Source organism: Methylobacterium sp. Leaf108, assembly GCF_001423265.1.
In the GTDB taxonomy this organism is placed as follows: Bacteria; Pseudomonadota; Alphaproteobacteria; order Rhizobiales; family Beijerinckiaceae; genus Methylobacterium.
In genome coordinates this window covers 110,836-158,118 of the sequence record NZ_LMND01000005.1, presented here as the reverse complement: position 1 = coordinate 158,118, position 47,283 = coordinate 110,836, and the positions used below count along the sequence as shown (strand labels likewise).

The following is a 47,283-nucleotide window of genomic DNA, read 5'->3' as shown; positions in this document are numbered from 1 at the left end:
CCTCGTGCCCGTCGTCTACCGCATCAACATGCGCGACCCCAACAGCCTGTTCCTCACCCAGGCCTTCCGCATGAGAAACCGCGACCTCATCTACGTCTCAAACGCACCCTTCTCCGAGGTCCAGAAGGTCCTCTCCGTGTTCTCCACCGTCGCGAGCCCCGTGGCGTCTGCCGCGTCGGTCTACTCCGTCTCGCGCTGATCTCGCCTCTTGCGTTCGGGCGTGCGATCCCGCAGGGGTCGCACGGTCCATCGGCAAGCGGCGCGGCCGGCCCGTTTGCCTTGCGTTCTTCGAGAGGTCGGGAGAGGCGGTGAGACGGGGCGTCGTGCTCGGACTGGTGGGACCGCTGCTGGCACTGGCAGGCGTGTCCGTCGCCTCCATCGCCGTCTGCGCGGCCCCGACGACCGACGTCGTGATCGGCGTCGCGGTGCCGCGCTCGGGCGCCTACGTGGCGGTGGGCGAGCAGGTCCTGCGCGGGGTCGAGGCGGCGGCCCGGGATCTCAACGCCAAGGGCGGCCTCGACGGCCGCACCATCCGCCTCGACGTCCAGGACGACGCCTGCGATTCCAACAAGGCCGTGGCGGTGGCCAACCACTACGCCACCAGCGACGTGCGCCTCGTGGTCGGCCACGTCTGCTCCAACGCCTCGATCGCCGCCTCCGACGTCTATGCCGGCAACGGCACCGTGATGATCACGGCGGCCTCCGTGGCCGCCAAGCTCACCGACCGCGGCCTTCCCAATGTGTTCCGGGTCTGCGGGCGGGACGACGATCAGGCCAAGCTCTCGGCCACCGTGCTCGCCGAGCGGTTCCGCGACCGCAAGATCGCAATCCTCAGCGACCAGACGCCCGCGTCCCGCAACCTCGCCGCGGCGACCAAGGAGAACCTCAACCGGATCGGCATCAACGAGGCGGTGAGTACCCAGTTCACCCCCAGCGACGCCGACGCCATGGCACTGGCCGACCGCCTCCGGGAGGCGGGGATCGCCGTGGTCTACTACGGCGGCGACGCCCGCGAGATGGGCCGCCTCGTGCGGATCTCGGCCGAGCGCGGGTTCAAGCCGCAATGGTTCGGCACCTCCGCCATCGCCACCCAGGAATTCGCCGCCATCGCCGGCCCCGCCAGCAACGGGGTCCTGATGACGTTCTATCTCGACCCCCGCCGCAAGCCCGAGGCGGCCCAGGCGGTGCAGGCCTTCAAGGCCGAGGGCACGGAACCGGAGGGGTCGACCCTCTACGGCTACGCCGCCCTCCAGGCGCTCGCCGCGGCCGGCAACTTCGCCCGGTCGACCGATCCCCGCCGCATCGCCGCGACCCTGCACGCGGAACGCTTCGACCTCGTGCTCGGCGCGGTGGGCTTCGACGCCAAGGGTGACGTCACCGCCCAGGGCTACGTCCTCTACGTCTGGAAGGACGGGGCCTTCACCTACGCCAACGCCAACTGATCCTCGGGCGCGCCCGGATCCCTGCACCATCCGATGGCCGCCGGATGCCCGTCCGGGTTCGGAACCCTGCCGCCGGGATCGTTTCCGGTCCTGTCCCGTTCGTACCGGGCGGCCCGCCCGTGCCCCCGGTCATCTGAGGAAGCGACGAAACCCATGGCCCCCTCCGTTCCGCGCCGTACCGTGATCGGCTTTGCCGGTGCCGGCCTGACCGCCGCCGGTCTCGCCGGCGGTCTGGCCGCGCCCGCTCTCGCCCAGACCGCGCCGGACGTGCGCTGGCGCCTGGCCTGCACCTATCCCAAGGGGCTCGACATCCTGTTCGGTGCGGCCGAGGCCCTGTCCCGCCGTGTCGCGGAGGCCACCGACGGGCATTTCCAGATCCAGGTCCAGGCCCCGGGCGAGCCGGTGGCCGCGGACGGGATGATCGAGGCGGTCTCGGCGGGCACCGTGGAGATGGGCTACGGCCCGGCCACCCTCGCCAAGGACCCGGTCTTCGCCCTGGCCACCGCTTTGCCGTTCGGCCTCAACGCCCGCGGCCAGAGCGCCTGGTGGCTCCAGGGCGGAGCGGCCGACCTGTTCGGCGAGGTGTTCGGCAAGCAGGGGCTCGTCGCCCTGCCGGCGGGTAACACCGGCGCGCAGATGGGCGGCTGGTTCCGGCGCGAGATCAAGGCCGTCTCCGACCTGCAGGGCCTCAAGCTGAGGGTCGGCGGCCTCGGGGCGCAGGTGCTGTCGCGGCTGGGCGTGGTGGCGCAGACCACCCCCGGACCGGAGATCTACGGGGCGCTCGAGGCCAAGACCATCGATGCCGCCGAGTGGATCGGCCCTTACGACGACGAGAAGCTCGGTCTCCAGAAGGTCGCACCGATCTATCACTATCCCGGCTTCTGGGAGGGCGGTTCGCTGCTGTTCGCCTGGATCAACGCCGAGCAGTGGAAGGCCCTGTCGAAGCCCTACAAGGCGGTGCTCCAGGCCGCTGCCGCCCAGGTCCATGCCGAGGTCCAGGCCAAGTACGATGCGCGCAATCCCGGCGCCCTGCGTCGCCTCGTGGCCGGCGGCGCGCAGCTGCGTCCGTTTCCGCAAGAGGTGATGGAAGCCGCGTTGAAGAACGCTAACGAGGTCTACGCCGATCTCTCCGCCAAGAACCCGGACTTCAAGCGGCTCCACGATGCACTCAAGACGTTCCGCAACGAAGAGTATCTCTGGTTCCAGGTGGCGGAATACACCTTCGACAACTTCATGATCCGCGCCCGCGCCCGAGGATGATCGGCGCGCGATTGCGGACAGAAAAAAGGCCGCCCCGAAAGGCGGCCCGAAGTCTAGGGAGGAAACGCCCAAGGAGGGCAGCAGGACCGCGACGCCATCGCAGTCCCGCAATGCACAATCTGATGCAGCCGTAAAAAATTGCAAGGGAGTTGGGGCAGCACGACTGACGCTTTTCCCGCAGGTCTGCCCGTTGCCGTCGGCATGTCTCCAAAATGTCGCAGCCGAAAATCCGCGACGGTTCCAGTGCCGGTCGCCGGTTCGATTGGGCGCGAACGAGATAAACATCTGATCGGACGCGGGTTTCGACGACGCGCCGGGGCGCGCCTCTCGATCTGCGCTCGTGCGTCGCAGCGGGTGTCCGACCGCTTGCACTCTGGGGCGCTTCGAGACCTGAGATGCGCGGCGCCTGGGACGTGACGGCGAATCACCCCGCGCTTCGGCCGCCCGCCACGGGTGCCGAACGATGAAAGACGCCGGGCCTGAACGATCCCGTCCGGCGGCAGGCAATGGAAGGCAGCACGACCCGATGACGATTCCGGCCGCCCGCCTGCGGGTCCTCAACGACGTCCCTCCCCGCGAGACGGGGCGCTACGTCCTCTATCTCATGCAGCAATCGCAGCGGGTGGCCTTCAATCCGGCCCTCGAATTCGCGGTGGAGGAAGCCAACCGCATCGGCTGCCCCGTGGTGGTCTGCTTCGGGCTGCTCGACGGCGCCAACGGCTTTCCCGAGGCCAATGCGCGCCATTACGCCTTCATGCTGCAGGGGCTGGCCGACGTGAAGGCGGGGCTCGAGGCGCGCGGGATCGCCTTCGTGATGCGCAAGGCCTCGCCGGCCGTCCTCGCGAGCGACCTGGCGGGCAAGGCCGCGCTCCTCGTCCTCGACCGCGGCTACCTGTCGATCCAGAAGCACTGGTACGCCGAGATCGGGGAGGCCGGCGGCACCCGGGTGATCCAGGTGGAGGGCGACGTGGTGGTGCCGGTGGAGACCGCCTCGACCAAGCACGAATTCGCCGCCCGCACCCTGCGCCCGAAGGTCCAGCGCCTGATGGACGATTTCATCGCTCCCCTCGCCGAGCGCGAGGTCGCGCACCGGGCCGAGGGCTTGCGGCTGAAGGGGGAGGTCGATCCGGCCGACCCGGACGGCGTGCTCGCCGGGCTCACCCTCGACCGGTCGGTGGCCCCGGTGAAGCGGTTCAAGGGCGGGCACACGGAAGCCCGGCGCCGGCTCAAGGCCTATCTCGCCGGGCCGTTCGCCCGCTACGGCGCCGAGCGTGGCCGGCCCGAGGCGGGGGCCGCCTCCCACATGAGCCCCTACCTGCACTTCGGACAGATCTCGCCGGTGGAGATCGCCGTGGCGGTCAGGGCCGCCAAGACCGGCGCCCCCGACGACAAGTCCTCGTACCTCGAGGAGCTGATCGTGCGCCGCGAACTCGCGATGAACCACGTTCACTTCACGAAGGACTACGACACCTACGACGGCGCCCTGCCCGACTGGGCGCGCAAGACCCTGGCCGAGCATGCCGACGACCCGCGCCCCTACGCCTATTCGGACGAGGACCTCGCCGAGGGCCGGACGCACGACGTCCACTGGAACGCGGCGCAGGCCGAGATGCGGGTGACGGGCTACATGCACAACCACCTGCGCATGTACTGGGGCAAGAAGATCCTCGAATGGTCGCCCACGCCCCAGGAGGGCTTCGCCCGCACCCTGCGGCTCAACAACCGCTACTTCCTCGACGGGCGCGACGCGAATTCCTTCACCAACGTCGCCTGGGTCTACGGCCTGCACGATCGCCCCTGGGCCCGTCGCAAGGTGTTCGGTACCATCCGCTACCAGAGCGAGAATTCGCTCAGGAAGATCGACGCCAAGGCCTATCTCGCCGACGTGGCGCGGCTGTGCCGCGCGGAAGCATGACGTTCGGGCCGCCACCACGATCAAGCTTGGCGGAACGCTTTCCCGGCCGGGTTGTTGTCGCTCGATCGTCGTACCGGGACCGCAACCATGACCTTGCTGAAATGGGCTCTCATCTGCTTCGTGGTGTCGCTGATCGCCGGCGGCCTCGGGTTCACCGGAATCGCCTCGGGGGCCGGCTCGCTCGCCCGCATCCTGTTCGGGCTGTTCCTGCTGCTGGCCCTCGTGATCGTGGTCGTCGCTTTCGCCATCGGCCAGGCGGTGTTCTAGGCCGATGACGGCGGACATGACCGGCACGGTCTGTCTCGTCACCGGTGCCACGTCCGGCATCGGTCACGAGACGGCGCTGGGGCTCGCCCGAGCCGGAGCCAGGGTCGGCATCGTCGGGCGCGACCGCGCCCGCACCGATCGCTCGGCGCAGGCCATCCGCGCAGACGTGCCGGGGGCGGTGGTGGACGCGTTCGTCGCCGACCTGTCCTCGCAGGCGCAGGTAAGGCATCTCGCGGCGGAGGTCCGCTCCGCCTACGACCGCCTCGACGTGCTCGTGAACAACGCCGGTGCGATCTTCGACAGCCATGCCGTCACCGAGGACGGGATCGAGCGGACCTGGGCCCTCGATCACCTCGCCTATATGCTCCTGACCCTCGAACTGCTCGATCTCCTGAAAGCCAGTGCCCCGGCCCGGATCGTCAGCGTCGCCTCCATGGCGCACAAGCGCGGCCGGATCGGCACCGATTCGGCCACGGGCTACTCGGCGATCAAGGCCTACAGCCAGGCCAAGCTCGGCAACGTGCTGTTCACCGCCGCCCTCGCCCGACGGCTGGCCGGCAGCGGCGTCACCGCCAACAGTTTGCATCCCGGAGTGGTCGCCACCGGCTTTGCCGGCGGCACGGGTGGCTGGTTCGGTCTCGCCTGGAAAGTGATCCGCCCGTTTCTCATCGCCCCGTCCGACGGGGCGGCGACCTCGCTCCATCTGGCGACCTCGCCCGACGTCGAGGGCGTCAGCGGGTTGTATTTCGCGCGCTGCCGGCCGGTGCCGGTTTCGGCCGCGGCCCGCGACGAGGCGCTGCAGGAGCGGGTCTGGGCGTCGAGCCTGCGCCAGATCGGCGAGCCCGGGTCGCTGCCATAGCCCCGGGTCGATCTGCTTTCGGGCATGAAAGACCCGGCCGGGTTACGACTACGACGCGGTCGCAGAGATCGTGCCGATATCCTATCAAACGTCGGTGTTGGCGATCGATGCCTTAACCGACACCATGCCATCGTCGCCCTCGTTGTTTGAGGATCGTCACGGTGTCGGAGCGGGCAGCTCTCCTTCTCGATGAGTCGAGGGGTCACGAAGGTCTCGATCGGTGGCTCCGCTTCGAACCGAAGCTGGAGGAGCGATACGAGGCCGAGCATGGGGCGGAGCGCGTGGCGAGCCTGCGCCACGCCATCTACGTCGGCCTCATCCTCTACAACGCCTACAACCTGACCAGCATCGTCCTCCTGCCCGACATCCTGTGGCTCTCCGTGACCGCGCGGGTGTTCCTCGTGACGCCGGTCTCCCTCGGACTCGCCTGGCTCATCGGCCGCGTGTCCCCGGCGCAGCGCGAATGGCTGGTGCTTAACGGCATCGTCAACGCCTTCGTGCTCCCGGTCTTCCTGTTCTGGCTCACCGCCGCGCCGCTGGGGAACTATACCTTCGGGGAGTTCTCCCTCACCCTGGTCTTCGGGAACATGCTCCTGGCCCTGCGGTTTCGGCATGCGGCGATGTTCACCGTCGCGGCCTTCGCCGTCGTCGTGGTCGCCCTCGCGGCGAAGGCCGATCTCGATCCGGCCCTGCGGGCGGCCTTCGTCGTCCAGATCGCCACGGCGTGCATCTTCAGCCTCTACGCCAATTACCGGATCGAGCGCCGTCGATGCCTGGACTACCTCAGGACCGTGCGTGCCGTCCTCAAGGCGGAACAGGCGGACGCCAACCGGCAGAAATTCCAGGACCTGTCGCGCACCGATGCCCTCACCGGGCTCCCCAACCGTCGTTTCCTGGACGAGCGGCTGGGCGAATGGTTCGCCGACCATCGCCCCGCCGCCCTGATGATGATCGACATCGACCACTTCAAGCTCTTCAACGACGCCCTCGGCCATCCGCGGGGCGACGAGTGCCTGTTGAGCGTCGGCACGGTCATTGCCTCGGCGGCGGACGGCCCGGACCGGGTGTGCGCGCGCTACGGCGGGGAGGAGTTCACCCTGGTGGTGCGGGACGTGACGGAGATCGAGGCGCTTCGGATCGCCGACGGCCTCGTGCAGGCGATCGCCGCCCTCGGCATCGCCCATCCCGGCCGTCGCGACGGCGCGAGGTTCGTCACCGCCAGCATCGGGGTCGCGGTCAAGGCGGCCGGCGGGAGCGCCTCGCAGGGCGATGTCATCGCCCAGGCCGACCGGGCGCTCTACGACGCCAAGCGCCAGGGCCGGAACCGCTGCACCCTCGGCGGACGCCGCGGCGACGCGATGCTGCAATCGGCGTGACGCGAGCGCCTCAGGCCGCCGCCGGCTTCGGCAGGAAGTCGCCCGCCAGCGCCGCGGCGATGAGGGCGCGGGTCTCGGCGACGCCGTAGAGGGCGACGAACGACCCGAAGCGCGGCCCCCGCGCCTCCCCGAACAGCACGTTGTAGATGGTGGTGAACCAGGCCTGCGACACGCCCGGCCGTCCGTCCGGGCTCTTGGCCTTGCCCGACAGGTCGGGGAAATGCCGCCGCCCGACCTCGTAGACGATGGCCTGCAGCCCCTCCGGATCCGTGGAGCCTTCGTGGGTGGCCAGCGTCTGCGACAGGTCCTCCAACGCCGCCCGTTCCTCCTGGGTGGCCGCCCGGTAGGTCTTGGCCGGCCGCACCAGGTCGCGGAAATAGGCGAGCGCATGGCCGACCAGCCGGTCGAGGACCGGATGGGTCTGCGGCCCGATCTCCGGATCGTAGCGGCGGATGAAGCCCCACAGCACCGCCGGGTCCTCGGTGTTGGCGACGGTGGCGAGGTTGAGGAGCATGGCGAAGGTGAGCGCGCCGCCCTTGCCCACGGCTTCCGCCGCCGGCGGATGGCCCGCGTGCAGGTGCCAGACCGGGTTGCCGAGACGCTGGGCCGGCTCCTGGCCGGGGAACTTCTCCAGGAAGGTCAGGTAGTCGTCGACCTGCCGTGGGATCATCTCCACGAACAGGCGCTTGGCCTCGCGTGGCTTGTTGTACATGAACAGCGCGAGGCTGTCGGCGGTGCCGTAGACCAGCCAGTCGTCGATCGAGAGGCCGTTGCCCTTCGACTTCGAGATCTTCTTGCCGTCCTTGTCGAGGAAAAGCTCGTAGTTGAACCCCTCCGGCGGATCGCCGCCGAGCGCCCGGGCGATCTCGCCCGACAGCTTCACGGAATCGATCAGGTCCTTGCCGGCCATCTCGTAGTCGATGCCGAGCGCCACCCAGCGCATCGCCCAGTCGGGCTTCCACTGCAGCTTGGCGTGCCCGCCCGTCACCGGGGTCTCGTAGGCCTCGTTCGTCTTGGGGTCGCGCCAGACCAGGGTGCCGGCGCCGACCCGGACCTCGTCGATGGCCACCTGCATCACCTCTCCCGTCACCGGGTGGATCGGCAGGAACGGCGAATAGCTCGCCGACCGCTCCGCCCTGAGCGAGGGCAGCATGATCGCCATCACCGCCTCGTAGCGGTCGAGCACGGTGAGCAGGGCCTCGTCGAACAGCCCGGCCTGGTAGCAGGCGGTGGCCGAGCGGAACTCGTAGTCGAAGCCGAAGGCGTCGAGGAAACGGCGCAGTTCGGCGTTGTTGTGCGCCCCGAAGCTGTCGTGGGTGCCGAACGGGTCGGGCACGCGGGTCAGCGGCTGGTTGAGGGCGCCGATCAGCATGTCCTTGTTGGGCACGTTGTCGGGCACCTTGCGCAGGCCGTCCATGTCGTCCGAGAAGGCGATCAGCCGGGTCGGCACGCTGTCGTTGGTCAGCACCCGGAAGGCGTGGCGCACCATCGAGGTCCGCGCCACCTCGCCGAAGGTGCCGATGTGCGGCAGCCCCGAGGGGCCGTAGCCGGTCTCGAACAGGACCTCGGCCTTCGGCTTGCGCTCGATCCGCGCCACCAGCTTCCTCGCCTCCTCGAAGGGCCAGGCGGTCGCCGTGGCGGCGGCCTCGATGAGGGCGGGGTCGAGGGAAAGCGGCGACGGCATGATGGGAAACGCGCGGTTCGACGGGGGCTGGGGAAGCGCGGCACCCTAGGGAGGGGCCAGGCATGGGTCAACGCGTCGCGACGCACGGGCAGGACAATCGGGTGGAACCCGATTGTCGATCGTTCGGGCGCGAAGAGCGCCCGGCGGAGCGGGCGTTGTAGGACATCCGTCCTACAACGCGTCGAGCGCAGTGATAGCCGAGGTCGCGGAGGCGGCCGCCGGCGCTTGAGGCCAGTCGGAAACCGAGGGTGATCGGGGCCACCCGATTGCCCTACGGGTGGAGGCCCACGGCCTTGACCGCACCGACGGGACGGTGATTGGTCGGGGAATGTCGACCGGTCGCGCCACGTCACTCCCCCTCCGGAACCGCCGCATCCTCCTCGTCGTCGGGGGCGGCATCGCGGCCTACAAGGCCCTCGACCTGATCCGGCGGCTGCGCGAGCGCGGCGCGATGGTGCGCCCGCTGCTCACCGCCGGGGCCCAGGAGTTCGTGACGCCGCTCGCCGCCGCGGCGCTGGCGGGGGAGCGCGCCCATACCGACCTGTTCGACCGGGCCGACGAGGCCGAGATCGGCCACATCCGACTCGCCCGCGACGCCGACGCCGTCGTCGTGGCCCCGGCCACCGCCAACCTGATGGCGCGCATGGCGAACGGCCACGCCTCGGACCTCGCCACCACGGTCCTGCTCGCCACCACCCTGCCGATCCTGATCGCGCCGGCCATGAACGTGCGGATGTGGCAGCACCCGGCGACCCGGCGCAACCTCGCCACCCTGATCGCCGACGGCGTCCATGTGGTCGGGCCCAACGACGGCGCCATGGCCGAGGCCGAGTTCGGCCCGGGCCGGCTGGCGGAGCCGCACGAGATCGCCGACGCGGTGGAAGCCCTGCTGGCGCCGGCCCGGCCCGAGGGCGGGTTCGGCTTCCTCGCCGGCAGGAACACCGACCGGAACACGGACGAGAACGCCGGCATGACCGGCGGCGGGCCGCTCGCCGGCAGGCATGTCCTCGTCACCTCCGGCCCCACCCACGAGCCGATCGATCCGGTCCGCTATCTCGCCAACCGCTCCTCGGGCCGGCAGGGCCACGCCATCGCCGCCGCCGCCGCCGCCGCCGGTGCCCGGGTCACCCTGGTGTCCGGACCGGTGGGTATCCCCGATCCCGCCGGGGTCGCGGTGGTGCGTGTCGAGACCGCCCGGCAGATGCTGGCGGCCGTCGAGGCGGCCCTGCCCGCCGACGTGGCGGTCTTCGCCGCCGCCGTCGGCGACTGGCGTCCGGCCGAATGGCGTCCGGGCAAGATCAAGAAGGACGGCGGCACGGTCGCTCCCCTCGGCCTCGTCGAGAACCCCGACATCCTCGCCACCATCGCGCGGCGCACCGAGGGGCGCCCGGCCCTCGTGGTCGGCTTCGCCGCCGAGACCGACACGGTCCTCGACCACGCCCGGGCCAAGCTCAACCGCAAGGGCTGCGACCTCCTCGTGGCCAACGACGTCTCGGCCGAAGGCGGCGTGATGGGCGGCTCGCACAACACCGTCCACCTCCTCTCGCCCGACGGCGCGCTGGAGACCTGGCCCACCCTCGACAAGGACGAGGTCGCGCGGCGCCTGGTGGCGCGCTTCCCCGCCCGCCTCGAAGGGCCGACGACGCCGGAAACGAACTCGGCGAGACCCGGCGCGTTAAGCCTTGACTAACCCCTCGCACCGCATCATTCGAGGGCCGCCGTCGGCCTCGATACGATCCGGTCCGGTGGCCCCATAGGAACGACTGAACCCAATGCCCAGCGACAGTAGTCGATGGACCGCGCCGCCTTCGGCCGACCGCGTGCTGCCCGCCTGATCGCTTGATCGGGCTCGCCCGCGACCGGCCCCCGGCGGCCGGTCGAACGAGGTGAGCCCATGACCCTGTTCCCTGCATTCTCCCGCGCCTCGCGTGCGGGTTCTTCCGCCAAGTCGCGCACCAAGCCGCGCGACGCCAACGTGGCGGTCATCATGCTCGTGATGATGTCGCTGGTGTTCGCACCCATCATCGCGATCCATCTCGTGGCGACCTTCGCGCCGGCGAGCCTCGCCTCGACGTTGCTGTCGCGCTCGGCCGATACCACCGTGCCGCCGGGCTGAGGGCCGTCAGGCGTCGGGGACGGCGTCGTCGTTCGGCCGAGCCATGTGCATCAGCTCCCAGACATGGCCGTCGAGGTCCTGGAAGCTGCAGCCGTACATGAAGCCGTAGTCCATGTTGGGCTTCCACGGCTTCGCGCCGGCCGCGAGCGCCTTGGCCAGCATGTCGTCCACCGCCTCGCGCGAGTCCGCCGAGAGGCAGGTGAGCACCTCGTTGGCCTTCGTGGCGTCGCAGATCTCGCCGGTGATGAAGTCCCGGAAGCGGGCTTCGGTGAGCAGCATCACGAATATGGTGTCGGACACCACCATGCAGGCGGCGGTCTCGTGGGTGAAGTCGGGGTTGAAGGCGAAGCCGAGGGCCGAGAAGAAGGTCTTGGAGGCCGGAAGGTCCTTCACCGGCAGGTTCACGAAGATCATCCGCATGCGCTGGTCTCCTGTCTCGCACTTCGAGACTCTGTCGAAGGTCGCACGTGCGTCAAGGTAGCGGTCTGATCGATCGCGCCGGAGCGATCTGGTCGGGACCATCGTCGCGTGCCAGACCATTTCTGGCGCGACGGGCCCGATGCCGGGCCGGCCGATGGCTTTCGCGGCGCCGTTTCGTTCTGAAGGGGGACGTGATGTCGGATCGGACAGGCACGGGCTGGGATCCCTCGGACGTGGATCTCTGGATCCGCATCGCGGCGCACGACTTCGAGCGGCCCGAGCACCGCCTGACCTTCACCGGGCGCCTCGCCCGGGACCGGGGCTGGCCCCTCGATGTCGCGCACGCCGCCATCGGCGAATACCGGCGCTTCTGCTTTCTGGCCGTCACCGGCGCCCTGCCCGTCACCCCGAGCGAGGAGGTGGACGAGGTTTGGCACCTGCACCTGACCTATTCGCGGGACTATTGGGACGCCTGGTGCGGCGAGGTCCTGCGACGCCCGCTCCACCACGATCCCACCGAGGGCGGCCCGGCCGAACAGGCCCGCTACCGCGAGCAATACGCCCAGACCCTCGTGCGCTACGAGGTGCGCTTCGGCCCACCCGACCCGCTGTTCTGGCCCGGCACGGCCCAACGGTTCGGGCCCGCCCCGCGCTACCGCTGCGTCGACATGCGCCGGCACCTCGTCCTGCCGCGCCCGCGCCTGCCGCTTTGGGGCCGGCCGTCGGTCCTGCGCCCGGGCGGAGAGCCGGTGGGCGAAGGGCTGCCCCTATGAACGTGGCCGGGCTCGGCTCCTTCGACCCGACCGGCGGACCGTTCCTCGTTCTCTACCTCGGCGCCACCCTGTGCGTGGTCGCAGCCCACCGGGTACTGCATGTGGTCCTGAAGGGTGCGGGCGTCCCCGGCCCCGTCCGCGACCTCGACGCGATGGCGATCGCCTATCTCGCCGGCGGCGCCCCCCGCGTCGCCGATGCCTTCGCCGTGGCGATCCTCGCGGCGGGCGGCGTCCTCACCGAGACCCGGCCCAAGCGGATCGCGACGGCGGGCGTAGCCCACGCCCTTCCCGCTGCCTTCGCGCCCTTGGCCGCGATCGCGTCCGCCGGCGGGGGGCGGCAGGCCTACACGCGACAGGAGTTGATCGCCGCGGTGAAGGAGCGCCTGGGTCCGCTCCGGTTCCGGCTCGCCGGGCGCGGCTTCGTGGTCGACGATGCCGCTGCGGGGCGCCTGCGCTGGGCGACCCTCGTCCTGTTCGGCGGGCTCCTCGCCTTCGGCCTCACCACGGTCGCCATCGGCCTGTCGCGTGGCAAGCCGGTGGCGTTCCTCGTCGTCCTGGTCGTGGCCACGGCCGCGCTCGGCGTATTTCACTTCCTGCGTCCGCCCCGGCGAACGCGGGCAGGCGACGCGGCCTTGGCGGACCTCGGCCGGTGCCATGCCCGCGCGGCCCGGGCGCCGATCGCCGCCGAACTGAGCCTCGCCGTCGCCCTGGCCGGCACTGCGGTCCTCGCCGGCACCGCCCACGCCGGTTACCGCGACCTCGTCCGGACCACGTCCGCCGGGAACGGCACCGGCGGCGGATGCGGCAGCGGTGGCAACGGCGGCGGTGGTTGCGGAGGCTGCGGCGGGGGCGACTGACACGGCCGGCGGTGCGACGTGGCCGATCCTCGCGTTGACGGCGCGCCGGCTCCTGTCTATAGAGCGCGCTTCGCCGACATGCCGCGCAACGCGTAGCCCGTCGGCTTCGCCATTGCCCGAACAACCTTCGCGACGACCGACACTTCAGGCCCACGGGCTCGTCGGCATCGCCTCATTCTGAACGAGGATGCCACCATGGCCAACACCGTGTCGGCCAAGAAGATGACCCGCAAGATCGCGAAGCGGACCGCCGTGAACCGCTCGCGCCGCAGCCGCATGCGCACCTTCGTCCGCAAGGTCGAGGAAGCCATTGCCGCTGGCGACCCGTCCATCGCCCTCACCGCCCTGCGCGAGGCCGAGCCCGAGATCATGCGCGCTGCCCAGCACGGCATCGTTCACAAGAACAACGCCTCCCGGAAGGTGTCGCGGCTCGCCGCGCGGGTCAAGGCGCTCGCCGCCTGACACCACCCTCCTCGGAGCGGTCCTGAAAGAAGCCCGGCCATCTGGCCGGGCTTCTTTCGTTTCGGCACCCCCGACCGGCGGCGAGGGACATGCGAACGGACCGGCGGGCGTTAACCCTGGAGTCGAATCCTTGGCGTTGCGGAGTCTTGGGGGGCTGTGTAGATTAATGATCTCTCGCCTGGAGCGATAAAATTTACGCTTTGTTGAGACCTCGTCGAATCGACCGCAAGATCTTCTCTTCCGCTCGACTCCGGCGAGCCGCGCAACTCCCCTTCGATGACTCGCGATGCGGTGCGGCCGGCTCGGTTTGTTAGGAGAACCGTAGCTAATTGTTGATAGCCATCTCATATCGACAAAAGCTCGCGATCCGGGGTTGACTCGCGGGCGACGATCTGAGTTCCGCGAATTGCTGCGGGACCGGTGTGACGGTCTAGTGTGCGTACGCGTCGGCGGCGGTCCTCCGTCCCCTGCGCGAGGAGAGCGATGATGCAGGTCGAGGGCAGCGCGGCGGATGACGGCGAGATCGGCAGGAACGCGACCAGTGCCGCCGATGCCACGGCCGCCTGGGCGCGCGTCAAGCGCCGCCTGAGGGCGGAACTCGGCGAGGACGTGTTCGCGAGCTGGTTCGCCCGCCTCGAACTCGATGCGGTGGTCGCCGGCACGGCCCGTCTCACCGTCCCGACCCGCTTCCTCAAGAGCTGGATCGAATCGCATTACCTCGACCGCGTGCTCAACACCTTCCGCAGCGAAGTCGAGGCGGTCACCCGCATCGAGGTCGGGGTGCGCGGCGCCGCCGCCCCCGTCCGCGTCGCGCCCGCCGCCCAGAAGGTGAACGCCCCGGCGAGCCCGCTGGCCCGGCTCCAGGCCTCACCGGCGTCCGTGGCCTTCCTCCACCAGGGCGAGGCCGCCTCGCCGGTGCCCGAGACCGAGGCGCCCGCCTCCGCCCGGCCCGAGGCCGGCGACCTCAGCGGTGCCCCGCTCGACAACCGCCTCACCTTCACGAGCTTCGTCGTCGGCCGCTCCAACGCCCTGGCCCATGCGGCCGCCGAGCGCGTCGCCCGCCACGACGGCGGCCCTGCCCTCTACAACCCGCTCTACCTCCACGCCGGGGTCGGGCTGGGCAAGACCCACCTCCTGCACGCCATCGGCCACGCCACCCGCGAATCCGGCAAGCGCGTGATCTACCTCACCGCCGACCGCTTCATGTACGGCTTCGTCAACGCCCTGAAGACCCAGAACGCGCTGGCCTTCAAGGAGCGCCTGCGCGCCATCGACCTGCTCATCCTCGACGACGTCCAGTTCATCCAGGGCAAGTCGATCCAGGCCGAGTTCGGCCACACCATCAACGCCCTGATCGACGCCGGCCGCCAGATCGTGGTGGCGTCCGACCGGCCTCCGACCGAGCTCGAAGCCCTCGACGAGCGCGTGCGTTCGCGCCTGGGCGGCGGTCTCGTGGTCGAGATCGGCACCCTCGACGAGACGCTGCGCACCTCGATCCTGTCCGCCCGCCTGGCGGCGGTGCGGGTGACCCATCCCGGCTTCGAGGTCTCGCCGACGGTGGCGAGCTACGTCGCCCGGGCGATCACCGCCAACGGCCGCGACCTCGAGGGCGCCGTCAACCGCCTCCTGGCGCACGCGACCCTCACCGGCACCGCCGTGACCATGGAGACGGCCGAGACCGCGATCCGCGACCTCGTCAAGAACCGCGAGCCCAAGCGCATCAAGATCGAGGACATCCAGAAGCTGGTGGCCTCGCGCTACAACGTCTCGCGCTCCGACATCCTGTCCGAGAGGCGCACCGCCGCCGTGGTCAAGCCGCGCCAGATCGCGATGTATCTCTCGAAGGTGCTGACCCTGCGCTCCCTGCCCGAGATCGGGCGCCGCTTCGGGGGACGCGACCACACCACCGTGCTGCATGCGGTGCGCAAGATCGACAAGCTGATCGGCGAGGACACGGTCCTGTCCGAGGAGGTCGAACTCCTGAAGCGCATGCTGCAGGATTGATCGGCACCGGTCCGCGCGCGCCCGTCGCGGGAACAGGGGCCCGCGCCCGATGCTTTCTCCGATGGGGCCGCCCGGTGATGGGCGGCCCCTTCAGGAGCCGTCCCCCATGCCCGAGACCGTGATCTTCGACGTCGACGGCACGCTCATCGATTCGAACGACCAGCACGCCCGTGCCTGGCAGGACGCCTTCGCCGACTTCGGCCACGACATCCCGCTCGCCGACCTGCGCGCCCAGATCGGCAAGGGTGGCGACCAGCTCCTGCCGGTGTTCCTCTCGGACAGCGAGATCGCGGAACGCGGCGAGGCCCTCCAGGCGCATCGCGGCGGCATCCTGCATGGACGCTACCTGGCGACGATCCGTCCCTTCCCGCAGGTCCGCGCGCTGATGCAGCGGCTGATCGCCGACGGCACCCGGATCGCGCTGGCCTCCTCGGCCAAGGGCGACGAGCTCGCAGGGTACAAGAGACTGGCGGACATCGCCGACCTCGTCGACGAGGAGACCTCCTCGGACGATGCCGAGCGGAGCAAGCCCCATCCCGACATCTTTATCGCCGCCCTCGACCGCCTCGGCGATCTCTCTCCGGAGAAGGCGCTGGTGGTCGGCGACACGCCCTACGATGCCGAGGCCGCCGGCAAAGCGGGCCTGCGCGTCGTCGGCCTCACCTGCGGCGGATGGGCGGAGGCCGACCTGATCGCAGCCGGATGCATCGCGGTCTACCGCGACGCGGCCGATCTCCTGGCCCGCTACGACGACTCGCCGTTGGCGCGCGCCTGAGGCCCTTTGCGCAGAGGACGCGTTTCGCCTCGCGCCGGACGACCACCTGTGAAAGTCTGACGGGGCGACGCCGAGCGCCACGGGAGGGGAACGGGTGCAGCCGACGACCTACGACATGCTCGTCATCGGCGGCGGCATCAATGGCACCGGGATCGCGCGGGACGCGGCCGGGCGCGGCCTCACGGTGCTCCTGTGCGAGCGCGGTGACCTCGCCGAATTCACCTCGTCGTCCTCGACCAAGCTGATCCACGGCGGCCTTCGCTATCTCGAGTACTACGAGTTCCGCCTCGTGCGCGAGGCCCTGGCCGAGCGTGAGCGCCTGCTCGCCCAGGCTCCGCACGTCATCTGGCCCTTGCGCTTCGTCCTGCCCCACGACGAGGGCCTGCGCCCGGCCTGGATGCTGCGGCTGGGGTTGTTTCTCTACGACCACCTCGCCCGGCTGCGCACCCTCCCCGGCTCGGCCTCGGTGCGGCTGCGCGCCGGCGCCCATGGGGCGCCGCTGCAGCCGCGCCTGACCCGGGGGTTCGCCTATTCCGACTGCTGGGTCGAGGACAGCCGCCTCGTCGTGCTCAATGCCATGGATGCGCGCGAGCGCGGCGCCGACATCCGCACCCGCACGGCGGTGGATGCGGCCAGGCGCGACGACGGGACTTGGATCGCGCACCTGCGCGACATCGCCACCGGCCGCATCGAGACCGTACACGCGAGGATCGTCGTCAACGCCGCCGGCCCCTGGGTCGGCCAGACGCTGGGGAGCACCCTCGGCATCGCCAGCCGCGCGGCGGTGCGGCTCGTCAAGGGCAGCCACATCGTGGTGCCGAAGATGTACGAGGGCGAGCACGCCTACATCCTGCAGCAGCCCGACCGGCGCATCGTGTTCGCGATCCCCTACGAGCGCGACTTCACGCTCGTCGGCACCACCGACGTGCCCCATGCCGGCGAGCCCGGCCCGGTGGCGATCTCGCCCGACGAGACCCGTTACCTGTGCGACTGCATCAACCGCTCGTTCGCGCGGCGCATCGGCCCCGACGACGTGGTCTGGAGCTTTTCCGGCGTGCGCCCGCTGTTCGACGATGCCGCAAAGAACGCCTCCGCCGTGACCCGCGACTACGTCCTCGACCTGTCGGACCGCGACGGGCGGCTGCCGGTGCTCTCGGTGTTCGGCGGCAAGATCACCACCTACCGGCGTCTGGCCGAACACGCCATGGAGAAGCTGGCGCCCTACGCGCCCGATCTCACGCCGGCCTGGACGGCGGGGAGCACCCTGCCCGGCGGCGACATGCCCGGGGCCGATCTCGAACGCTTCCTGGCCGATCTGCGGCTGCGAAAGCCGTTCCTGCCGCCGGCCCTGGCGCGGCGCCTCGCCCGCGCCTACGGCACCCGGGTGGACCGCCTGCTCGGCGCGGCCCACTCTCTCGCCGACCTCGGCGAGCGGTTCGGCGACGATCTCACGGCGGTGGAGGTGGACTACCTGACCATCCACGAATGGGCTCGCTCGGCCGACGACATCCTGTGGCGCCGCTCGAAGCTCGGCCTGCGGATCCCACCCGAGGGACAGGCCCGGCTCGCCGCCTACCTGAAGGGGCGCGCGGCGGCGGCGTGACGTCCGATCGCAGGACCGGATCGGCCAGGACCGGATCGGCCAGGACCGGACCGACCAGGACCGGGCCCTGGAAGACACGTCGGGGCGGGAGAGACGGCCATGAGGAGGGACGATCATGGGCAGCTACGTCGGCGCCATCGACCAGGGCACCACCAGCACGCGCTTCATCGTGTTCGACCGGCGCGGTGACATCGTCGGCTCGGCCCAGCGCGAGCACGAGCAGATCTATCCCAAGCCCGGTCACGTCGAGCACGACCCCCTGGAGATCTGGCGCAACACCCGGATCGTCATGCGCGAGGCCCTGGAGGCGGCCGGGATCGCGCCCACCGACCTCCTTTCCCTCGGCATCACCAACCAGCGCGAGACCACGCTGGTCTGGGACCGCCGCACCGGCCGGCCGCTCCACAACGCCCTGGTCTGGCAGGACACCCGCGTCGACGGCCTCGTCGCCCGCTTCGCGCAAGCCGGCGGGAAAGACCGCTTCCGCGCCGTCACCGGCCTACCCCTGGCGAGCTACTTTTCGGGCCTGAAGCTCGCCTGGCTGCTGGATGCGGTGCCGGGCACGCGGGAGCGGGCGCAGGCGGGGGACGTCCTGTTCGGCACCATCGACACCTGGCTGGTCTGGAACCTCACCGGCGGAGCCGAGGGCGGCCTCCACCTCACCGACGTCACCAACGCCAGCCGCACGCAACTGATGGCGCTGGACACCCTCGACTGGGACCCCGGCATGCTCGCCGCATTCGACGTTCCGCGCGCGATGCTGCCGGCCATCGTCTCGTCCAGCGCGGTCTACGGCGAGACCCGCACGCCCTTTACCGGCGTCCCCATCGCCGGCATCCTCGGCGACCAGCAGGCGGCCTTGTTCGGGCAGACCTGCTTTGCCGCCGGCGAAGCCAAGAACACCTACGGCACCGGCTGCTTCGTGCTCATGAACACCGGGGCCCAGCCGGTGGCTTCCACCTGCGGCCTCGTCACCACGGTGGGGTACAGGCTCGGCGACCGGCCCGCGGTCTATGCCCTGGAGGGCTCCATCGCCATCGCCGGCGCCCTGGTGCAATGGCTGCGCGACAACCTCGGGATCATCGGCCACAGCGACGAGATCGAGCCCCTGGCCCGCACCGTCGCCGACAACGGCGACGTCTACATCGTACCCGCCTTCTCCGGCCTCTACGCGCCGCATTGGCGCGAGAGCGCGCGCGGCGTCATCGCCGGGCTCACGCGCTACGCCAACAAGGGCCACATCGCCCGCGCCGCGCTGGAGGCGACCGCCTACCAGACCCGCGAGGTGCTGGAGGCGATGGCGCAGGATTCCGGGATCGGCATCAGCGAGTTGCGCACCGACGGCGGCATGGTGAGGAACGACCTCCTCATGCAGTTCCAGGCCGACATCCTGAACGTGCCGGTGGTGCGCCCCAAGGTCGTGGAGACCACGGCATTGGGCGCGGCCTACGCCGCCGGCCTCGCCACCGGCTACTGGAACGGCACCGACGACCTCGTCGCCAACTGGGGCGTCGACCGCCGCTGGCACCCGTCCATGGACGAGAGCCTGCGCACGACGCTTGTCAGCGGCTGGACCAAGGCGGTGGAACGCTCCTTCGACTGGACGACGCCGGGCGCGTGAGCGAAGCCAAAATCCGCATTGCGAAGCAATCGAACGGATTTTGTATGAGGTCCGGCCCGCGCTGTGCGAGACGCGGCCGTTGCACTACCTCGCCGGCACCACCCTCGCTTGACGGACCCCGCGATGACCGACGCCCCGCAGCAATTCGCCAGCGACAATTATTCCGGCGTCTGCCCCGAGGCCTGGGCGGCGATGGCCGAGGCCAATGCCGGCTACGCCCCGGCCTACGGCGACGACGATTGGACGGCGCGGGCCGCCAGCGCCTTCCGGGCGCTGTTCGAGACGGAATGCGAGATGTTCCTCGCCTTCAACGGCACCGCCGCGAACTCGCTGGCCCTGGCCTCGCTCTGCCAGTCCTATCACAGCGTGATCTGTGCCGATTCCGCCCATGTCGAGACCGACGAGTGTGGCGCGCCGGAGTTCTTCTCCAACGGCTCGAAGCTGCTCACCGCCCCGTGCGTCGACGGCAAGCTGACGCCGGCCGCGATCCGGACGCTGGCGACGCGGCGCCAGGACATCCACTTCCCCAAACCCCGCGTCGTCACCATCACCCAGCCCACCGAGACGGGGCAGGTCTATACGCCCGCAGAAATCGCGGCGATCGCCGCCGTGTGCCGGGAGCTGTCCTTGAGCCTGCACATGGACGGGGCGCGCTTCTCCAACGCCTGCGCCAGCCTGGGGTGCGCACCGGCCGACATCACCTGGAAGGCCGGCGTCGACGTCCTGTGCTTCGGGGGCACCAAGAACGGCCTGCCCGCCGGCGAGGCGATCCTGTTCTTCGATCCCGCGCAGGCCGAGGATTTCGGCTATCGCTGCAAGCAGGCCGGCCAGCTCGCCTCGAAGATGCGCTACCTCTCCGCCCCCTGGGTCGGGCTCCTGCAGGGCGGCACCTGGCTGCGCAACGCCGCCCACGCCAACGCCTGCGCCCGCCGTTTCGCGCAGGGATTGGCGGGCCTGCCCGGCCTCGCACCCTTGTTTCCGGTGGAGGCCAACGCCGTCTTCCTCGCCCTGCCCGAGGCCGTCGCCGAGGCCCTGCGCGGCAGGGGCTGGCGCTTCTACACCTTCATCGGCGGGGCGGCCCGGTTCATGTTCTCCTGGGACGCCGACCCGGCCCGGATCGACCACCTCGTCGCCGACCTGCGCGCCCTCGTGCCGGCGGCCGGCCATCCTTAACCTCCCGCTTACCCGATTGATCGAGGTTGCCGCTCCTCAGGCATCAGGGAGTCACCATGTCCGACACGGTAGGGATCGCGGGCGATCGCATTCGGTCGATCATCGAGCGCATCGAGCAGCTCGACGAGGAGATCAAGGGGCTCATGGAGGGCAAGAAGGAGGTGTTCGCCGAGGCCAAGGGCGAAGGCCTCGACGTCAAGATCCTCAAGGAGATCCTCAAGCTGCGCAAGCTCGACCAGGACGAGCGCGACGAGCACGAGACCCTGCTCGACGTCTACCTGCGTGCGATGGACGCCCCCTCCCCCGCCCCGATCGCGCAGGCCGCGTGAGGGACGGACGACAGACGACGAGGGGCTGACCGCGACGGTCCGGTGCGGCGCCCGCGCGATGGCGCGTCGTCCCGACCTCCTCCCGGGGGCAGGGACGACGCGCCTCCCGGGATCGTGAGGCTCCCAAGGACCGTCGGAGGGGCGCGCCGATCAGGCGAGATAGTCGCCGTATTGTTCGACGTGACGCGCCAGGCCGAGGCCGTGTTCGCGCACCAGGCGCTCGGCGAGGTCGGCGTCCCGGGCCTCGAGGGCGTCGATGATCTTGACGTGCTCCTTGATGGAGTCGGCCGCCCGGTCGCCCTGGCGCAGGGCGGTGTTGCGGATGCCGCGGACGTGCATCAGCAGGTTGCTGGTGATGTCCTCGATCACCTCGCATTGGCCGAGCGCGATGATCGTCTGGTGGAAGCGCATGTTGGCCTCCGAGTACTCGTAGAGGTGGTCCGACGGCTGGCCCTCGAAGAACTCGGGAAACTGGTGGCGCAGGCTGTGCAGCTTTTCGTCGGAAGCCCGCTCGCAGGCCAGTCGCGCCGCCATGCTCTCCAGGGCCGACCAGGCCTGGATCATGCTCACGATCTCCCGCTTGGTCTTCTTGATGACGAACACGCCGCGGCGCGCCTCGAACCGCACGAACCCTTCCTGTTCGAGCACCGTGAGCGCCTCGCGCACCGGCGTGCGGCTCACGCCGAGGTCCAGGGACAGCTTTCGCTCGTCGAGGCGGACCTCCTCGCGCTGCCCGTAAATATTCATGTTCGTGATCGCTTCCTTCAGGGAAGCATAGGCGAGGGCGCGCAGGCTCGAAGTCGCAGCGATGGACTTGACTCGAAAGGTGTCCGACGTCGTCATTTTTTCACCAGATACGAAGCTACACGACGCTCGGCACGGAACGCGTTTGGTGCCACGCATGCCAAATTCGGTCTTAAAACACAAGAAAACCGACCGATGATCGCCCGGCCGATACCCAGCTCATCGCTCGATGTCCTCGCATGGCGAACACAGCGGCACCGCCATCGTCGCCCGGATCTGCATCGCCGGTCCCGCCAGGCCGTCATCGGGCCGCCTCCCCCGTTTTCCCCGAAACCCGCCGCTTGAGGCCAACCGACGCAGGTTTGACACCTGGTATTTGGTATGCCACCATTCTGAAACTGGCAAATCGAAAAGCGCACACGAGTCGGGCCACCCGTCCTCGTTGCAGGCTCGAAGCGGTCCCGCGCCTTCAGCGCAGGCCCCACCAGTGCCCGACCGATGCGGGACGTCACGCCGTCGGACACGATCAAGAAACGGCGCCGCACTCAAACGATGCGCCACGACCCGGAGGGAACGATCATGGATAGAAGCACGGTCACCGACAACGGTCTTTCCGCGTCCGACGTCACCACGAGCACGTCGCCCGACAACCCGACGACCCCCGCCAACGGCCCCGTCATGACGCCGGAGCCCGAGCTGACCGATGGCTTCCACCTCGTCATCGACGCGCTCAAGCTCAACGACATCACCACCATCTACGGCGTGCCCGGCATCCCGATCACCGACCTCGGCCGCCTCGCGCAGGCCGCCGGCATGCGCGTCATCTCCTTTCGCCACGAGCAGCACGCCGGCAATGCCGCGGCCATCGCCGGCTACCTCACCAAGAAGCCGGGCATCTGCCTGACCGTCTCGGCGCCGGGCTTCCTCAACGGCCTCACCGCTCTGGCGAACGCCACCACCAACTGCTTCCCGATGATCCTGATCTCGGGCTCCTCCGAGCGCGAGATCGTCGACCTGCAGCAGGGTGACTACGAGGAGATGGACCAGCTCGCCATCGCCAAGCCCCTGTGCAAGGCCGCCTTCCGCGTGCTGCATGCGGCCGACATCGGCATCGCCGTGGCGCGGGCCATCCGCGCCGCCGTCTCGGGCCGTCCGGGCGGCGTCTACCTCGACCTGCCGGCCAAGCTGTTCAGCCAGGTGATGGAGGCCGAGGCCGGCGCGAAGTCGCTGGTCAAGGTGATCGACGCGGCGCCGGCGCAGCTGCCCGCCCCCTCCGCCATCGCCCGCGCCCTCGACGTGCTCAAGAGCGCCAAGCGGCCGCTGATCGTGCTCGGCAAGGGCGCCGCCTACGCCCAGGCCGACGAGGCGATCCGCACGCTGGTCGAGACCAGCGGCATCCCCTACGTGCCCATGAGCATGGCCAAGGGCCTGTTGCCCGACACCCACGCCCAGTCGGCCGGCGCCGCCCGCTCCCTCGTCCTCAAGGACGCCGACGTGGTCCTGCTGATCGGCGCCCGCCTCAACTGGCTTCTGTCGCACGGCAAGGGCAAGACCTGGGGTGCGCCCGGCTCGAAGAAGTTCATTCAGATCGACATCGAGCCCAAGGAGATGGACTCGAACGTCGAGATCGTCGCCCCGGTCGTCGGCGACATCGAGTCCTGCGTCGAGGCCCTCCTCAAGGGCATGGGCAAGGACTGGGCGGCACCGCCCGCGGCCTGGACCGATGCGATCACCGCCAAGAAGGAGGAGAACCTCTCCAAGATGGCGGGCAAGCTGCGCAAGAACGCGGCGCCCATGGACTTCCACGGCGCGCTCGGGGCCCTGCGCACCGTCATCAAGGAGCGGCCGGACGCGATCCTCGTGAACGAGGGCGCCAACACCCTCGATCTCGCCCGCGGCATCATCGACATGTACCAGCCGCGCAAGCGCCTCGACGTCGGCACCTGGGGCATCATGGGCATCGGCATGGGCTTTGCTGTCGCCGCGGCCGTGGAGACCGGCAAGCCGGTGCTGGCGGTGGAGGGCGACTCGGCCTTCGGCTTCTCCGGCATGGAGGTGGAGACCATCTGCCGCTACGACCTGCCGGTCTGCATCGTGGTGTTCAACAACAACGGCATCTACCGCGGCACCGACACCGACCCGACCGGTCGCGATCCGGCCACGACGGTGTTCGTCAAGGACTCCCGCTACGACAAGATGATGGAAGCCTTCGGCGGCGTCGGCGTCAACGTCACCACGCCCGACGAGCTGCTCCGGGCCGTGAACACGGCGATGGATTCCGGCAAGCCGACCCTCATCAACGCGGTAATCGACCCCCAGGCCGGCACCGAGAGCGGCAACATCGGCAGCCTCAACCCGCAGAGCGTGGTGAAGAAGAAGTAGGGGCACGAAGGGGTCGGATGTCCCATGGCATCCGACCACCCCGCGTCCTCATCCTGAGGTGTCCGCCCCGGCGGGCCTCGAGGGAGACCTCCGGACATCACCGCGCGAACGGGCGGGCTCCTTCGAGGCCTCCGCTTCGCTCCGGCGCCTCAGGATGAGGAAACCGGCTGGGGTCGGCCTTCGGGGCCGTTCCCGGTCCTGCGCCGACCGCTATCCATCTGGGAGCGTCCCATGAGCAAGGCTCTCGACGGCGTGAAGATCCTCGACTTCACGCATGTGCAATCCGGCCCGACCTGCACCCAGCTTCTGGCCTGGTTCGGGGCCGACGTCATCAAGGTCGAGCGGCCGGGCATCGGCGATGCGACCCGTGAGCAGCTGCAGGACATCCCCGACGTGGACAGCCTGTATTTCACGATGCTCAACCACAACAAGCGCTCGATCACCCTCGACACCAAGACGCCCACCGGCATCGAGGTGATGTGGCGCCTCGTGAAGGAATGCGACGTCCTCGTCGAGAATTTCGCGCCCGGCGCCCTCGACCGCATGGGGCTGACCTGGGAGGCGATCCAGGCGGCCAACCCGCGCATGATCCTCGCCTCGGTGAAGGGGTTCGGGCCGGGGGCCTACGAGGACTGCAAGGTCTACGAGAACGTCGCCCAATGCGTCGGCGGCGCCGCCTCGACCACCGGTTTCCGCACCGGCCTGCCGATGGTGAGCGGCGCGCAGATCGGCGATTCCGGCACCGGGCTGCATCTGGCGCTGGGCATCGTCACCGCCCTGTTCCACCGCACCCATTCGGGCCTCGGCCAGCGGGTCGATTGCGCGATGCAGGACAGCGTCCTCAACCTCTGCCGGGTCAAGCTGCGCGACCAGCAGCGCCTCGAGCGCGGCCCCTTGCGCGAATACAGCCAGTTCGGCGAGGGCATCCCGTTCGGGGATTCGGTGCCGCGGGCCGGCAACGACTCCGGCGGCGGCCAGCCCGGGCGCATCCTCAAGTGCAAGGGCTGGGAGACCGACCCGAACGCCTACCTCTATTTCATCACGCAGGGGCCGGTCTGGGCCAAGATCTGCGACGTCATCGGCGAGCCGACCTGGAAGACCCATCCGGACTACGCCACGCCCAAGGCACGGCTGCCGCACCTCAACGAGATCTTCACCCGCATCGAGGCCTGGACGATGTCCAAGACCAAGTTCGAGGCGATGGAGGTCCTCAACGAGCTCCATATCCCGTGCGGACCCATCCTTTCGATGAAGGAGATCGCCGAGGACGAGGCGCTTCGGGCCTCGGGCACCCTGGTGGAGGTGGATCACCCCACCCGCGGGCCGTATCTGACGGTGGGCAACCCCATCAAGCTGTCGGCGAGCCCGTGCGAGGTGACTCGCTCGCCGCTCCTGGGCGAGCACACGGCCGAGATCCTGCGCGACGTCCTCGGCTATTCCGACGGCGAATGCGCGGCCATTGCCCGATCCGGTGCCACCGGGGCGGTTCCCGGCCTCGCCGCGGAGTAGCCCGCCCCCTTCACTGTCTTTCCCTTTCCCGGTCGCGGTCATGGCGATCCGGGTTCCTCCCCTCCCACCTTGCGCGGCTTCGACCAACGTCGGGGCCGCGCACTTTTTTTGGCCGAGACCGGTACGCCGTCCGGACGGCACGCTCGGGAGTTGCGATCGACCCCGACGGCGCCCGTAGGGTCGCAGACTATCGCTTCGTTCGGAACGCGGCCGCGCTTGCGGCGTTCGCCCCGCGATCCCTCGAAAACGGAGATACCCCATGGCCAACGACATGATCCCCGACATCTTCAACGGCGAGCGCAACCTCACCACCACCGAGCGGGCCGTGTCCGTCGTGCTCGGCCTGGGCATCGCCGCCGCCGCGGCGCAGCCCCGCCCGAACAAGTGGTTGAGCCTGGCGGCCCTGATCGTCGGCGCGGGCCTCGCCATGCGCGGCGCCACCGGTCACTGCGCCATCAAGTCGGTGACCCGGCAGGCCGCCTGACCCCCACCACCATGGAGCGGGCCGGACCACGACGTCCGGCCCGGACACGAAAAAGGGGTGCCGCGAGGCACCCCTTTTTCGTCGGGCGGCGCGCTGGGTGCGCGCCGCGATGGTTCAGCCGTTATCAGTACGTGGTGGTGGTGCGGCGGCTGGCGATGAAGCCGTAGATGGCCAGCACCACGATGGCGCCGACGATGGCGCCGATGAAGCCTGCACCCTGGTTGGGGCCGTACCAGCCCACGGCTTGGCCGATGAAGGTGGCCACGAAGGCGCCGACGATGCCGAGGATGGTGGTCATGATGAAGCCCGACGGCTCGTTGGGGCCGGGCATGATGAACTTGGCGATGATACCGGCGATGAAGCCGATGATGATGGTGCCGATGATACCCATGGTGCGATCCTCGTAGCCGCGGTCGAAGCGACTTGGCCATTCCGTGCAGAGCAAACGCCGCACCCCTGGAACGGTTGCGCGGTCGCCCTCGACTTTGTCGCACCGCCATACGATCGCCGCCTGCGATCTGCCAGTGCGATTCGCCCATGACGAACCGCCCCTTTACGCCGGCGCCCTTCGCGCGGCACAAACGCGGCCGTGGAGCGGCGCGCGACGGGCGGGCCGCGATGAACGGGACCCGACGGATGACGGCGATCACGCGTTTCGAATCAGGCCCCCGGATGTCCCAGGCGGTCACCCACGGCGACCTCGTCTTCCTCGCCGGCCAGACCGCGGCCGAGCCGGAGGGGACCGGCGTCACCGAACAGACCGCCCAGATCCTGGGCCAGATCGACCGCCTGCTGGCGCTGGCCGGCAGCGACAAGGGTCGCATCCTCTCGGCGACGGTCTACCTTTCCGACATCGCCACCTTCGCGCAGATGAACGAGGCCTGGGAGGCCTGGGTCGACCGCGGCAACCCGCCGGCCCGGGCCACCGTCGAGGCCAGGCTGTGCGAGGCGCATTACCTCGTCGAGATCGTCGTCGTCGCCGCGCGGGCCGCCCGGTGAAGCGCCGGGCCCTGCTCGCGGCGTTCGCCCTCGCCCTGTGCGGGGCCGGCCCGGCCGCCGCGCAGGCGCCCGAGCGCGTCGTCACGATCTACAACTGGTCGGACTACATCGACCCCGTGATGCTGGAGGCCTTCACCAAGGAGACCGGCATCAAGGTCGTCTACGACACCTACGACAACAACGAGATCCTGGAGACCAAGCTGCTCGCCGGCAAATCCGGCTACGACGTGGTGGTGCCCTCCGGGCCGTTCCTGCAGCGGCTGATCAGGGCGGGGGTGTTCCAGCCCCTCGACAAGGGCAAGCTCCCCAACCTCAAGAACGCCTGGCCGGAGATCGCGCAGCGCCTGTCCGTCTACGATCCGGGCAACCTCCATGCCGTCGACTACATGTGGGGCACCACCGGCATCGGCGTGAACGTGACGGCGGTGCGCGAGCGCCTCGGGGCGAGCCAGCCGCTCAACACCTGGAGCCTCGTGCTCAACCCCGCCCTGCTCGCCAAGCTGAAGGACTGCGGGGTGATGATGCTCGATTCCCCCGAGGACCTGATCCCGAGCATGCTGCCGGCCTATGGCCTCAAGCCCGACAGCAAGCGCTGGGACGACATCACCCAGGTCACCGACGCCCTCTACAAGGTGCGCGGCTCGGTGCGGAAATTCCACTCCTCGGAATACATCAACGGGCTGGCCAACGGCGATATCTGCCTCGCGGTCGGCTACTCCGGCGACGTCATGCAGGCCAGGAAGCGCGCCGAGGAAGCCAAGAACGGCGTCGAGATCGCCTATCTTGTCCCCAAGGAAGGCGCCCTGATGTGGTTCGACGCCTTCGCCATTCCCAAGGACGCGCCGCACCCGGCGGAGGCCTATGCCTTCCTCGACTACATGCTGCGACCCGAGGTGGCCGCCGCCAACGCGAACTTCGTCTCCTACGCCAGCGGCAACCTCGCGGCGAAATCCTTCGTGAAGCCCGAGATCCTGGCCAATCCCGGCATCTACCCGGACGAGGCGACCATGGCCCGGCTGTTCACCAACACGGCCTGGGACGACCGCACGCAACGTTTCGTGACGCGGGCCTGGACGCGGGTGCGCACGGGGCGGTGACCGGGCGGGCGGCGCCGCTGCCGCCCTCCGGGTTGCGCGATCCTAATGGATATCGCCCGAGGCCGCGGGCCCGGCCTCGGCGCCGTCGAGCGCCGATCCCTTGGCCCCCGACAGGCTCCAGTTCCACAGGGCCGCCGCAGGCAGAGGCAGCATCAGGAACCAATGCTCCAGGGTGGCGAGCGCCATCATGGTGGTGAGGATCGTGAGGCCGACCACCTCGTGAGGGAGAGCCGCACCGTCGAAGGCCGCCATGCCGAGCATCACCGTGAGCGCCGTCCCGAGGCTCACGGAGACGGGAAACAGCAGGTTCATCGGCTTGTTGGTGAGGAAGCACGACAGGTAGCTCAGGTGGGCGGGCAGGAACTCCGCGTTGAGGTTGCGCACGCCCAGGAACATGTTGAGGCGGGCCGAGAGGTTCATCCCCCACAGGATCAGGTAGGTCCACAGGGCGAACCGGTTGGGCTCGTCCCAGGTCATGGCGAGGATGGCGAGCGCGCCGGCCACGATCGCCGCCTCGTGCCACAGGCTGGTGGCGGCCGCGGCCCGGAAGCGGGCGAAGCCCCGCGTGCCGGGCGCGCAGCCGGTGGTGCGCGGGCCGGAGATGAAGCCCATGTAGTAGCTCATCTCCTGCCAGCCCCAGACCAGCAGCGCGCCGGTGAAGGCGGTGTAGACCCCCGCCTCGCTGGCGTCACCGGCGCTGGTGCCGATCGCGAAGAGCGCGCCGGCGAGCACCAGGGTGCCCGCCGCCATGCTCCACCCATGGGTATGCCGCGGCCGCAGGTCGAGGAACAGGATCACGCCGGTGGAGAACCACCACACCACGATCGCGTAGAGGGCGGGGACGGCATAGGCGGCCATGCTACCAGACCGGCTCGAGCCGGATCTCGGCCGGCATCGGGTTGTCGATGGTCGGCAGGGCGTAGAGTCGGGCGAAGTTGACCGCCGAGGCCGCGATCCAGGCCCCGTGCTTGAGCTTGCCGATCAGGCCGCCTTGAGCCTTCGCGTCCGCGATCCCGTTCGAACAGGTCAGGAGCCGATCAAGCGCCTGCTTGAACTTCGGGTTGTCGAGGTCGAGGGTGAGCGGGAAGGTCTGCTTGGAGATCTCCGAGGTGATGCGGAACACCTGGAAGTCGTACTCGGTCGGATCGACCCCGAGCGCCTTGTGGAAATGCGGGCGGCAATGGTCGCGCACGTACATCGTGGCAAAGACCGCGAGCAGGAAGAACTTAATCCAGTAGCGGTTGAGCCCGGTCGTCAGCTTCGGGTTGGCGCGCATGAGCAGGGCGAAGGCCTCGCCGTGGCGGAACTCGTCGTTGCACCACTTCTCGAACCACTTGAAGATCGGGTGGAAGCGCTTCTCCGGGTTCTTCTCGAGTTCGCGGAAGATGGTGATGTAGCGGGCGTAGCCGATCTTCTCGGAGAGGTAGGTGGCGTAGAAGATGAACTTCGGCCGGAAGAAGGTGTACTTCTTCGACTTGGTCAGGAACCCGAGGTCGACGCCGATCCCGAAGTCCTTGAGCACGTCGTTGATGAAGCCGGCATGGCGCGCCTCGTCGCGGCTCATGAGGCCGAACAATTCGCGGATGTCGGGATTCTTGGCGCGCTTGCGCATCTCGGCGTAGAGCACGCAGCCCGAGAACTCGGCGGTGATCGACGAGACCAGGAAGTCCATGAACTCCTTGCGCAGGTCCGGATCGAGGCCCGACATGTCGATGTCGAACTCCTCGTTGCGGACGAAGTGGCGCTTGTTCGGGTCGGCCTTCAGCTCCGCGATGAGGATGTCCCACTGCCGGCGCACCGGCTCCACGTCGGTGCGGTCGAGCTCGACGAAGTCCGTGGTGTAGAAGCGCGGGCTGAGGAAGGTCGTCTCCTGCGCCGCCTTGGTGCCCTCGTTGAGGGGGTACTTCGGCTGATGGCCCTTGGGAGCCTGATGCTGGATCGACACGTTCACAGGCGCCTCCTCTCGGAAAAGCTGACTTCGTAGAGTTCGGTGAGTTCGAAATTGCCGGCGAGCTTGGTCCAGAGCCGTTCGACCGGTCCGGCCCGCGTCACGGTGGCCGTGCGGTGGACCACGATGCGTTCGCCGTAGGGCACCGAGGTCGGCGAATCGTGGACCTGGACCTCGTCGCCCGGCTCGATCTCGAAGGCGGCGTCGAGGACGACGTGCGCGTGGAGGCTCTCGGGCGTCTGCTCGATCTCGACGGTGCAGGGCACCTCGACGACCCGGCGTCCCCAGGTCTTTGCCCAGCCCATCATCGCACCACCCCGGCGCCGGCCTCGAGGGCCGGCATCAGCCGGGCGAAGGCCTGGGCGTTGGCGGGGCCGAAGGCACCGAGGTTGACCTTGCGGCCTGTCTGCTCGTCCTCGAGCTGGAGGCTGCCGTCGTCGAAGCGCGTGAGCCGGAACGGCTGGTCGCGGGTGAGCCCGCTGCGCAGGCGGGACTGCCCGAAGCCGCGCAGCGTCGCGCGGATGAAATTGTCCTGGCCCGGTTCCACCGTGAAGATCAGATCGCCGGTGCGGTCGTCGCGGATGGTGATCGATCCGTCCGTCTGGTCGTCGGCCCGGATCTCCACCGTCTTGAGCATCTGCGCCGGGGGCATCTCGGTGATGCCGATCCGCTCCTCGCGGCCGATCATCACCGCGAGCATGGCAAAGCCCAGGAGGCCCGCCGCCCCCGTCAGGATCAGGCCCGGAACCGGCCCTCCCCCCTTCGTCCCTGACTTTGCCGTCGTGTCGGACATCGTCCTGCTCCCTAGCTCGCGGCGGCGAGGCGCGGGGGACGCGGGGCACTGCGGGGCCGCGCGACGATCACCGGGCTTGCCGATTCTTCTCGTTGTGGTTCCAGCGTGGCGGCGATGGCGCGGGCCAGGATGCTGGCCACCTCCCCCGCGTCGGGGACGGACCGCATCATCGGCTCGGGCCGGCTGACATGCCAGGGCCGTGCGTGCGGCCAGAGATGAAGGTAAGCGACACGGTTGCCGGAACGCAACAGGATCGGCAGGTCCCCGGTGCCGTCGCGGAAGCGGCGCAAGCCCGCATCCTCGATCAGCGCGAAGGGCAGGTTCAGGGTCATCGGCAGGGCGACACCGTAGCGCATGACGAGGCGCCGGTTGGTGATCGTGTAGGTGGTGCTGCGCGCGGTTAGCCAGCCGATCAGGGCGAGCAGTCCGATGGCGCCCGCCCCGAGGGCCAGGGTCGGTCCGACGGCTACGGCCGCCTCGACGAACCGGCCCTCGGCCAGTAGCGGCACGCCGGCCCAGAGGGTCAATCCGGAAAACCAGGCCGCCACGAGGCCGACGTGGAGCGTCCGGAAGGCGATCCCGGCGGCGCGGGGGCGGCCCTGCCAGAGAACGTGTTCCCCGGCAGGCAGGGGGGCGGGCAGGCCCGGAGGGGCGTCGAAGGCGTTGGGGGGAAGGCTGACGGATTCGCTCACAGGATGGCCTCCTGGCGCTGGGGGGTGGCGTAGAGGGTGCCCGCGCCGAAGAAGGCCATGATCCGCTCCTCCTCGTAGAGGGTGACCGAATCGGCGTCCTTGGTGCCGGGGATGTCGACGAACTGCGACGCGAGGAGGGCCTCGGTCTGGACGACGCCGGAGAACAGGCCGAGCTTGCAGAAGGCGCTGGGCATCAGCACCCGGCGTCCGCCCCCGGCGAGTTCGACCTCGTAGTAGCGGATCATCGACTCGCCGCGGTCGACCCAGAGGTCGCTGACGGTGCCGGCGACCTTTCGGTCGGCGCCGACCACGTCGCGGCCGATCGGGTTCGGGCCGGCCTCGTGCACCACGAAGTGATCGGCCACCCGCAGCGGGACGATGCGCTTCTCGCCGTCCCAGGTGCGGTCGTGATGATCGTCGCGGTCGACGTAGGAACCGGGGCCGATGGCGTCGTGGAGGCCGTCGGTGTCGGGCTCCAGGGGCGCGCCGGGCCAGATCTCGTGCTTGTGGCCGCGGTAGTTCCAGGCGTTGGGGCCGCCCGTCTGCGGCGCGCTCTTGGTCTCGCCGTTCGACAGGTGGAAGAACTTGGGCGTGGGGATCAGGATCGGGTCGGGGCTGGGCCGGCCGGCCATCGCCTCGGACTCGAGGGGGTAGCCCTCGCGGCGGTCTTCCCGGCGCAGGTAGAAGACCAGCCCCGCGAAGAAGATCCAGAATGCGTACAATACGACCTGCGCCACGTCGACGTAGCCGGTGATCTCACCTCTTGGCATCGGACTTCCTCCCCGGTCTTCAGTGTGTTGGATGGGTGTGGATGGTGGCCGGCAGGGCGAGCCCGCCGGACCGGCGCGAGGTCGTGTCCCGCACCAGCGGGCCGATCGCGACGAGGGTCGCGAACAGGAGCGCGATCTCGAGGTGGTAGACGACGAGATAGCCGGTGGCGGGATCGTTCAGGGTCTCGCCCAGGGCCCCCGACTCGGCGAGATGCGAGGCGACGTCGCGCAGGATGCCGCTCGCCGCGATGGCCACGCCGGCGGCGCTCGCCTGGACCGCTCCCCAGGCGCCGAGCGCCAGGCCGGTGTCCTCCGGGCCGGCCTTGGCCATGGAGGCCGTCAGCGTGCCGTGGGCGAACAGCCCGCCGCCCAACCCGATCAGCAGGACGCCGGTGGCGAAGAGCTGGGCCGACCCCAATGGCGCGGCGAACACCACCGCCGAGAAGGCGAGGATCCCCACCACCGTGCCCGAGGCGGCGACCCGGAAGGCGTCGCCGCCCCGGTTGAGCCAGCGCGCGGCGAGGAAGAGGCCGATGCCGCCGCCCGCCGCCAGCATCGCCGTCAGCGCGGTGGTGGTGGCCACCGGCAGGCGCAGGATCTGGCCGCCGTAGGGTTCGAGCAGGATGTCCTGCATCGAGAAGGCGGCGGTGCCCAGGCCGGTGGCCACGAGGCGCCGGCGGGCGAGCCCGCTGCCGGCATAGGTCGCCCAGGAGTCCGAGAACGACGGGCGCGGGGCCGAGCGGTCGGTGCGGCCGGGCTGGCGGGCCTCCTGCTTCCACAGGGCGATGCCGTTGAGCACGATGGTGACCACGGCGGTGCCCTGGATCACCTGGATCAGCCTCAGGGGCGAGAAGTTGGCGAGCGCCAGGCCGAAGACGACGGCACTCACCACCATGCCGACCAGCAGCATGGCGCAGAGGAGCGCCACCACCCGGGGCCGGGCGTGGGCCGGGGCGAGGTCGGTGGCCAGCGCCAGGCCCACGGTCTGGGTGGTGTGGAGGCCGGCGCCCACCATGACGAAGGCGAGGGCTGCCGCCACATGGCCGGGCCAGGCCGGCCCGGTGGTGTCGCCCGACAGGATCAGGAGGGCGAAGGGCATGATGGCGAGGCCGCCGAACTGCAGCAGCGTGCCGAACCAGATGTAGGGGACGCGGCGCCAGCCGAGCACCGAGCGGTGGGTGTCGGAGCGGAAGCCCACCAGGGCCCGCAGCGGGGCGAAGACCAGCGGCAGCGACAGCATCACGGCCACGATCCAGGCCGGCACCGCGAGTTCGACGATCATCACCCGGTTGAGGGTGCCGATGAGCAGCACGGCGGCCATGCCGACGGTGACCTGGAACAGCGACAGCCGCAGGAGCCGACCCAGCGGCAGCTCCGGCGTCGCCGCGTCGGCGAAGGGCATGAACGGCATGATGCCGGGCCCCAGCCGCATCAGCGCCCGCGTGGTGAGGCCGCCGATCTTCATCGCGCCAGCTCGATGGCGTTCGACAGGTAGAAGCCGCTGTTGACCCGCTTGGTCCGCTTCACGGCAAAGCCCTGGAGCACCGCCTCCTTGGCGATCCGCCTGCGCAGGGCGCCCTCGGTGATCGGCACGATCGCGGGCGCCCGGTCGCCGCGCGGGAACAGCCGCCCGGCCGTCCACATCAGGGTGAGCAGCGCCGTGCGCGGGGCCACCGTGAACACCACCGACCCGTCGGTGCGAAGCCCGAGTTCGGCCAGCGCCCGGGTGATGTCGGCGGCGTTGTAATGGATCAGGCTGTCCATCGCGACGACGTGGTCGAAGCGCCCGAGCCAGGGGTCGAGCATGTCGCCGACCCGGAAGTCGATGCGCTCGCCGCCCAGGATCTCGGCGCTGCGCTCGCGGGCGAGGCCCACGAGGGTCGGCGAGACGTCGATGGCCACCACCTCGGCCCCGCGCCGGGCCGCCTCGACGCTGAGCGCGCCGGTGCCGCAGCCCGCGTCCAGCACGCGCTTGCCGGTGAGGTCCTCGGGCAGCCACGACAGCAGGTTGGCCCGCATGGCGTCGCGCCCGGCCCGCACCGTGGCGCGGATCTTCGAGACCGGGGCGTCGGTGGTGAGCCGGGCCCAGGCGTCGACCGCGGTGCGGTCGAAGTAGGTGGTCAGCTGCGAGCGGCGCTCGGCGTAGGATGCGCTGGTCATCGGCCCGTCTCCCCCTAGTCGAAGCCAAGGAATTCGAAGAGGTCGCGGTCCTTCATCGGCATCGCCGAGAGGGGCTTGCCGCCGGCCCAGAGGTGGGCGGCCAGGCGCATGTACTCGTCGGTGACCGCGATGAGCTCGGGCGTCGGCTCCATCTCGAACAGGGTCGACTTCTTGAGGCGCGAGCGCCGGACCACGTCGAGGTCGGGGAAGTGGGCGATGCGCTCGAGGCCCACCGCGGCGTTGAAGCGGTCGATCTCGTCGGTCTTGGCCGAGCGGTTGGCGATGACGCCGCCCAGGCGCACGGGGTAGTTCTTCGACTTCGAATGGATGGCGGCCACGATCCGGTTCATGGCGAAGATCGAGTCGAAGTCGTTGGCGGTGACGATCAGCGCCTGGTCGGCGTGCTGGAGCGGCGAGGCGAAGCCGCCGCAGACCACGTCGCCGAGCACGTCGAAGATGACGACGTCGGTGTCCTCGAGGAGGTGATGCTCCTTGAGGAGCTTGACGGTCTGGCCGACGACGTAGCCGCCGCAGCCGGTGCCGGCCGGAGGCCCGCCGGCTTCCACGCACATGACGCCGTTGTAGCCCTCGGCCACGAAGTCCTCGATCCGCAACTCCTCGGAGTGGAAGCCGACCGCCTCGAGGGCGTCGATCACCGTCGGGGCGAGGCGCTTGGTGAGCGTGAAGGTCGAATCGTGCTTGGGGTCGCAACCGATCTGAAGGACGCGCTTGCCGAGCTTGGAGAAGGCCACCGACAGGTTCGACGAGGTCGTCGACTTGCCGATGCCGCCCTTGCCGTACACCGCGAAGACCTTGGCGGTGCCGATCTTCAGGGTCGGGTCGAGTTCGACCTGGACGCTGCCCTCGGGCTGACGCGAGACGACGGGGTTCCTGATGGCGATGTTCATGCTGCGACCCCAGTGGTGATGCCTTCGAGACGGTCTTCCAGTTCCTCCTCGGCGCGGTCGAGCGCGTCGCGCGTCTCCGCGTCGGGGGTCCAGAAGCCGCGCCGGTGCGCTTCGATCAGGCGTTGGGCCACCTTGGCCGACGCCGTCGGGTTCAGAGCGGCCATGCGTTCGCGCATGGCCGGGTCGAGGACGAAGACCGAGGTGATCTCCTTGTAGACCCAGGGTTCGACCTGGGAGGTCGTGGCCGACCAGCCAACGGTGTTGGTGAGGTGGGTCTCGATCTGGCGCACGCCCTCGTAGCCGTGGGCGAGCATGCCCTCGTACCACTTCGGGTTGAGGATGCGGGTGCGGGTCTCGATGGCGACCTGCTCGGAGAGGGAGCGGACGCAACCCTCGCCGCGGGTCTGGTCGCCGATGTAGACCGGGGCCTCGATGCCGCCCTTGGCCTGCTTGACCGCCCGGCTGATGCCGCCGAGCGTATCGAAGTAGTGGTCGACGGTGGTGACGCCGAGCTCCACCGAATCGAGGTTCTGGTAGGCGAGGTCGACGTCGGCGAGCACGCTCTTGAGGAGGGCGGCGTGCTGCACGGCGCGGCCGTCGCGGCCGTAGGCGAAGCCCTTGCGGCGGGCATAGGTGTCGGCGAGTTCGTCCTCGTCCTCCCAGCGGCCGTTCTCCACGAGGTGGTTGACGTTGGAGCCGTAGGCGCCCTCGGCGTTGCCGAAGACCCGGAGGGACGCCGTCTCCATGTCGCCGCCGTGGACGCGCTGGTATGCGAGGGCGTGCAGGCGGACGAAGTTCTGCTCCACCGGCTCGTCGGCGGTGGCCGCCAGGAGGCAGGCCTCGGCCAGGAGCTTGATCTGGAGGGGGAGCAGGTCGCGAAAGATGCCCGACAGGGTGACGACCACGTCGATGCGCGGACGGCCGAGCTCGGCCAGCGGGATCAGTTCGGCCCCCGTGAGCCGGCCGTAGCCGTCGAAGCGCGGCCGCGTGCCCAGCAGCGCCAGCACCTGCCCGATCGGGCCGCCCTCGTTCTTGAGGTTGTCGGTGCCCCACAGGACGATGGCGACGGTCTTGGGGAGCGGCAGCCCGTCCGCCTTGTGCCGGTCGAGGATGCGCTGGGCCTGGATGGCCCCGTCCTTGACCGCGAAGGCGCTCGGGATGCGGAAGGGATCGAAGCCGTGGAGGTTGCGCCCCGTCGGCAGGATCGAGGGCGTGCGCAGGAGGTCGCCGCCGGGGGCCGGGCGGATGAAGCGGGCGTCGAGCGCCCGCAGGATGGCGGGGACCTCGCTGTCGCCGGTGAGCAGGCGGTTCGTGGCCGCGAGTTCCCGCAGGATCGGCAGGTCGGTGGCCACCGGCACCGTGCCGGAGGCCGAGAGCGCCGCCTCCGGCGTGGCGCCGCCGACGAGGGCTGAGACCGACGCCCGGTCGAGCCTGGTCCCATGGGCCGAATCGGCCATGGCCAGCAGCATGTCGATGCGCTCGTCGACGGAGAGGGCCTCGCCGACCACGTGCAGGCCGTGCGGGATCAGGGTGTATTCCAGGTCGAGGATCTCGGCGCCGATGCGGGCGATCTCGGCCCCGGCGCGGGTTCCCCAGGCCGGCTCCGCCTGGGCCAGGTCGACCAGTGCCGCCTGGGCCTGGATCAGCACCGCGATGTCCTCGCGCTCCGCCTGTGCCTCCGGCTCGGTGCCGCGCCAGCGTTCGATGGCGCCCTTCACGTCGAGGAGACCGCGATAGAGCCCGGCATGGGCGATCGGGGGGGTGAGGTAGCTGATCAGGGTGGCCGAGGACCGGCGCTTGGCGATGGTGCCCTCGGACGGGTTGTTGGCCGCGTAGAGGTAGAGGTTGGGCATGTCGCCGATCAGGCGGTCCGGCCAGTCGGTGGCCGAGAGGCCGCTCTGGCGGCCGGGCATGAATTCGAGCGCCCCGTGCGTCCCGAAGTGCAGGAGGGCGTGGGCTTTGAAGTCGTCGCGCAGCCAGCGGTAGAAGGCCGAGAAGGCGTGGGTGGGGGCGAACCCCTTCTCGAACAGGAGCCGCATCGGGTCGCCCTCGTAGCCGAAGGCGGGCTGGATGCCGACGAAGACGTTCCCGAACTCGGCCCCGAGCACGAAGATCGACGATCCGTCCGACTGCTGCTTGCCCGGCGCGGGCCCCCATTGCGCCTCGATCTCGGCCAGGTGCCGCTCGCGCCGCACGTGGGTGTCCACCGAGATGCGGGTGTGGACGTTGGCCATGGCGCCGAAGCGCGCCGCATTGCCGATCACCACCCGCTCGCGCAGGTCGTCGACGCTCTCGGGCACCTCCACCGCGTAGCCGGCCGCCTTCATGGCGGCCAGCGTGCGAAACAGCGATTCGAACACCGAGAGATAGGCGGCCGTGCCGGTGTTGCCGGCGTTGGGCGGGAAGTTGAAGATCACGATGCCGACCTTGCGCTCGGCCCGCTCGCTGCGGCGCAGGCGCACCAGCCGGTCGACGCGGGCGGCGAGCATGCCGGCGCGCTCGACGCAGGAATGCATGTCGCGGTCGTCCTCGCCCGAGGGGAAGACGCAGGCGACGTGACAGCCCTTGCAGGCCGCGCCCGACTTGTCGGAGCGGCCGCCGAACAGCATCGAGCCGGTGGCGCCGTCGAGTTCGGGGATCGCGACCATGATGGTCGTCTCCACCGGCAGGAGGCCACGCTCCGAGGCGCCCCATTGCTCCAGGGTCTGCAGCTCGGCCGGGTAGGCGGCGACGTAGGGCACGTCGACCGCGGCCAGGATCTCCTCCGCCGCGCGGGCGTCGTTGTAGGCCGGGCCGCCCACCAGCGAGAAGCCGGTGAGCGAGACCATCGCGTCGATGGTGGCGACGCCGTCCTTGAGGAAGTACCGCTCGATGGCCGGTCGCGAATCGAGGCCGCTGGCGAAGGCGGTGATGACGCGAAGGCCACGCGCCTCCAGGGCGGCGATGACGCCGTCGTAATGGGCGGCGTTGCCCGCCAGCATGTAGGAGCGCAGGCCGAGCACGCCGACGGTGCCGCGGCTGCCGGCGGACGGAAGGTCGTCGAGGGATTCCGACATCCGGCCGGGGAGGCGCGGATGGTAGACGCCGACCTCCGGGTAGGTGATGGGGGCCGCGGCCTTCAGCCGGCCGCGCAGGACCTTGCGCTCGCCGCTCGCATAGCGGTCCACCAGGGCGCGGATCATGTTGAGGACGTTCTCGTCCGAGCCGGCCAGCCAGTACTGCAGGGTGAGGAAGTAGGCGCGCACGTCCTGGGCGGTGCCGGGGATGAAGCGCAGGATCTTGGGCAGGCGCTTGAGCATCTTCATCTGCTCGGCGCCGGCGCTGGCGCTGCGCTCCTTGGGCGCGCCGCGCAGGCGCTTGAGCAGGCCCATGGCGCCGCCGCTCTTGGAGCCGTCCATCGAGAAGGCGCCGACCCGGGTGAGCTTGGTCACCTCGCTGGCGCTCATCATGCACAGCATCGCGTCGCAGTGGTCGCGGCGGGCGCGCAGGTCGGCGATGATCGGCTGGAAGTGATCCTCCATGAACAGCATCGCGCAGATCACGATGTCGCCCGCGGCGATGTCGGCGCGGCAGCGTGCCAGCTTTTCGGGATGGTCCCCGAACTCGGTGGCCGCGTGCAGGACCAGGGTGAGGCCGGGGATGTCGCGCTGCAGGTCGCGGCGCGCCCGGTCGACGGCGCTCGCGAGGTGGGTGTCCATCGTCACGATGACGATGCGCACCGGAGTGGGCTCAGCGACCGAAATGCGCTTTTGCATCGTACAACGTCTCGACGGTGATGAGGGGGAGCGCCTGCTCGCGGGCGAAACGCTCGGTGTTCGCGCGGGCCTTGCCCCGCACGAAGAACGGGATCTTCTTCAGTTCCTTCTCGGCGGCGGCGTCCCACAGGGAGACGACGACGGTGTCCTTGGCGGTCGGTTGGGATGGTGGCGGCGCGGGTTGGGCGAGGGCGGCCTGGGCCGCCTCGGGGACCGGTGCGGGGCTCGGCCCGCCGTGGCGGGTGTGGTGCGAGGGGGCCGCGCCGTCGTGGAACTCGGGATCCTCGCGGAACATCCCGAGCAGGTGCTCTTCCAGTCCCATCATCAGGGGGTGGACGAGGGTGTCGAACAGGACGTTGGCGCCCTCGAAGCCCATCTGCGGCGAATGCCGGGCGGGGAAATCCTGCACGTGGATCGGGGCCGAGATCACGGCGCAGGGCAGTCCCAGGCGCTTGGCGATGTGGCGCTCCATCTGGGTTCCGAGCACCATCTCGGGCTGGGCCGCCTGGATGGCGGCCTCCACGTCGAGGTAGTCGTCGGTGATCGTCGCCTCGATGCCGTGGACCTCGGCCTCGGCCCGGACCTCGCGGGCGAACTCGCGGGCATAGGTGCCGAGCCCCACGACCCTGAAGCCGAGCTCCGTGGCCGCCACCCGCGCCATCGCCACCGCATGGGTGGCGTCGCCGAAGATGAAGACGCGCTTGCCGGTGAGGTAGGTCGAATCGACCGAGCGCGAGTACCAGGGCAGGCGCGAGGGCGCGCCGGCCAGCACCGGCGAGGGATCGATCCCCGTGAGCGCGGCGATCTCCTCGACGAAGCGGATGGTGGCCGCGACGCCGATCGGCACCGTCTCGACCATCGGCTGGCCGAAGGTCTTCTGGAGGTATTGCGCGGCGACCCTGGCCACCTCGGGGTAGAGCACGACGTTGAAGTCGGCCGCCCCGAGGCGCCCGAGGTCGGACGGGCTGGCGCCCATCGGGGCCACCACGTTGACGTCGATGCCGAGCCGGTCGAGCAGGCTCCTGATCTCGATGAGGTCGTCGCGGTGGCGGAAGCCCAGGGCGGTGGGGCCGAGGATGTTACAAAGGGGGCGCCGACCGTCTGCGCTCGCGCGTGCGGTCCCGGCGGCGGGCGGCGGTCCAGACAGCGCCCGCACCAGACGGTAGAAGGTCTCCGAGGCGCCCCAGTTCTCTTTCTTCTGATAGGCCGGCAGGTCCAGCGGGATCACCGGGATCGGCAGGGCCAGGGCCTTGGCCAACCCGCCCGGATCGTCCTGGATGAGCTCGGCGGTGCAGGAGGCGCCGACGATCATCGCCTCGGGCTTGAAGCGCTCGTAGGCGGCGGCCACCGCGTCCTTGAAGATCGCGGCGGTGTCCGAGCCGAGGTCGCGGGCCTGGAAGGTGGTGTAGGTGACCGGCGGGCGGGCATCGCGCCGCTCGATCATCGTGAAGAGCAGGTCGGCATAGGTGTCGCCCTGGGGGGCGTGCAGCACGTAGTGCAGGCCGCGCATGGCGGTGGCCACGCGCATGGCGCCGATGTGGGGCGGTCCCTCGTAGGTCCAGACGGTGAGCTGCATGGTCTCAGACCTCCAGCCGCGTGCGGCGGACCAGGGGGCGCGCGAACAGCTCGGCGAGGTCGCCGGCCTGGTCGTAGCCCTGGATCGGGGTGAACAGGAGTTCGATCGACCACTTGGTCGCCAGCCCCTCGGCCTCGAGGGGGTTGGCCAGACCGAGGCCGCACACCGTGAGGTCGGGGCGTGCCGCCCGGCAGCGGTCCATCTGGTCGTCGAGGCTCTGGCCCTCCACCACCTGCGTGCCGGCGGGCAGCATCGCGATCTCGTCGGCGAGGTGGCCACGGTGGAGGTAGGGGGTGCCGACCTCCACGAGCTGCGTGCCCATCTCCCGCGACAGGAAGCGGGCGAGCGGGATCTCGAGCTGCGAATCGGGGAAGAAGAACACCCGCTTGTCCGCCAGCCGCTGGCGATAGGGGGCGAGCGCCGTGGCCGCCCTGGCGCGGCCGGGTGCCGTGGCCGCCTCGAACCGCTCGGGCGCGACGCCGAAGGCATCCGCGGCGGCCCGCAGCCAGGCGGTGGTACCCTCCGACCCCAGGGGGAACGGCGCGGCGATCCTGCCGGCGCCGCGCTCTTCGAGGGCGCGGGCGGTATCGGTGAGGAAGGGCTGGGCCAGGAGGTAGCGGGTCGACGGCCCGACGGCGGGAAGCTCGTCGGCCTTGCGGGCGGGCAGGAACGCCACCGGCGCGATGCCGAGTTCGGAAAACAGGCGCGAGAACTGGTCCTCGACCACGTCGGCCAGCGCCCCGACCACCAGGAGGGCGGGGGCCGCGTCGGCCTCGGCCCGCGGCATCTCGGGGACGAGGGCGGCCAGGCACGCGTCCTCGCCCTGCGTGAAGGTGGTCTCGATGCCGCTGCCCGAGTAGCTGAGCACCCGCACGTCCGGCGAGACCCGCCGCGACAGGCGCTGGGCGGCGCGGGTGAGGTCGAGCTTGATCACCTCGGACGGGCAGGAGCCCACGAGGAACAGGAGGCGGATGTCGGGGCGCCGCTCGATCAGGCGGCGCACCACCCGGTCGAGCTCGTCGTTCATGTCGGTGATGCCGGCCAGGTCGCGCTCGTCCATGATCGCGGTGGCAAAGCGCGGCTCGGCGAAGATCATCACGCCGGCGGCGGACTGGATCAGGTGGGCGCAGGTGCGCGAGCCGACCACGAGGAAGAACGCGTCCTGGATCTTGCGATGCAGCCACACGATGCCGGTGAGGCCGCAGAAGACGGCGCGCTGGCCGCGCTCCTGGCGGATCGTGACGCCGGTGTCGGTGCAGGCGGCGTCGAGGCTGGGGACGGGAGCGTGGGCGTTCATCGGGCGGCCTCCGCGAAGGAGGAGAGGTCCGACGGCGCCTGCAGCCGCGCGGCGCGCAGCTTGAGCAGGAACTGCGTCGCGTTGATCGCGTAGGTGGCGTAGGCCGCGAGCGCCAGGAGCATCAGCCCGGTGGTGTCGAGCCGGCCGGTCAGCAGGGCGGCGAGATAGGCGGTGTGCAGGGCCAGGACCGCCATGCTCACCATGTCCTCCCAGTAGAAGGCCGGGGCGAACAGGTAGCGGCCGAAGACGACCTTCTCCCAGATCGCGCCGGTGACCATGATCGCGTAGAGCACGACGGTCTTGATCACGACCGAGGCGTTGGCCGCCGCCTCGCCCTCGCCGGTGGCCAGGGTGCGCAGCACCAGCGCCAGGCTGACGAGAAACACGAAGAACTGCAGCGGCGCCAGGATGCCCTGGACCAGGGTCCAGACCGTGGCGTCGCGCCGGACCCGTTCGGCCGGCGTGTAGAGGGGTCGTCCCGTCTGGCCCTTGATGGGACCCATCGCGTCCGCCCCTGTCCTGCTGGCCGCCTCGGGAGGGCTGCCGTTGAGGGAGAGGTTAGGAAGGCCCTGTCAGAGTGTCAAGCTGGCTTTACGTCAATCTCACTGGACATCCGCGTGCGAGCCGGGTTACAACTCGTGCGTTGCCAAAACCTCGGGGAGGCGTATCGTCGCTCGTCGGGAACCTGAACGCCACGGGTTTTCCGGGGCGCTCGTGCCCGGACACCATCATCCGATACGACGGTCGATGATATTTCAAGGGCGTCACAAGACGTCGCGCTCGACACGCAAGATCGAGGTCAACAAGAAGCCGTCATCAACATTGGGAGGGACCAATGGACGACTTGAGGCAGCATCGGGACCAGTATTCCTTTCACGACGGCGCGAACGGCTGCGATCTTCCGGGATCGGGCGAGGCGGACGCCCTGTCCGAACTCCTGCGTGTCGCTACCCCCACCCTTTGGCACGGCGACCTCGCCAGGATCGTGGAGGCCGAGATCATTCCACGTATGATGCTGGCCCTGCGCGACGACCCCTTCCCGGAGCCGGCCCGCCGCGCGACGCCGACGCCGGAGGAGATCGCGTCCTTCGCCGACCTGATGCTGGCGCCAGGCCGCGACGACGCCGAGCCGCGGGTCGCCGGCATGATGGCGGCGGGCCTCTCCCTGGAAAGTCTGCTGCTCGACCTGCTGGCTCCGACGGCGCGGCATCTCGGGGTTCTCTGGGAGGAGGACCTGTGCGATTTCACCGAGCTCACCATCGCGATGGGCCGGCTGCAGCGGATCACCCACGACCTGCGCCTCCGGTTCGACGAGCCGGTCCGGGTGTCGCGCGGACGCAGCGTCCTGCTGGCGACCTGCCCCGGCGAGACCCATTGCTTCGGCCTCAGCCTGCTCGAACGCTTCTTCCACGATGCCGGCTGGGACGTGACCTGCCTGACGCAGGCCGACGGCCCCGACGCGCTGCGGCGGGTGCGCCGGGAGTGGTTCGACATCGTCGGCCTCTCGCTCGGCAGCGAGACGCTGCTGCCGGTCCTGGCCGAGACGGTGAGCGAGCTTCGGCAAACCTCACGCAACCCCGACCTGCACATCATGGTCGGCGGTCCGATCTTCGTGGATAACCCCGGCCATCTCGTCCGAGTCGGAGCCGATGCGACCGCGAGCGATGCGCGTGACGCCATTGCCATCGCCGAGCGTTTGCTTGATCTGCATGCCCGAGCCTGCTGAAAGACCCGTCTGACGGCATCACACCTTGGTGATCTTTGACCAGTCTGGCGCTTCCTGCCGCAACCTCGTCGTTCGCGGCCCTTCATCAAACCCTCGGCCCCCTGGATGCGCAGGCGGCCGGGCTGCTCGTCGCGGCCGCGACGGACCTCTCCCTGGTGATCGACCGGGAGGGCGTGATCCGCGATGCGGCCTTCGGCAGTTCCGATCTCGCCGGCGAGGGCTGTGAGTCGTGGCTCGGCCGGCTGTGGGTCGACACCGTGACGGTGGAGAGCCGCCCCAAGATCGCGGCCCTGCTCAAGGATGCCGCCCCCGGTGCCGTGACGCGCTGGCGCCAGGTGAACCACCCCTCGGCCACCGGGATCGACCTCCCGATCCGCTATTCGGCCATGCGCCTGGAGGCGGACGGTCCGGTGATCGTGATCGGCCGCAACCTGCGGGCCATGGCCGCCCTCCAGCGCAAGCTCGCCGAGACGCAGCAGGCCCTCGAGCGCGACTACCTGCGCATGCGCGGGGCCGAGACCCGCTACCGCCTCCTGTTCCAGCTCGCCGGCGAGCCTGTGCTCGTGGTGGATGCCGCCACCCGGCGCGTCACCGAGGTCAACCCCGCCGCCGCGCGCCTGCTCGGCAAGCCCGAGAAGCGGGTGCTGGGCCAGGACGTGATCGAGTTGTTCGACTCCGCCAGCGCCCGCGAGCTCGAATCGCTGTTCGCGGGCCTGCGGGTGTCCGGCCAGGCCGACGACCTCCTCGTGCGCCTCGGGAACGGCCGCGGCGAGACGCGCCTCTCCGCCTCGCTGTTCCGGCAGGAGAACGCCGTCAGCGCGCTGCTGCGCCTCTCCGTCGACGGGCCCGAAGCCGGGGAAGCGGCGCCCGGCCGCGCCGGTACCGGCACCCTCGACGTGATCCAGAACCTGCCCGAGGGCTTCGTCGTCACCGATCCGGGCCGGCGCATCCTGGCCGCCAACGCCGCTTTCCTCGACCTCGTGCAACTCGCCACCGAGGAGCAGGTGCGCGGCGAGCTGTTCGACCGCTGGCTCGGGCGCGAGGAGACCGAGGCCGCGACCCTGTTCGCCACCCTGGGCCTGCACGGGTCGGTTCGTCATTTCGCCACCAGCATCCGCGGCACCTACGGCTCGGTGGAGGACGTGGAGATTGCGGCGGTGTCGGTGGCCGGCGGCGGCCATCCCTGCCTCGGCTTCACGATCCGGGGGACGCCGCGCCGGGCGGCCGCCCCCGCCCTGACCGGGCGCGACCTGCCGCGCTCGGTCGAGCAGATGACCGAGCTCGTCGGCCGCGTGACCATGAAGAACCTGGTGCGCGAATCGACCGACCTGATCGAGCGCCTGTGCATCGAGGCGGCGCTGCGCATCACCCGCGACAACCGCGCCTCGGCCGCCGAGATGCTGGGCCTGAGCCGCCAGGGGCTCTACGCCAAGCTGCGCCGCTACGGCATCGGCGACCTCGACGGCCCCGAACCCGCCGACGACCCCGACTGACCACCCTCCGGCCGGACCGAGCGAGGGGTGCAATCCAGGGTGGCGCAGGGCGGCGTTCGCCGCCTGCCGCCTCGCCAGCCCGATCGCGAAACGGGCCTGTCCAACCACGGGACCCTGCCGGACGAGGCCGGGAGCGCATCGCATCGAAGCCCGAGTGACAACTTCACTTGACGCTCAACGTGTAAATCAAACTTGACACAGGTCGCCCTAGGCTCCTAGCCTCCGGGCATGGCCAGTTCAGCACCCACCGCGTCCGGCTCGATCGGTGTCCCCAACGCAGCGCGCGCGTCGCGCGGACGCGCGGGCCTCGCGCGGCAGGATTCCCGGATCGCCGCCGGAGGCCGCCCATGACGGCTCCCCTCTCCTTCTCCTGGGCGGCCATCGCCCGGCTCGGCCTCGTGCAGACGGCGCTGGGGTCGGTGGTGGTCCTGATGACCTCGACCCTCAACCGCGTCATGGTGGTGGAGCTCGCCTTGCCGGCCATGGTGCCCGGCGGGCTCGTCGCCCTGCACTACGCGGTCCAGGTCCTGCGCCCGCGCTGGGGCTACGGCTCCGACGTCGGCGGCCGGCGGACCCCCTGGATCGTCGGCGGCATGGCCGCGCTCACCCTGGGCGGGTTCCTTGCGGCGGTCGCCACCGCCGTCATGGAGACCCACCCCGCCGCCGGCCTCGCCCTGGCGGTCTTCGCCTTCCTCGGCGTCGGCATGGGGGCGGGTGCCGCCGGCACCTCGCTGCTGGTGCTCCTGGCCACGGGCGTCGACGCCCGCCGACGCGGTGCGGCCGCGACCCTGGTCTGGATCATGATGATCGCGGGCTTTGCCATCACCGCGCCCCTGGCCGGCCATTTCCTCGATCCGTTCTCGGGGCTGCGCCTCGTGGCCGTCTCGGGCACGGTCTCGCTGATCGCCTTCTGCCTCGCGACCCTGGCGCTGCGCGGCATCGAACCGGCGCGGGCCGCCCCCTCCCCCGAGGAGCGGGCCGAGCGCAAGCCGTTCCTGCAGGTCCTGGCCCAGGTCTGGGCCGAGCCGGCCTCGCGGCGGTTCACCGTGTTCCTGTTCGTGGCGATGCTGGCCTACAGCGCCCAGGAGCTCATCCTCGAGCCCTTCGCCGGCCTCGTCTTCGCGATGACGCCGGGGGCCACCACCAAGCTTTCGGGCCTGCAGCACGGCGGCGTCCTCGCCGGGATGCTGCTGGTGGCGGGGACCACCATGGGCATCGGCGGGCCGGTCCTCGGCTCGCTCAAGGCCTGGACCGTCCTCGGCTGCCTCGGCTCGGCCCTCGCCCTCGTCGCGATCGCCGCCGGCGGCCTCGTCGGGCCGGAGTTTCCGCTGCGCGCCGCCGTGTTTGCCCTGGGCCTCTTCAACGGCATCTTCGCCGTCGCCGCCATCGGCTCGATGATGGGGCTGGCGGGCGCGGGCGGCGAGGCCGAGCGCGGCACCCGCATGGGCGTCTGGGGGGCGGCGCAGGGCGTCGCCTTCGGCGCCGGCGGTTTCCTCGGCACCGTGGCGGTCGATGTCGCCCGCCTGATCACGCCGCAGGTGGTCCACGCCTATGCCGCGGTCTTCACGGCCGAAGCCCTCCTGTTCGTGGTCGGCGCCGGCCTCGCCCTGCGTGTCGCCTATGCGCCGCCCAGCCGCATCCGCGCGCCGTCCACGCGCCGATCGTTCCTGCCCGAGCCCCGTCTCTCCGCGAGGTAGCCCGATGTCCGAGACCGAAACCTTCGACGTGGTGGTAGTGGGCGGCGGCCCTGCCGGCGCCACGGCCGCCGCCGATCTCGCCCGCCTCGGCCGGCGCGTGCTCCTCCTCGACAAGCCGGGCAAGATCAAGCCCTGCGGCGGTGCGATCCCGCCCCGTTTGATCAAGGACTTCGCGATCCCCGACCATCTCATCGTGGCGCGCATCCGCTCGGCGCGGATGATCTCGCCCAAGGACGTGCGCGTCGACATGCCCGTCGGCGAAGGCTACGTCGGCATGGTCGACCGCGAGCATTTCGATCCCTGGCTGCGCAACCGCG

At 70.1% G+C, this 47,283-nt stretch carries 43 protein-coding genes and 1 pseudogene (1 of these 44 only partly in view); 27 read left to right on the top strand and 17 right to left on the bottom strand.

Annotated features, from left to right (window positions below; all coding sequences use genetic code 11):
* The 7 genes and pseudogenes from ASF39_RS06030 to ASF39_RS06000 all read left to right on the top strand — a co-directional run.
* Positions 1-199, top strand: a pseudogene (locus tag ASF39_RS06030) (sugar transporter); the annotation flags it as partial.
* Positions 200-347: 148 nt separating this feature from the next.
* Positions 348-1,442, top strand: coding sequence for a branched-chain amino acid ABC transporter substrate-binding protein (locus ASF39_RS06025; RefSeq protein WP_244472295.1), 1,095 nt, complete (start codon positions 348-350; stop codon positions 1,440-1,442).
* Between the two features lie 153 nt (positions 1,443-1,595).
* Positions 1,596-2,702 (top strand): ABC transporter substrate-binding protein, encoded by a 1,107-nt coding sequence (locus tag ASF39_RS06020; protein ID WP_055882113.1) that lies wholly within the window; start codon positions 1,596-1,598, stop codon positions 2,700-2,702.
* 526 nt (positions 2,703-3,228) lie between these two features.
* Positions 3,229-4,617, top strand: coding sequence for a deoxyribodipyrimidine photo-lyase (locus ASF39_RS06015; RefSeq protein ID WP_056281880.1), 1,389 nt, complete (start codon positions 3,229-3,231; stop codon positions 4,615-4,617).
* Positions 4,618-4,704: 87 nt separating this feature from the next.
* Positions 4,705-4,884 (top strand): DUF1328 family protein, encoded by a 180-nt coding sequence (locus tag ASF39_RS06010; RefSeq protein WP_055882123.1) that lies wholly within the window; start codon positions 4,705-4,707, stop codon positions 4,882-4,884.
* A 16-nt stretch (positions 4,885-4,900) separates the two neighbouring features.
* On the top strand, positions 4,901-5,743 hold the full coding sequence (locus ASF39_RS06005) for an SDR family NAD(P)-dependent oxidoreductase (RefSeq protein ID WP_056281877.1): 843 nt from the start codon (positions 4,901-4,903) through the stop codon (positions 5,741-5,743).
* A 281-nt stretch (positions 5,744-6,024) separates the two neighbouring features.
* The gene (locus ASF39_RS06000; protein WP_156648412.1) at positions 6,025-7,119 is read left to right on the top strand and encodes a GGDEF domain-containing protein; all 1,095 of its coding nucleotides are present in this window, start codon (positions 6,025-6,027) and stop codon (positions 7,117-7,119) included.
* Positions 7,120-7,129: 10 nt separating this feature from the next.
* Here ASF39_RS06000 and ASF39_RS05995 read toward each other — a convergent pair whose 3' ends face one another.
* The gene (locus ASF39_RS05995) at positions 7,130-8,803 is read right to left on the bottom strand and encodes a lysine--tRNA ligase (RefSeq protein WP_056281871.1); all 1,674 of its coding nucleotides are present in this window, start codon (positions 8,801-8,803) and stop codon (positions 7,130-7,132) included.
* Positions 8,804-9,131: 328 nt separating this feature from the next.
* On the opposite strand from ASF39_RS05995, the gene ASF39_RS05990 reads away from it, so the two are divergent.
* A complete protein-coding gene (locus ASF39_RS05990) occupies positions 9,132-10,493 on the top strand; it encodes a phosphopantothenoylcysteine decarboxylase (RefSeq protein WP_056281867.1) in 1,362 nt (453 codons plus the stop codon).
* Between the two features lie 204 nt (positions 10,494-10,697).
* Complete coding sequence (locus ASF39_RS05985; protein WP_056281864.1) at positions 10,698-10,919, top strand: hypothetical protein; 222 nt, start codon at positions 10,698-10,700, stop codon at positions 10,917-10,919.
* Between the two features lie 6 nt (positions 10,920-10,925).
* Here the strand turns inward: ASF39_RS05985 and ASF39_RS05980 are convergent, their stop codons facing one another.
* Positions 10,926-11,339, bottom strand: coding sequence for a VOC family protein (locus tag ASF39_RS05980; RefSeq protein ID WP_056281861.1), 414 nt, complete (start codon positions 11,337-11,339; stop codon positions 10,926-10,928).
* Between the two features lie 194 nt (positions 11,340-11,533).
* Between ASF39_RS05980 and ASF39_RS22250 the strand changes: the two genes are divergently transcribed.
* The 9 genes from ASF39_RS22250 (at position 11,534) to ASF39_RS05935 (ending at position 20,936) form a co-directional block, all read left to right on the top strand.
* On the top strand, positions 11,534-12,112 hold the full coding sequence (locus ASF39_RS22250) for a hypothetical protein (protein ID WP_056281858.1): 579 nt from the start codon (positions 11,534-11,536) through the stop codon (positions 12,110-12,112).
* Positions 12,109-12,969, top strand: a complete 861-nt coding sequence (locus ASF39_RS22245) for a TIGR04222 domain-containing membrane protein (protein ID WP_056281853.1) — start codon at positions 12,109-12,111, stop codon at positions 12,967-12,969. Before ASF39_RS22250 ends, ASF39_RS22245 begins: the two co-directional genes overlap by 4 nt.
* A 195-nt stretch (positions 12,970-13,164) precedes the next feature.
* Entirely contained in the window at positions 13,165-13,431 is a 267-nt protein-coding gene (rpsT, locus tag ASF39_RS05965) for a 30S ribosomal protein S20 (RefSeq protein WP_055882157.1), read from the top strand.
* Positions 13,432-13,917: 486 nt separating this feature from the next.
* A complete protein-coding gene (dnaA, locus tag ASF39_RS05960) occupies positions 13,918-15,435 on the top strand; it encodes a chromosomal replication initiator protein DnaA (protein WP_055882409.1) in 1,518 nt (505 codons plus the stop codon).
* 106 nt (positions 15,436-15,541) lie between these two features.
* Positions 15,542-16,210 (top strand): HAD family hydrolase, encoded by a 669-nt coding sequence (locus ASF39_RS05955; RefSeq protein WP_056281851.1) that lies wholly within the window; start codon positions 15,542-15,544, stop codon positions 16,208-16,210.
* 94 nt (positions 16,211-16,304) lie between these two features.
* The gene (gene glpD / locus ASF39_RS05950; protein WP_280137196.1) at positions 16,305-17,813 is read left to right on the top strand and encodes a glycerol-3-phosphate dehydrogenase; all 1,509 of its coding nucleotides are present in this window, start codon (positions 16,305-16,307) and stop codon (positions 17,811-17,813) included.
* Between the two features lie 115 nt (positions 17,814-17,928).
* A complete protein-coding gene (glpK, locus tag ASF39_RS05945) occupies positions 17,929-19,434 on the top strand; it encodes a glycerol kinase GlpK (protein WP_056281848.1) in 1,506 nt (501 codons plus the stop codon).
* Positions 19,435-19,557: 123 nt separating this feature from the next.
* Positions 19,558-20,607 carry a low specificity L-threonine aldolase gene (locus ASF39_RS05940; RefSeq protein WP_056281845.1) on the top strand — a complete coding sequence of 350 codons (1,050 nt, stop codon included), beginning with the start codon at positions 19,558-19,560 and terminating at the stop codon, positions 20,605-20,607.
* Between the two features lie 56 nt (positions 20,608-20,663).
* Positions 20,664-20,936, top strand: a complete 273-nt coding sequence (locus tag ASF39_RS05935; protein WP_055882168.1) for a DUF2312 domain-containing protein — start codon at positions 20,664-20,666, stop codon at positions 20,934-20,936.
* Positions 20,937-21,086: 150 nt separating this feature from the next.
* On the opposite strand, the gene ASF39_RS05930 is transcribed toward ASF39_RS05935, so the two are convergent.
* Entirely contained in the window at positions 21,087-21,779 is a 693-nt protein-coding gene (locus tag ASF39_RS05930) for a GntR family transcriptional regulator (protein ID WP_055882172.1), read from the bottom strand.
* Positions 21,780-22,358: 579 nt separating this feature from the next.
* Here ASF39_RS05930 and oxc point away from each other — a divergent pair.
* The 3 genes from oxc to ASF39_RS05915 all read left to right on the top strand — a co-directional run bounded on the left by oxc (position 22,359) and on the right by ASF39_RS05915 (position 26,055).
* The gene (gene oxc / locus ASF39_RS05925) at positions 22,359-24,062 is read left to right on the top strand and encodes an oxalyl-CoA decarboxylase (RefSeq protein WP_055882415.1); all 1,704 of its coding nucleotides are present in this window, start codon (positions 22,359-22,361) and stop codon (positions 24,060-24,062) included.
* A 231-nt stretch (positions 24,063-24,293) separates the two neighbouring features.
* Positions 24,294-25,571, top strand: a complete 1,278-nt coding sequence (gene frc / locus ASF39_RS05920) for a formyl-CoA transferase (protein WP_055882175.1) — start codon at positions 24,294-24,296, stop codon at positions 25,569-25,571.
* Between the two features lie 259 nt (positions 25,572-25,830).
* Positions 25,831-26,055: a DUF2892 domain-containing protein gene (locus ASF39_RS05915; protein ID WP_055882178.1), complete on the top strand. Its 225-nt coding sequence runs from the start codon at positions 25,831-25,833 to the stop codon at positions 26,053-26,055.
* A gap of 124 nt (positions 26,056-26,179) precedes the next feature.
* On the opposite strand, the gene ASF39_RS05910 is transcribed toward ASF39_RS05915, so the two are convergent.
* Complete coding sequence (locus tag ASF39_RS05910) at positions 26,180-26,446, bottom strand: GlsB/YeaQ/YmgE family stress response membrane protein (RefSeq protein ID WP_055882181.1); 267 nt, start codon at positions 26,444-26,446, stop codon at positions 26,180-26,182.
* A 245-nt stretch (positions 26,447-26,691) separates the two neighbouring features.
* Here ASF39_RS05910 and ASF39_RS05905 point away from each other — a divergent pair, with 245 nt between their 5' ends.
* Together ASF39_RS05905 and ASF39_RS05900 are read left to right on the top strand one after the other, a co-directional pair.
* Positions 26,692-27,054 (top strand): RidA family protein, encoded by a 363-nt coding sequence (locus ASF39_RS05905; protein ID WP_055882184.1) that lies wholly within the window; start codon positions 26,692-26,694, stop codon positions 27,052-27,054.
* A gap of 11 nt (positions 27,055-27,065) precedes the next feature.
* A complete protein-coding gene (locus ASF39_RS05900) occupies positions 27,066-28,151 on the top strand; it encodes a polyamine ABC transporter substrate-binding protein (protein WP_244472294.1) in 1,086 nt (361 codons plus the stop codon).
* A gap of 42 nt (positions 28,152-28,193) precedes the next feature.
* Here the strand turns inward: ASF39_RS05900 and puhE are convergent, their stop codons facing one another.
* The 13 genes from puhE to bchF are packed head-to-tail and all read right to left on the bottom strand — an operon-like array spanning position 28,194 to position 42,553.
* Positions 28,194-29,009: a putative photosynthetic complex assembly protein PuhE gene (gene puhE, locus ASF39_RS05895; RefSeq protein ID WP_055882192.1), complete on the bottom strand. Its 816-nt coding sequence runs from the start codon at positions 29,007-29,009 to the stop codon at positions 28,194-28,196.
* A gap of 1 nt (position 29,010) precedes the next feature.
* The gene (gene acsF, locus ASF39_RS05890; RefSeq protein ID WP_244472293.1) at positions 29,011-30,096 is read right to left on the bottom strand and encodes a magnesium-protoporphyrin IX monomethyl ester (oxidative) cyclase; all 1,086 of its coding nucleotides are present in this window, start codon (positions 30,094-30,096) and stop codon (positions 29,011-29,013) included.
* A 2-nt stretch (positions 30,097-30,098) separates the two neighbouring features.
* Complete coding sequence (locus ASF39_RS05885; RefSeq protein ID WP_056281842.1) at positions 30,099-30,404, bottom strand: hypothetical protein; 306 nt, start codon at positions 30,402-30,404, stop codon at positions 30,099-30,101.
* Positions 30,404-30,892, bottom strand: a complete 489-nt coding sequence (puhC, locus tag ASF39_RS05880; protein ID WP_055882206.1) for a photosynthetic complex assembly protein PuhC — start codon at positions 30,890-30,892, stop codon at positions 30,404-30,406. Before puhC ends, ASF39_RS05885 begins: the two co-directional genes overlap by 1 nt.
* 11 nt (positions 30,893-30,903) lie before the next feature.
* A complete protein-coding gene (gene puhB / locus ASF39_RS05875; protein WP_056281839.1) occupies positions 30,904-31,584 on the bottom strand; it encodes a photosynthetic complex putative assembly protein PuhB in 681 nt (226 codons plus the stop codon).
* Positions 31,581-32,354, bottom strand: a complete 774-nt coding sequence (gene puhA / locus ASF39_RS05870) for a photosynthetic reaction center subunit H (RefSeq protein WP_056281910.1) — start codon at positions 32,352-32,354, stop codon at positions 31,581-31,583. The genes puhB and puhA overlap by 4 nt, the downstream gene beginning before the upstream one ends.
* A 19-nt stretch (positions 32,355-32,373) precedes the next feature.
* Entirely contained in the window at positions 32,374-33,819 is a 1,446-nt protein-coding gene (locus ASF39_RS05865; RefSeq protein WP_082494393.1) for a BCD family MFS transporter, read from the bottom strand.
* On the bottom strand, positions 33,816-34,514 hold the full coding sequence (bchM, locus tag ASF39_RS05860; RefSeq protein ID WP_055882211.1) for a magnesium protoporphyrin IX methyltransferase: 699 nt from the start codon (positions 34,512-34,514) through the stop codon (positions 33,816-33,818). Before bchM ends, ASF39_RS05865 begins: the two co-directional genes overlap by 4 nt.
* Positions 34,515-34,528: 14 nt before the next feature.
* Entirely contained in the window at positions 34,529-35,422 is an 894-nt protein-coding gene (bchL, locus tag ASF39_RS05855) for a ferredoxin:protochlorophyllide reductase (ATP-dependent) iron-sulfur ATP-binding protein (RefSeq protein ID WP_055882215.1), read from the bottom strand.
* Positions 35,419-39,177, bottom strand: a complete 3,759-nt coding sequence (locus tag ASF39_RS05850) for a magnesium chelatase subunit H (RefSeq protein WP_056281835.1) — start codon at positions 39,175-39,177, stop codon at positions 35,419-35,421. Before ASF39_RS05850 ends, bchL begins: the two co-directional genes overlap by 4 nt.
* Positions 39,152-40,753, bottom strand: a complete 1,602-nt coding sequence (gene bchB, locus ASF39_RS05845; protein WP_056281833.1) for a ferredoxin:protochlorophyllide reductase (ATP-dependent) subunit B — start codon at positions 40,751-40,753, stop codon at positions 39,152-39,154. The genes ASF39_RS05850 and bchB overlap by 26 nt, the downstream gene beginning before the upstream one ends.
* A 4-nt stretch (positions 40,754-40,757) precedes the next feature.
* Positions 40,758-42,050 carry a ferredoxin:protochlorophyllide reductase (ATP-dependent) subunit N gene (locus ASF39_RS05840; protein ID WP_056281829.1) on the bottom strand — a complete coding sequence of 431 codons (1,293 nt, stop codon included), beginning with the start codon at positions 42,048-42,050 and terminating at the stop codon, positions 40,758-40,760.
* The gene (gene bchF / locus ASF39_RS05835) at positions 42,047-42,553 is read right to left on the bottom strand and encodes a 2-vinyl bacteriochlorophyllide hydratase (protein ID WP_200938167.1); all 507 of its coding nucleotides are present in this window, start codon (positions 42,551-42,553) and stop codon (positions 42,047-42,049) included. The genes ASF39_RS05840 and bchF overlap by 4 nt, the downstream gene beginning before the upstream one ends.
* Before the next feature lie 332 nt (positions 42,554-42,885).
* On the opposite strand from bchF, the gene ASF39_RS05830 reads away from it, so the two are divergent.
* The 4 genes from ASF39_RS05830 to ASF39_RS05815 all read left to right on the top strand — a co-directional run.
* On the top strand, positions 42,886-43,776 hold the full coding sequence (locus tag ASF39_RS05830; RefSeq protein WP_244472288.1) for a cobalamin B12-binding domain-containing protein: 891 nt from the start codon (positions 42,886-42,888) through the stop codon (positions 43,774-43,776).
* A gap of 35 nt (positions 43,777-43,811) precedes the next feature.
* Positions 43,812-45,269 carry a transcriptional regulator PpsR gene (gene ppsR / locus ASF39_RS05825; RefSeq protein ID WP_082494392.1) on the top strand — a complete coding sequence of 486 codons (1,458 nt, stop codon included), beginning with the start codon at positions 43,812-43,814 and terminating at the stop codon, positions 45,267-45,269.
* A 347-nt stretch (positions 45,270-45,616) separates the two neighbouring features.
* On the top strand, positions 45,617-46,966 hold the full coding sequence (locus ASF39_RS05820) for a BCD family MFS transporter (protein WP_056281827.1): 1,350 nt from the start codon (positions 45,617-45,619) through the stop codon (positions 46,964-46,966).
* Positions 46,967-46,970: 4 nt separating this feature from the next.
* Positions 46,971-47,283, top strand: the 5' end (the start) of a protein-coding gene (locus ASF39_RS05815; RefSeq protein ID WP_055882237.1) for a geranylgeranyl diphosphate reductase. The gene runs 875 nt beyond the window's last position; 313 of the gene's 1,188 nt are visible here — the first part of the coding sequence; the start codon lies at positions 46,971-46,973; its stop codon lies off the right edge, out of view.

Coding starts and splice junctions, on each gene's coding strand:
- ASF39_RS05955 (WP_056281851.1), top strand. CDS start 15,542: ATGCCCGAGACCGTGATCTTCGACGTCGACGGCACGCTCATCGATTCG.
- ASF39_RS05940 (WP_056281845.1), top strand. CDS start 19,558: ATGACCGACGCCCCGCAGCAATTCGCCAGCGACAATTATTCCGGCGTC.
- ASF39_RS06020 (WP_055882113.1), top strand. CDS start 1,596: ATGGCCCCCTCCGTTCCGCGCCGTACCGTGATCGGCTTTGCCGGTGCC.
- ASF39_RS05980 (WP_056281861.1), bottom strand. CDS start 11,339: ATGCGGATGATCTTCGTGAACCTGCCGGTGAAGGACCTTCCGGCCTCC.
- puhE (WP_055882192.1), bottom strand. CDS start 29,009: ATGGCCGCCTATGCCGTCCCCGCCCTCTACGCGATCGTGGTGTGGTGG.
- puhA (WP_056281910.1), bottom strand. CDS start 32,354: ATGCCAAGAGGTGAGATCACCGGCTACGTCGACGTGGCGCAGGTCGTA.
- bchF (WP_200938167.1), bottom strand. CDS start 42,553: ATGGGTCCCATCAAGGGCCAGACGGGACGACCCCTCTACACGCCGGCC.
- ASF39_RS05850 (WP_056281835.1), bottom strand. CDS start 39,177: ATGCAAAAGCGCATTTCGGTCGCTGAGCCCACTCCGGTGCGCATCGTC.
- oxc (WP_055882415.1), top strand. CDS start 22,359: ATGACGCCGGAGCCCGAGCTGACCGATGGCTTCCACCTCGTCATCGAC.
- ASF39_RS06010 (WP_055882123.1), top strand. CDS start 4,705: ATGACCTTGCTGAAATGGGCTCTCATCTGCTTCGTGGTGTCGCTGATC.
- ASF39_RS06005 (WP_056281877.1), top strand. CDS start 4,901: ATGACCGGCACGGTCTGTCTCGTCACCGGTGCCACGTCCGGCATCGGT.
- rpsT (WP_055882157.1), top strand. CDS start 13,165: ATGGCCAACACCGTGTCGGCCAAGAAGATGACCCGCAAGATCGCGAAG.
- ASF39_RS05985 (WP_056281864.1), top strand. CDS start 10,698: ATGACCCTGTTCCCTGCATTCTCCCGCGCCTCGCGTGCGGGTTCTTCC.
- ASF39_RS05865 (WP_082494393.1), bottom strand. CDS start 33,819: ATGAAGATCGGCGGCCTCACCACGCGGGCGCTGATGCGGCTGGGGCCC.
- bchM (WP_055882211.1), bottom strand. CDS start 34,514: ATGACCAGCGCATCCTACGCCGAGCGCCGCTCGCAGCTGACCACCTAC.
- ASF39_RS05915 (WP_055882178.1), top strand. CDS start 25,831: ATGGCCAACGACATGATCCCCGACATCTTCAACGGCGAGCGCAACCTC.
- ASF39_RS05930 (WP_055882172.1), bottom strand. CDS start 21,779: ATGACGACGTCGGACACCTTTCGAGTCAAGTCCATCGCTGCGACTTCG.
- glpK (WP_056281848.1), top strand. CDS start 17,929: ATGGGCAGCTACGTCGGCGCCATCGACCAGGGCACCACCAGCACGCGC.
- ASF39_RS05910 (WP_055882181.1), bottom strand. CDS start 26,446: ATGGGTATCATCGGCACCATCATCATCGGCTTCATCGCCGGTATCATC.
- ASF39_RS05995 (WP_056281871.1), bottom strand. CDS start 8,803: ATGCCGTCGCCGCTTTCCCTCGACCCCGCCCTCATCGAGGCCGCCGCC.
- ASF39_RS05905 (WP_055882184.1), top strand. CDS start 26,692: ATGACGGCGATCACGCGTTTCGAATCAGGCCCCCGGATGTCCCAGGCG.
- ASF39_RS22245 (WP_056281853.1), top strand. CDS start 12,109: ATGAACGTGGCCGGGCTCGGCTCCTTCGACCCGACCGGCGGACCGTTC.
- ASF39_RS05820 (WP_056281827.1), top strand. CDS start 45,617: ATGACGGCTCCCCTCTCCTTCTCCTGGGCGGCCATCGCCCGGCTCGGC.
- ASF39_RS05885 (WP_056281842.1), bottom strand. CDS start 30,404: ATGGGCTGGGCAAAGACCTGGGGACGCCGGGTCGTCGAGGTGCCCTGC.
- dnaA (WP_055882409.1), top strand. CDS start 13,918: ATGCAGGTCGAGGGCAGCGCGGCGGATGACGGCGAGATCGGCAGGAAC.
- frc (WP_055882175.1), top strand. CDS start 24,294: ATGAGCAAGGCTCTCGACGGCGTGAAGATCCTCGACTTCACGCATGTG.
- ASF39_RS22250 (WP_056281858.1), top strand. CDS start 11,534: ATGTCGGATCGGACAGGCACGGGCTGGGATCCCTCGGACGTGGATCTC.
- puhC (WP_055882206.1), bottom strand. CDS start 30,892: ATGTCCGACACGACGGCAAAGTCAGGGACGAAGGGGGGAGGGCCGGTT.
- ASF39_RS05840 (WP_056281829.1), bottom strand. CDS start 42,050: ATGAACGCCCACGCTCCCGTCCCCAGCCTCGACGCCGCCTGCACCGAC.
- ASF39_RS06015 (WP_056281880.1), top strand. CDS start 3,229: ATGACGATTCCGGCCGCCCGCCTGCGGGTCCTCAACGACGTCCCTCCC.
- bchL (WP_055882215.1), bottom strand. CDS start 35,422: ATGAACATCGCCATCAGGAACCCCGTCGTCTCGCGTCAGCCCGAGGGC.
- ASF39_RS05935 (WP_055882168.1), top strand. CDS start 20,664: ATGTCCGACACGGTAGGGATCGCGGGCGATCGCATTCGGTCGATCATC.
- bchB (WP_056281833.1), bottom strand. CDS start 40,753: ATGCAGCTCACCGTCTGGACCTACGAGGGACCGCCCCACATCGGCGCC.
- ASF39_RS05830 (WP_244472288.1), top strand. CDS start 42,886: ATGGACGACTTGAGGCAGCATCGGGACCAGTATTCCTTTCACGACGGC.
- ASF39_RS05990 (WP_056281867.1), top strand. CDS start 9,132: ATGTCGACCGGTCGCGCCACGTCACTCCCCCTCCGGAACCGCCGCATC.